General features: G+C 56.1%; 43 protein-coding genes and 1 pseudogene. 18 read left to right on the forward strand and 26 right to left on the reverse strand.

The window, feature by feature from the left end:
- The first annotated feature begins 137 nt into the window (after window positions 1–137).
- The gene (locus VPK24_RS18135; protein WP_393015501.1) at window positions 138–1076 is read left to right on the forward strand and encodes a serine/threonine protein kinase; all 939 of its coding nucleotides are present in this window, start codon (window positions 138–140) and stop codon (window positions 1074–1076) included.
- Between the two features lie 175 nt (window positions 1077–1251).
- Here the strand turns inward: VPK24_RS18135 and VPK24_RS18140 are convergent, their stop codons facing one another.
- From VPK24_RS18140 to VPK24_RS18165, 6 genes are all read right to left on the reverse strand, one after another.
- Window positions 1252–2238 (reverse strand): pentapeptide repeat-containing protein, encoded by a 987-nt coding sequence (locus VPK24_RS18140; RefSeq protein ID WP_393015503.1) that lies wholly within the window; start codon window positions 2236–2238, stop codon window positions 1252–1254.
- Window positions 2216–2908 carry a pentapeptide repeat-containing protein gene (locus VPK24_RS18145; RefSeq protein ID WP_393015504.1) on the reverse strand — a complete coding sequence of 231 codons (693 nt, stop codon included), beginning with the start codon at window positions 2906–2908 and terminating at the stop codon, window positions 2216–2218. Before VPK24_RS18145 ends, VPK24_RS18140 begins: the two co-directional genes overlap by 23 nt.
- 172 nt (window positions 2909–3080) lie before the next feature.
- Entirely contained in the window at window positions 3081–4385 is a 1305-nt protein-coding gene (locus VPK24_RS18150; RefSeq protein ID WP_393015506.1) for a dihydroorotase, read from the reverse strand.
- Window positions 4386–5744, reverse strand: coding sequence for a histidine phosphatase family protein (locus tag VPK24_RS18155; protein ID WP_393015508.1), 1359 nt, complete (start codon window positions 5742–5744; stop codon window positions 4386–4388).
- A gap of 346 nt (window positions 5745–6090) precedes the next feature.
- Complete coding sequence (locus tag VPK24_RS18160; RefSeq protein WP_393015560.1) at window positions 6091–6831, reverse strand: MORN repeat-containing protein; 741 nt, start codon at window positions 6829–6831, stop codon at window positions 6091–6093.
- A 332-nt stretch (window positions 6832–7163) separates the two neighbouring features.
- Complete coding sequence (locus VPK24_RS18165) at window positions 7164–7355, reverse strand: hypothetical protein (protein ID WP_393015510.1); 192 nt, start codon at window positions 7353–7355, stop codon at window positions 7164–7166.
- Window positions 7356–7885: 530 nt separating this feature from the next.
- Between VPK24_RS18165 and VPK24_RS18170 the strand changes: the two genes are divergently transcribed.
- From VPK24_RS18170 to VPK24_RS18180, 3 genes are all read left to right on the forward strand, one after another.
- On the forward strand, window positions 7886–9652 hold the full coding sequence (locus tag VPK24_RS18170; RefSeq protein ID WP_393015512.1) for a glycosyltransferase family 2 protein: 1767 nt from the start codon (window positions 7886–7888) through the stop codon (window positions 9650–9652).
- A gap of 264 nt (window positions 9653–9916) precedes the next feature.
- Window positions 9917–10261 (forward strand): YbaB/EbfC family nucleoid-associated protein, encoded by a 345-nt coding sequence (locus VPK24_RS18175; protein WP_099532961.1) that lies wholly within the window; start codon window positions 9917–9919, stop codon window positions 10259–10261.
- Between the two features lie 302 nt (window positions 10262–10563).
- On the forward strand, window positions 10564–11055 hold the full coding sequence (locus VPK24_RS18180; protein WP_190353845.1) for a low molecular weight protein-tyrosine-phosphatase: 492 nt from the start codon (window positions 10564–10566) through the stop codon (window positions 11053–11055).
- Window positions 11056–11332: 277 nt separating this feature from the next.
- Here VPK24_RS18180 and VPK24_RS18185 read toward each other — a convergent pair.
- The 3 genes and pseudogenes from VPK24_RS18185 to VPK24_RS18195 form a co-directional block, all read right to left on the reverse strand.
- Window positions 11333–11743 (reverse strand): annotated as a pseudogene (locus tag VPK24_RS18185) (YraN family protein); the annotation flags it as partial.
- A 47-nt stretch (window positions 11744–11790) separates the two neighbouring features.
- Window positions 11791–12546 (reverse strand): hypothetical protein, encoded by a 756-nt coding sequence (locus tag VPK24_RS18190; RefSeq protein WP_393015515.1) that lies wholly within the window; start codon window positions 12544–12546, stop codon window positions 11791–11793.
- Window positions 12547–12637: 91 nt separating this feature from the next.
- Window positions 12638–14608, reverse strand: coding sequence for a glycoside hydrolase family 10 protein (locus tag VPK24_RS18195; RefSeq protein ID WP_393015516.1), 1971 nt, complete (start codon window positions 14606–14608; stop codon window positions 12638–12640).
- A gap of 403 nt (window positions 14609–15011) precedes the next feature.
- Between VPK24_RS18195 and VPK24_RS18200 the strand changes: the two genes are divergently transcribed.
- A complete protein-coding gene (locus VPK24_RS18200; protein ID WP_099532966.1) occupies window positions 15012–15353 on the forward strand; it encodes a carbon dioxide-concentrating mechanism protein CcmK in 342 nt (113 codons plus the stop codon).
- 101 nt (window positions 15354–15454) lie between these two features.
- Here the strand turns inward: VPK24_RS18200 and VPK24_RS18205 are convergent, their stop codons facing one another.
- From VPK24_RS18205 to VPK24_RS18220, 4 genes are all read right to left on the reverse strand, one after another.
- Window positions 15455–19177: a hypothetical protein gene (locus tag VPK24_RS18205; protein ID WP_393015518.1), complete on the reverse strand. Its 3723-nt coding sequence runs from the start codon at window positions 19175–19177 to the stop codon at window positions 15455–15457.
- Window positions 19178–19354: 177 nt separating this feature from the next.
- A complete protein-coding gene (locus tag VPK24_RS18210; RefSeq protein ID WP_393015520.1) occupies window positions 19355–23773 on the reverse strand; it encodes a DUF4347 domain-containing protein in 4419 nt (1472 codons plus the stop codon).
- 1185 nt (window positions 23774–24958) lie between these two features.
- Entirely contained in the window at window positions 24959–25117 is a 159-nt protein-coding gene (locus VPK24_RS18215) for a hypothetical protein (RefSeq protein ID WP_393015522.1), read from the reverse strand.
- 258 nt (window positions 25118–25375) lie between these two features.
- The gene (locus VPK24_RS18220; RefSeq protein ID WP_393015523.1) at window positions 25376–26770 is read right to left on the reverse strand and encodes a DUF3370 domain-containing protein; all 1395 of its coding nucleotides are present in this window, start codon (window positions 26768–26770) and stop codon (window positions 25376–25378) included.
- Window positions 26771–27627: 857 nt separating this feature from the next.
- Between VPK24_RS18220 and VPK24_RS18225 the strand changes: the two genes are divergently transcribed.
- The 4 genes from VPK24_RS18225 to VPK24_RS18240 all read left to right on the forward strand — a co-directional run bounded on the left by VPK24_RS18225 (window position 27628) and on the right by VPK24_RS18240 (window position 31311).
- Window positions 27628–28371, forward strand: coding sequence for a DUF4114 domain-containing protein (locus VPK24_RS18225; RefSeq protein WP_393015525.1), 744 nt, complete (start codon window positions 27628–27630; stop codon window positions 28369–28371).
- 386 nt (window positions 28372–28757) lie between these two features.
- A complete protein-coding gene (locus VPK24_RS18230; protein ID WP_393015526.1) occupies window positions 28758–29732 on the forward strand; it encodes a GRP family sugar transporter in 975 nt (324 codons plus the stop codon).
- Window positions 29733–29890: 158 nt separating this feature from the next.
- Window positions 29891–30319 (forward strand): GFA family protein, encoded by a 429-nt coding sequence (locus VPK24_RS18235; protein ID WP_449283924.1) that lies wholly within the window; start codon window positions 29891–29893, stop codon window positions 30317–30319.
- A gap of 32 nt (window positions 30320–30351) precedes the next feature.
- Window positions 30352–31311 carry an RluA family pseudouridine synthase gene (locus tag VPK24_RS18240; protein ID WP_393015528.1) on the forward strand — a complete coding sequence of 320 codons (960 nt, stop codon included), beginning with the start codon at window positions 30352–30354 and terminating at the stop codon, window positions 31309–31311.
- Window positions 31312–31361: 50 nt separating this feature from the next.
- Here VPK24_RS18240 and VPK24_RS18245 read toward each other — a convergent pair whose 3' ends face one another.
- Both VPK24_RS18245 and VPK24_RS18250 read right to left on the reverse strand, forming a co-directional pair.
- Window positions 31362–32312, reverse strand: coding sequence for an SPFH domain-containing protein (locus VPK24_RS18245; protein ID WP_393015530.1), 951 nt, complete (start codon window positions 32310–32312; stop codon window positions 31362–31364).
- A gap of 274 nt (window positions 32313–32586) precedes the next feature.
- A complete protein-coding gene (locus VPK24_RS18250) occupies window positions 32587–33066 on the reverse strand; it encodes a hypothetical protein (protein WP_393015531.1) in 480 nt (159 codons plus the stop codon).
- Window positions 33067–33329: 263 nt separating this feature from the next.
- Between VPK24_RS18250 and VPK24_RS18255 the strand changes: the two genes are divergently transcribed.
- Window positions 33330–34502: a sensor histidine kinase gene (locus tag VPK24_RS18255; protein WP_393015533.1), complete on the forward strand. Its 1173-nt coding sequence runs from the start codon at window positions 33330–33332 to the stop codon at window positions 34500–34502.
- A 104-nt stretch (window positions 34503–34606) separates the two neighbouring features.
- On the opposite strand, the gene recR is transcribed toward VPK24_RS18255, so the two are convergent.
- Window positions 34607–35233, reverse strand: coding sequence for a recombination mediator RecR (recR, locus tag VPK24_RS18260; RefSeq protein WP_190353861.1), 627 nt, complete (start codon window positions 35231–35233; stop codon window positions 34607–34609).
- An 89-nt stretch (window positions 35234–35322) separates the two neighbouring features.
- Between recR and purN the strand changes: the two genes are divergently transcribed.
- A complete protein-coding gene (gene purN / locus VPK24_RS18265) occupies window positions 35323–36003 on the forward strand; it encodes a phosphoribosylglycinamide formyltransferase (RefSeq protein ID WP_393015535.1) in 681 nt (226 codons plus the stop codon).
- A 231-nt stretch (window positions 36004–36234) separates the two neighbouring features.
- Here purN and rpsJ read toward each other — a convergent pair whose 3' ends face one another.
- The 7 genes from rpsJ to VPK24_RS18300 form a co-directional block, all read right to left on the reverse strand.
- A complete protein-coding gene (gene rpsJ, locus VPK24_RS18270; protein WP_099532978.1) occupies window positions 36235–36552 on the reverse strand; it encodes a 30S ribosomal protein S10 in 318 nt (105 codons plus the stop codon).
- A 118-nt stretch (window positions 36553–36670) separates the two neighbouring features.
- Window positions 36671–37900 carry an elongation factor Tu gene (gene tuf / locus VPK24_RS18275; protein WP_099532979.1) on the reverse strand — a complete coding sequence of 410 codons (1230 nt, stop codon included), beginning with the start codon at window positions 37898–37900 and terminating at the stop codon, window positions 36671–36673.
- A gap of 25 nt (window positions 37901–37925) precedes the next feature.
- Complete coding sequence (gene fusA / locus VPK24_RS18280; RefSeq protein ID WP_393015537.1) at window positions 37926–40001, reverse strand: elongation factor G; 2076 nt, start codon at window positions 39999–40001, stop codon at window positions 37926–37928.
- Window positions 40002–40229: 228 nt separating this feature from the next.
- A complete protein-coding gene (gene rpsG, locus VPK24_RS18285; RefSeq protein WP_190353862.1) occupies window positions 40230–40700 on the reverse strand; it encodes a 30S ribosomal protein S7 in 471 nt (156 codons plus the stop codon).
- Window positions 40701–40979: 279 nt separating this feature from the next.
- On the reverse strand, window positions 40980–41360 hold the full coding sequence (rpsL, locus tag VPK24_RS18290; RefSeq protein WP_099532982.1) for a 30S ribosomal protein S12: 381 nt from the start codon (window positions 41358–41360) through the stop codon (window positions 40980–40982).
- A 232-nt stretch (window positions 41361–41592) separates the two neighbouring features.
- A complete protein-coding gene (locus VPK24_RS18295; protein ID WP_393015539.1) occupies window positions 41593–41934 on the reverse strand; it encodes a HesB/IscA family protein in 342 nt (113 codons plus the stop codon).
- A 183-nt stretch (window positions 41935–42117) separates the two neighbouring features.
- Complete coding sequence (locus tag VPK24_RS18300) at window positions 42118–42540, reverse strand: phosphomannose isomerase type II C-terminal cupin domain (protein ID WP_393015541.1); 423 nt, start codon at window positions 42538–42540, stop codon at window positions 42118–42120.
- Window positions 42541–43403: 863 nt separating this feature from the next.
- On the opposite strand from VPK24_RS18300, the gene atpD reads away from it, so the two are divergent.
- From atpD to VPK24_RS18315, 3 genes are all read left to right on the forward strand, one after another.
- On the forward strand, window positions 43404–44855 hold the full coding sequence (gene atpD, locus VPK24_RS18305; RefSeq protein WP_393015543.1) for a F0F1 ATP synthase subunit beta: 1452 nt from the start codon (window positions 43404–43406) through the stop codon (window positions 44853–44855).
- 108 nt (window positions 44856–44963) lie between these two features.
- Window positions 44964–45365: an ATP synthase F1 subunit epsilon gene (gene atpC / locus VPK24_RS18310; protein WP_393015544.1), complete on the forward strand. Its 402-nt coding sequence runs from the start codon at window positions 44964–44966 to the stop codon at window positions 45363–45365.
- Between the two features lie 344 nt (window positions 45366–45709).
- A complete protein-coding gene (locus VPK24_RS18315) occupies window positions 45710–46096 on the forward strand; it encodes a hypothetical protein (protein ID WP_099533033.1) in 387 nt (128 codons plus the stop codon).
- A 278-nt stretch (window positions 46097–46374) separates the two neighbouring features.
- Here the strand turns inward: VPK24_RS18315 and VPK24_RS18320 are convergent, their stop codons facing one another.
- Window positions 46375–46905 (reverse strand): peroxiredoxin, encoded by a 531-nt coding sequence (locus VPK24_RS18320; RefSeq protein WP_393015546.1) that lies wholly within the window; start codon window positions 46903–46905, stop codon window positions 46375–46377.
- 262 nt (window positions 46906–47167) lie between these two features.
- Here VPK24_RS18320 and VPK24_RS18325 point away from each other — a divergent pair, with 262 nt between their 5' ends.
- From VPK24_RS18325 to rpsR, 4 genes are all read left to right on the forward strand, one after another.
- Window positions 47168–47590: an ExbD/TolR family protein gene (locus tag VPK24_RS18325; RefSeq protein ID WP_393015548.1), complete on the forward strand. Its 423-nt coding sequence runs from the start codon at window positions 47168–47170 to the stop codon at window positions 47588–47590.
- 150 nt (window positions 47591–47740) lie between these two features.
- On the forward strand, window positions 47741–48286 hold the full coding sequence (locus VPK24_RS18330) for an RDD family protein (protein ID WP_393015550.1): 546 nt from the start codon (window positions 47741–47743) through the stop codon (window positions 48284–48286).
- 159 nt (window positions 48287–48445) lie between these two features.
- On the forward strand, window positions 48446–48640 hold the full coding sequence (rpmG, locus tag VPK24_RS18335) for a 50S ribosomal protein L33 (protein WP_393015551.1): 195 nt from the start codon (window positions 48446–48448) through the stop codon (window positions 48638–48640).
- A 186-nt stretch (window positions 48641–48826) separates the two neighbouring features.
- A complete protein-coding gene (gene rpsR, locus VPK24_RS18340) occupies window positions 48827–49042 on the forward strand; it encodes a 30S ribosomal protein S18 (protein ID WP_099532992.1) in 216 nt (71 codons plus the stop codon).
- A 378-nt stretch (window positions 49043–49420) separates the two neighbouring features.
- On the opposite strand, the gene VPK24_RS18345 is transcribed toward rpsR, so the two are convergent.
- Together VPK24_RS18345 and VPK24_RS18350 are read right to left on the reverse strand one after the other, a co-directional pair.
- Entirely contained in the window at window positions 49421–50566 is a 1146-nt protein-coding gene (locus VPK24_RS18345; RefSeq protein WP_393015553.1) for a sirohydrochlorin chelatase, read from the reverse strand.
- Window positions 50567–50999: 433 nt separating this feature from the next.
- On the reverse strand, window positions 51000–51614 hold the full coding sequence (locus VPK24_RS18350) for a DUF3226 domain-containing protein (RefSeq protein WP_393015555.1): 615 nt from the start codon (window positions 51612–51614) through the stop codon (window positions 51000–51002).
- Between the last annotated feature and the right edge of the window lie 142 nt (window positions 51615–51756).

Below are 51756 nucleotides of genomic sequence, written 5' to 3' on the forward strand. Positions count from 1 at the left end.
AGGTCTTGGAGCCTGCATAAAAATTTCCAAGCAAGGCGATGTTAATGCAGTTGATGTTGGGTTTAGGGCTTGAGTAATTGCGCCCTAGCTGCTTGCTCTGTGTTGCTGAATTCTTGAAACTCTGGTCGAGAATGCCCATGATCCTTCCCTCTCCGGTGTTGTCTCAGGATCGGAAAACGGCTTGGCCCCACGGAACCCTGATTCACGATCGCTACAGCATCCTGCGGGGGCTGAATGTCGCCGCCGCGCGATCGCCCCAAGTCGGTCAGGTGCAGGTGTTTGAGGTGGTGGACTTGGAAGACGACGATCGGCCCAAGGTTCTGAAACTGTTGATTCGTCAACCATCAACCCGGCTCGATCGGCTTTATCGCGAAGCGGAAGTGCTGATGCGTGGCCCCCAGCATCCCCAAATTCCCAAGGCGGCGGTGGATGGCTTCTTTTGCTGGCGACCGAGCGACAGCCGCTGGCCCTTTCAGGGGCTAGTGATGGAGGCGATCGCGGGGGAATCCCTAGAGGCTTATCTCGATCGACAGGGGGCGATCGACCCCATGGAAGCGATTCGCTGGTGGGTGCAACTCAGCAGCCTGCTTCACAACCTGCACCAAGCCGGCTGGATCCATGGGGACGTGAAGCCCGCCAATCTAATTCGGCGGCCCCAGGGAGATTTGGCCCTGGTGGATTTTGATGCGGCAATGCCGGTGGGCGAGCGGGCAGCGGCCTGTGGCTCCGCTGGCTACATTGCCCCAGAACAGCGGCAAGGGCAGCCCATTGGCCCCGCCAGCGATTGGTTTAGCCTGGGCCGCACGATCGTGCATTGGCTCACGGGGCAGCATCCCTTAGATTTGATTGCCCAAAGTGTTGACTCTGACTTTGACTGGCGCTGGGCTGTGCCGGGGTTGCCGGACTCAATCGCCGATGCGATCGACACCCTGATGGCTCCCAACCCGAGCGATCGCCGAATCATGCCAGCGGGAACCACCGCCACGTCCTTGCTTCCCTTGGCTCAGCGCCTGGCGCGGCCGCCCGTTGTCGCCACGCCCCCTAGGCAGTTCCCGGAATTCCCGAGGGCTGCCTAGGGAATCCCTGGGAATCCCAGCAACCTAGAAATTTCTAGGGGTTTCTAGGGATTTTCTAGTGTTCCTACACACCACAATCTCTCTGTTCAATTCGGCGGTGGACTGTGCTCCACAAGCCGGATTTTTTTGTGGCAAATCTTGGTGGCAAATCTTGGTTGCCAATCAACGCGGCAAATCAGCGCGGCACTAGGGGCGATCGCTCCGGTACGGAATGCCAAGGGCGCGGGACTCCATACAACGCCACCGTTCCTTGGCCGTTCCAGCGCTCCCCATTCGGCAGGGTAGCCCGCCGAAAATCCGCTTGCTCCAATTGAGCATCGTGCAAAACAGCCCGGGTGAGATTGCTGGCAAACAAAATGGCTTGGGTCAAATCTGCCCGACTCAAATCCGCGTCAATTAGCGCGGCCCGACTTAAATCAGTGCGGATCAGATTAGCTCGGCGGAGGTTAGCCCGACTCAGATCCACCTCGGACAAATCAAAATGGCTCAGATCGGCGGTGGCCAAGTTACTTTGGGGCGCAATTAGCCACAGACCAGCCCCGATCGGGTCAAAGTCCTGGGGCCAGCAGGTAGCCTCGTCCATCAATGCCCCTTGAAAACTAGCCCCTTGGAGTTGGGCGTGGCTCAGGTCGGTTCCGCGCAAATCTGCCCGATCGAGATAAGCCTCCTGCAACTGGGCCTGGGCTAAATTCCAACCCCGCAAGTCCGCTTGGCTGAGGTTGCTGGCCGCGGCTTTCAGGTGGGAACCCAGAACGATCGCCCCCTGCTGCAACCAGTCGATCGCCCCTTGGGTGCGGGCATCCACGCGGGACTGTCGCCAGTCCACCCCATCCACCCAAGTCCACCGCAAATCCGCCCCACAAAGATCCGCCCCGTTTAAGCTGGCTCCTCGCAGGTCGGCACCCCGTAAATCGGCTTCGCGCAAATCCGCCCGCCGCAGGTAAGTGCCCCGTAAATCAGCTTCGCGCAAATCCGCCCGCCGCAGGTTCACCCCCGACAGATAAGCCGAAGACCAATTGACCGCCCGAGCCACAACCTCGCGGAAGCGGGCCCCGGAAAAGTCCGCCCCGCTTAAGCGTAGTTCCGACAAATTGGCTCGATCAAAATTCCACTTGCCCTGGTGATATTGCTCAATCCACTCAGCCGCCTGACTCTGTTTCATGGAGATCACCGATCGCGCCGTGGGCTACCAACTGTTGATAGTCTTCGGCCGTTAGCCCTTCGTTATTACCCAAGACCGCACCCGTGACGATCGCCCGGTGAAAATTCACCCGACTCAAGTTGGCTCCGCTCAGGTTAGCCCCACTCAGGTTAGCCCCGCTCAGGTTGGCCAGGGCCAAGCTGGCCTTGTGCAAATCTGCTCTGGTTAAATTGACATCGCTCAAGAGGGCCCCGGACAAATCTGCCCCGGCCAAGCGTGCTTCCGTCAAATCTGCCCCGCTTAAGTCCGCATCACAAAGCTGGGAGCCGCGTAGATTCACCCGTTGCAGATTGGCCCCGCTCAGGTCACACCCCTCCAGTCGTACCCCCAGAAGTTGTCTGCCGGTTAAGTCTTGTTGGGGATTCAGTTGGGCCAGGGTCAGCAGATCAAGGAAGCTGGCTTGCGGATTGGCCCAAATGGCCGCGATCGCCCCGGCCCAGGGCCCGTCAATGGCCCCACCCGATCGCGCCAGGAGGCAATCCAACACTGCTCGCTGTTCCGGCGACAGGGGGTGACGCTCCGCCAGGTTCAACGCTTGGGTAATTTGTTCGATCACCGCATCCAAATCCACGCGCGATCGATCCGCACCCGCCTGTTCCGCAGGGGCCCCTGCATCCTGAAAAACCGTCACAATTCAATCTCCTTCAATTGCCGTTTGCACAACGGCTGCTGCACATGATCACTACCCAGTTTTTAGGGTAACCCGAAGGGAACCGGCGGCCGGCTGAATGCAAAGAGAGTTCAACATTCTCACGATCCGCATCGCGGCGGCATGAGGGTTAATCAGAAGGTTAAACAACCGTTCAGGTCGGTAACCAGGTTTGCACCACGCGCCCCGTAATTTTGTGGCCCAGCCATGGGGTGTTCTGGGCCAGGGACTGCAATTGGGCCGGCTCCACTGTCCAGGTGGCGGCGGGATCAAACCGAATCAGGGGCTGGGCCTGACCGGGGCCGATCGATTGGGGCGTTTGGCCCAACAACTCGGCGGGCCGCTGACTGAGCGATCGCCACAGTTCCAGCGCCGTCAATTCCCCGGTCATCACCAACCCTGACCAGAGCAAGGGCAAGGCCAACTCCAGCCCGATCGCCCCTTGGGGTGCTTCGGCAAAGGCGACGGTTTTTTCTTCGTAGGTGTAGGGAGCATGATCCACGGCGATCGCGTCGATCGCTCCGGTTTTGAGGGCGGCGATCAGGGCTTGGCGATCGGTGGGGTTGCCCAAGGGGGCAGGCAGATGCAGGCTGGGATCGTAGGGCAAAGGGGGGCGATCGCTACCCGGCAGAGGTCGCCGTCCGTCAATGTGGCTGGTGTCGCAGAGCAATTGCAACCATGACAGGCTGGCCGTGAGGGGCAACCCATCGGCCTTGCCTTGGGCCACGAGGGCGGCGGCTCGACCGGTGGCCAAACGCATCACATGCAGGCGGGCGGGGCGATCGCGCAGCAGCTCCAAAAGGGTGGCTAGGGCGCTGCTTTCGGCCGCCGCTGACACCCCCACCAGCCCCAACCGCAATGCCTCAATCCCTTCCAGCACAGGGCCGCGACTGGCCAAGGCCCTTTGACCCATCACCATCAACGGCAACCCCAAGGGCCCTGCATAATCCAGCAAGCGTTCCATCAAGACCCAATCCCGGATCGATCGCCCGTCGGTGAAGCCCACAATGCCAGCGGTGGCTAACTCTGCCAACTCGCTCATTTGCTCCCCTTGGGTCCCTTGGGTCAAGGCTCCCCAAAGATGCAGGCGGGGGTTTGGCTCCGGCAAGGCCGCCCAGCGATCGCGCAGGTTTTGCACCATGGCGGGCTGATCGATCGCCGGTTGCGTGTTGGGCAACAGGGCAAAGGTGGTGAATCCACCGGCCAGGGCGGCGGCGGCCAAGCTGGCGAGGGTTTCTCGGGACTCATAGCCCGGTTCGCCCGATCGGGAATAGCAATCCACCAGGCCCGGAGCCAAAATTTGCCCCGCCGCCTCAATCACTCGGGTTCCCTCCGGCAGAGCTTGGGGATCCGGGTCGATCGCCCGCACTTGCCCCTGATCCAACAGAACCGTGGCCCGGCGATCAACCTGGGCCACCGGGTCAATCAGGCGAATTTCCCGTAGCAGTTCGATCGCCATCTACAGCGCCCCAGCGGCCGTTTTGTCCAAAATGGTGCCGGATAGGTGATGGGTAATATTCATCGCCTGCAACACCGGCAAACTATCGGGCCCGTCGGGATAGCAAATTGCCGTTACCCCACCGTTCCCTTGCTTAAAGCGCCAAATGCTGTCGGGGCCAAGACCCGTGAGCTGGCAGAGCAGGGCTTTATTTACGGCATCATGGGCCACCACCAAACCGGTCAAGGGGCGATCGGCTAGCGTTGCCCCTTCACCCGCCTGAGCCAACACGGCCGCCCAGGCCTGCTCGGCGCGATCGAACACCTGTTGCAAATTCTCACCCTCCGGCATCTGCACCGTTTCCGGGTGCGTTTGCCACTGTTTCAGCAGGCCCGGATATTCCGCCTCAATTTCCGATTCGTACTTGCCTTCCCACAAACCGTGGCCAATCTCCTTGAGGGTATCGAGCAAGCCCAATTCCAGCCCCGAGTGATGCGCCAAAATTGCCTCCGCCGTGGCCTTGGGGCGAGCCATGGGGCTGCTGAAGGCAAAGTCGATCGCCACATCCTTCAGGAAATTGCCCACTTTGGCCGCTTGACCGTGACCCGTTTCATTCAAGGGCACATCAATTTGGCCCTGAAACCGCCCCTGACGGTTCCATTCCGTTTCCCCGTGGCGCACCAACAGCAACTGCGGCCCCCGATCGCCCCCACCGGGCTTGGGCACAGCGGAACCCCCCAAGGCTCCCAAATGCGCCGTTAGGTTCATCGATTCCAGTTGCACCGCATCCCCTAGGCTACCGGCAAAGTTCAGCACGCTGATTCCGCAGTTCGATTGCAGCAGGCAGTGATAGCGATCGGGGCCAATTCCCAACGCCGTGCTCAGCAAGCAACGGTTAATGCCGTTATGGCCCACCAAGGCTACCGTTTGTCCTTGATGGCGGCTCAAAATCTCTTCCCAAAAGGCCTTAGCCTGTTCCCGCAAGGACAGCACCGGGAAGTGCGTCCCACTGGCCAGCGCCATGCTGAATTCGTGGGGCCGGTGTTTCCATTGGTCATAGGCTTCAGGAAACTGAGCCTTCACGTCACTCACGGCCATCCCTTCCCAAAGGGGCAAATCCACCTCTCGCAACAGTTCGTTGGTGGTCAGGGGCGGCGCGGGTTGCAATTGCTGACAGATGGTTTCGGCCGTTTGGCGCGCACGCTGAAGGGGGCTGCAATAGAAGGCATCGATCGCCAAACCTTGCAGGGCGATCGCCACCTGGGTAGCCTGGTTACGCCCCAAGTCAGTCAGCACCGACTGATCGCAGCGCCCTTGAATGATCCGGCGGGTGTTGAAGTTACTTTGTCCGTGGCGGATGAGGATAACGCGCGTAGCCAAGGGGCTGTCTCCTAAAGTGGGGGTCAGGGGGGAGCGGGGCAACAGGACTATTGCCGGGCTGAGGGCTTGTCAGAGCGAAGGTGCGGCGGTTTGGCGATCGAACAGGGCCTTGCTTCGGGGATTGAAAGCGGGCCCATGGCAGACAACCGGCGCTCAGCCAGGATGCATTCTACCGCTCTGAGGCGAATCAACAGTTCTTCTGATCGGATCTTCTGATTGGAAATTCCCATGGAAAAACAACCGCCACCCAAGGAAGCGGTTGAAACCAAAGCACACCAGGGGCCGATCAGGCCAGAAATCGCTACACCACCAAAGCGCAATCAAGCGGCCACCTCCCACGGTGGGCCTATTGCGCTAGCACATCCGGCGCGGTAGTTTCCCCAAAGCCCGATCGCCGCTGGTGGGATGGGTTAGGGCTGGCGCTAGGCGTGGGTTGCTGGGTGGGTTGGGCCGCCGGTGGATTGGTAGCCTCAGAAGTGGGGGTCGATCGGCTCTGGGGGGTGGGGGTAGGGGTTTGGGCAGGTATGGTGCGCGGAGCGGGGGGCCCCGGCTCAGGCGATCGCGGCTCGGTCGCCTGGTTCAACGCCGTGCGCACGGCTTCGATCGGCTGGGATTCCTTGAGTCGGCCCCCTTCCCACAGCCCCGCCAACTGTTGCCCATTGGCATAGCTATAGATGCCGCGACCGTGAAAAGCATTGTTGCGAAATTCCCCTTCGTAGCGATCGCCATTGGCGGTGCGGTAATTGCCGCGGCCGTTGAACTGTCCCGCCATAAAGTCTCCTTCGTAGCGATCGCCCGCAGGCGACACATAAATCCCCCGCCCTTGCAGCTTACCGTTCACCACCTGTCCTTCATAAACCCCACCCGCCGCATAGGCATAGCGGCCGCGGCCCGTGCGCTGACCCGCCACAAAGTCTCCCTCGTAGCGATCGCCGTTGGCCGCCAAGCAGTTGCCTGGGCCCGTGAAGATGGCGGCCTTGGCTAATTCCTCGCAGGAAGCAGTGGCGGAATTGGTGGATAGGCGCACTTCTTCCGATCGCGCCGCTGGACTAATCCCGATCGTGCCAACGCAGGCACTCAGAACCATCGGAAACACAACGCCCCGACCCCATGGCCAAGGCAAGCGAGTTGAGTTGGATCGCATAAGGTCTGGATAAGTAGCTGTGGCAACCGTTCTGAGCAACCGCCCATCGGCGGCATGGCGAGCGGCATGGCTAAATCTTTTGTAACTGGCTGATCGCGATCATGACGAATTTTCTATTAAATCGTTATTTTAATCGGGCTTGTCTATTTTGTCTGCATTCAAGCAATCACTTGAATTGATTTGATTGTGAGAATTGATTTGTTTTAGAGCATTTTTACCCTAATTTTCACTCCGATTTTTGAACCATCCAAGCTTCAGCAACATCGTTGGGATCGTTACAAAAACCAGTAGGACATCTTGAGGCTGGACTCAAAATCATCTGCATCGGTTTTGTCTTGGCTCGGAGGCAATGGTTGGGAGGCAATGCTCGGAATCGCGATCGGATGTTGACCTTCTCGACCTCCAATTTCGGAAATGATGATGAAGTAATTACAAACTCCCAAAGTGGTTCGGTCTTCATCATTCAAGATTAAGTCAAGGCCAACAGCGGCTTAAAAAACGAGATCAACAGAAAATTCATCAAAAACCCCTTCAGGATGTATTCAGGACTCAAATCAAGGACTAGGGAGATCAGCTTAATAATTTGACCAATCGACTCAGTTTTGCTCATGGGGCTAAGGCATCATCGATCAAGTAGCTAATGGAATAGCTGGGAGAATAGGCGGGAATGATGATTAGGGGCAAGGTTGTGGCGATGCATGAGCGCAGATCCCAATTTGGGGGGAAACCGTTAGCTTAGGGGCGATGTTTGCGGATGGCTTCACTTCCGCGATCGCCCCTGGGATCTGAAATGCTGAAAATGCCGCCCAATTAGTCCCGAGCAGGGTACATCAGCATCGATCGAAGTAAGCAGTATGCTCGCTGGTTCATTGACCACCTCAGGGCCTGGCCCAGGCCGGGTCGGGTGATCATCCCCAGTCCGCAACACTTGAGGCGATTTCCTTGGGATCTGCGCCGTGGCTCATCCCTGTAGCCTGGGTCTGCCCACAGCCGTTTTATGCAATTCAGTATCGTCATCGCTACCTATAACCGCCGTCGGCTGCTCGATCGGGCGATCGCCTCTGCTTTGGGACAAAGCTATCCCTGTGAAGTCGTGGTGGTGGACGACTGTTCCCGGGACGATACCCCCGAATGGGTGGCTCAGTTGCAACTCAGCCTCCCGATCGAGCGACGCGCCCAACTGGTCTATTGGCGCAACAGCAGTAATCAGGGCCATTCAGCCAGTGTGAACCGAGGTGTGGAGCTGGCCAAGGGCGACTGGGTGAAGTTGCTTGATGATGATGATTATCTTGATCCCAATTGCATTGCTGAATTTGTGCGGGCAATTCGCATTCACGATCAGCGCTGTGGCAAAGGTTTACGTCCGCCCGCGGCCTTGTGCTCCTGCCAGGCTTTGCAGGTGGACTTACAGGGCAATGAAATGGGGCACACCCCTCGCACGGGGCCAGGTTTAGCCTATTTCATTCCCCAAGAGGATATTCACTACGGCATGTTGGTGGAGATGGTGCCGTTTGGTACGCCGGTGCAAGTGGCCTTTCGCCGATCGGCCTTTCTGCAAGCCCGGGGCTGGGACTCTCAGTTTGATACCAATTTTGATGATATTGATGCTTGGATTCGCATTGCTGAATATGGCGATGCCATTTTTTTAAATCAGTGCTTGGCCTATCGCACCGTCTGGGACGGAGCCTATAACCGGCAATTTTCGTTCGATCGCCGGTTTGACACCAATTGGTCCATTAAACAAAAAATTCACGGACTGGTAAACGAACGGTTTCAGCAGCAATTGCCCGAAAGCCAGGCGGTTCAGTCCTATCTGCGCCTGCATTGGGGATTGGTTGCCCTTAAGCATTACCAATGGTTCAAGGCCTTCTCGATCGCTGCTCCCAGTTTGCTATCGGCTCGGGGATGGGGCCTGATGTTGCACACTCGGCTGAATCGTATTTTCCACGCCCTCACCTGGACATATCGAGACACCCAACGCTATCTGAAACGCCGCCTTCAGGCCTGGATTCGGGCCCAATCGCCCCAATCGCTGCTGCGGGGTGGGTGGTTCAAACTGCGCTGGCAACAAATGCGTTTTCGGTTGCAGTTGGCGCGGCAACTGTGGCAGCAGGGGTTCCCCTTGGCGGCTTTGTTTGTGGTGAAAACGGTGGTGATGCGTTGGGCGATCGCCCTGTGGCTTGATCCTTTGGTGCGCTGGGCCCAACGATCGCCCCGACGACGGGCTTGGCTGCTGCGTCGTGCGGCCCGACTGTGGCGTTGGCTCGATCGGGACTTAAATTTTCTGAACCATTTAGACCATGCCCAGCGCCAAAGCAGTCCCCATCACTCCAGCACGCCCAGTCACCTCAATCGCCCTCGCCCCCTCAGCGATCGGATCAGGAATCGTATCGATCGCCTGAGTCGCCTGAATCGCCTGAATCGCTTAAGTCGCATGAGCTATTTGCCACCCAGCAATCCTGTGCTCGCTTTGCCCGCTGCTCCAGTCTCCAGCCCACCGCAACCACCCCCACCCAAACCACCCATGACCCCAAGGTTGCGCCAATGGATCGATCGACTGCGATTCGTGCAAGCTCGCCAATTGTGGCATCAGGGGCGTTGGCTGAAATCTTTGGCGCTGTCGATGCCGCTGCTGTTGTCCCCTGCCATTTGGGGGCTGATGTGGCAGCGGGGCGGGCGGGCAATGCGCCGGCCGAAGGTTCGGCGGTTTGTGCTGCTGGATTTGCCAACGGCCCCGGGCGATCGGCCTCATCCTCACCCCTAAATCAGGATGAGATCGGGGTGAAAGCAAGAGAAAACCAGAATGAAACCGGCAGAAAACCAGGACGCGATCGAGATGAATCGCCCCGAAATGGGAATGGATTCTTTGGCTACCAACCAATTAGGGACGCGGCTGTGTTGATCGCTGCCAGTGATAGCATGAGCAGGGGCCAGGGCCGGAGAACGATCGAGTGCGATCGCCCGTCCAACCCAATGTTTCTGAACCTATCGTGATTCTGACTGCGCGCAGACCGCGCGACCAACACCTATGTCGCAAAACAAAGGATTTGGCTTCGGCTTGGGCAAAATGAAGGAAATTGCTCAAGCGATCCAAAAAGCCCAGCAAGTGCAAGAAGATGCTAAAAAGCTGCAAGAAGAGCTGGAAAAAACCGAAATTGAAGGTCAAGCGGGCAACGGCTTGGTGAAGGTGGTGATGAGCGGCAACCAAGAACCCCTCCGCGTAGAAATTTCCGCAGAAGCCTTGGGCGAAGGGGCTGAAGTTTTGTCGGATCTGGTTTTTGCGGCCATGAAAAACGCCTACACCGCTTCCACAGAAACCATGCGGCAACGAATGGAAGCCCTGACCGCTAATCTTCAGCTACCGGGCATGTAGTCCCCGTGAATCGACAGATCGACCCTGAAGGTCTGTCGTCATTGCCTGGGAGCCAATGGGAGCCGTTGATTTCCCAGACTCCAACCGTCGTAACAAGGGGCTTAAGCCCCTTGCTCCCCACGATCTTGTCACGGTGGAGTCAGGGTTGCCGACAATTTGACGATCGGCCCTCAGCTCCTGATCCAGTTATTCCGGCATCTTGGCAGACCAAGAGCGTTGGCCCTCAGTCTGCGGTGAGTGAGACACATCGAATTCAGTTGCCTTCTTTGGCACCTTGCTAGACTCTGCGAAATCTGTGCCCTATGCCTGTCAAACTGCTTTTTGTCTGTTTGGGCAATATTTGCCGATCGCCCGCTGCCGAAAATTTGATGAATCATCTCATTGCACAGCGCGGCTTGCAGGGGCAAATTGAGTGTGATTCGGCGGGCACAGGAGCCTATCACGTGGGCGAGCCACCCGATCGGCGCATGAGCGCGGCGGCGGCGAATCACCCAGGCATCAAATTGCAAGGGCGGGCGCGACAATTTTCCTCCGTTGATTTTGCGGATTTTGACCTAATTTTGGCGATGGATCGGGATAACTATTGGGGCATTTTGGCGCGCGATCCCGATCGCAAATATCGCGACAAGGTGAAGATGATGTGCGATTTTTGTCGCCACCATGACCTCAAGGAAGTGCCTGATCCTTACTATGGCGGCCCCGAAGGATTTCAGCAGGTTATTGATCTGTTGCTTGATGCCTGTGAAGGACTGTTGGAAACCCTAATTCAGGAAGGCAAGGTTACACCTCCTTAGGATTAGGAAACTGCCGGGTTAACCACAGGATTAAACAACTGTTTACCAACTTCAGAATTAGATCATTCAGCATTCAACCATTTAGCATTTAGCCATCAAACTCGATCGCCCCAGGCCAATAGTCCCATAACACCAGGGCTTGGCCCTGAAACTGCGTGGGTTCTCCAAGGGTAATGAATTCGTTGGTTAATTCATGGAGTAATTCATGGGGTAATTCATGGGGTAATTTAAGGTTCAATTGAGGGTTCGATCGCTCCGTTAATCCTGTGATTGGCCGAATCACTGATCCTTCAACCCCAGCTACCGTTCCCCGAGGCGATCGCCCCACCAACGCCACATCAAACCGCCGAGCTAAATGGGCCCATTGGGGATGTTGAATTAAAAACAACTCCGCCGTTCGCAAGAGTTTAAGTTGCTTGGCGGGGGTGATGGCTAACGCGCCGTTGCGATCCCAATTTCCAGGACTGCGGGTTTTCACCTCCACAAAGGCCAATTCCTGACCCGATCGCGCCACCAAGTCCAACTCACCGGCCCGACAGCGCCATCGCCGCGCCTCGATCGTCCAGCCCTCTTGCATCAACCAAGTGGCCACCAATGCTTCACCCAATTCGCCTAACTGGGTCGCCGCTTGACGTTGATTAATTGAGCTTTGATTAACGGGGCGTTGTTGATTTTGGTGCTGATCCATAAAAATAGGCCCAAAAGCTATAGGCCCAAAAACTATAGGCCCAAAAATTAACGTGCTTCGCCCGTGTCCAAAATCACCCCTAGGGCGATCGCGATGCGGCGATCGAGATAGCGGTTGAGATCCGCACTCATATCCAAAACGTAGCGATCGAGCAAGGTGAATTTGCGGTTAAATTCTCCAATTTGCCGCTCTCGATTGGCTTCACAAATAATAAAGTTAGTGCGCAACAATCCAAACATTGGCCCCAGCAAGCGCCGAAGCAATGCAAGGGCAATTGAATCTTCATAGGCTATGCAAAGCAGTGAGCCATCGGGGCGATAGCAATGCCACCGTTTGCGAAATAGATCGTAGAGATAGTTCTTGCGAAATCGAGCTAAATCTCCTTTCAAATCGCGCACGGTGAAAGTGGCCGTGAACCATTCAAATTTTTTCTCTTGAATGATTTTAATCAGTGGTTCCTGTTTGCTGGCATCTCGATAGATGGTGACATGGCGCTTGGGTGAAATCAGCACAATCACCGCCAAAACTGCGATGCAAATAACGATCGTTCCCATCAAAAACACGGGCCATTGCAAGTCTTTTGGCACCACCGACAGCAAGAAAGCCAGCAGCACGATCATGACGATGGTGGTAACTAAACCGGCCAAAACCGCCAGCAAGCTACGCGCCCAATGGGTTGGCCGCTCAATGAACAGGATCGGGGCTCCGTGATCATCACAAACGTCATATTTTTCCGAGAGGGTCATCAACTTTTGTCGCAATAAAAATCGATCGCGGTTAAAGACTGAATCGACCTGAAACATGCTCAATTCTCCACAACATCACCCGATCGCCCCCGTGGCGGCGGCCCCGGTTAGCCCAGGTTTCTGGGCCAACGTTAACCGACAACCCGCCTCATCGCAGGGTCACCACCACCCCTTGGCTTTCACGGGCCGATCGATCCACGGCGCAGAGGGCATAGGTTCCGGCCCCCAAGGCGAGCGATCGCGCTCCAGCCGCCAACAGGCGATCGAGCGTCCAACTGTTGCCCTGTTGTCGGTAAAGGGCCCAACCACGCAACCCTTCGCCACCCCCAGTCCAAGCGAGTTCTCCACCATTGACCCTCACCCCCGTGGGCGGACTCGGCGGGTTGCCGGTGGCCCTCAAGACCGGCGGCAAGGCTGGTTGGGCATAGAGTTCCTGGCGCAGTTGGTCGGCAAATCCTTGGCGGTTTTCCGCGATCGGCTCAATGTTATAGAACGCATTTCCCAAGGCCCGCTGGGCTGCCAGCTCCCGCGTGAGGGTAATTTGCTGCTCAAATTCGGCCACTGACCAAGCACTGCTGCTGCCCAATTTGTCCAAGTTGTTACCGGGGTAAACATGGGCCCCGTTGGCAATTTGCACCCACCAGTTCAGCAGGGTGCGGTAACTTTGGGCCGTTTGATCAATCCGCCAATAGAGTTGAGGCGCAACGTAATCTAACCAGCCGGCCTTGAGCCACCATTTGGGATCGGCAAACAGGCGATCGTACTGATCCAGTCCCACAATGCCCGCCGGTTCTCCGGGGCGATAGATGCCAAAGGGGCTGATGCCGAATTTGACCCAAGGTTTGACCGATCGAATCTGTTCCGACAACCGCTTCACCAGCTTGTTTACGTTGTCGCGCCGCCAATCGGCCAAGGTTTTGCCACCCCCCCAAGACCAGTAGGTTTGGCGATCGGGAAATTCTTGCCCCTCCACGGGATAGGGATAGAAATAGTCATCCAGGTGAATGCCGTCGATGTCGTAGCGCCGCACCACATCCAACACCACGTCCACGGCTCGGTTTTGCACCTCGGGCAGGCCCGGATCCATCCAGCGCTGCGTGCCGTAGGTGTAAACGGCGTTGGGGTAAACGGCTTCCACGTGGTTCCCGGTGCCGATCGGGGCGTTGAGGGAGGTGCGGGCCCGGTAGGGATTGAACCAAGCGTGGAGTTCCAAGTTGCGTTGGCGGCATTGCTCGATCGCGAAGGCCAGCGGGTCATAGTAAGGATTGGGTGCGCGGCCTTGGGTTCCCGTTAACCAGCGGCTCCAAGGCTCAATGCTGGAGTCGTAAAGCGCGTCTCCTTCCGGGCGAATTTGCAGGAAGATGGCGTTTAAACGGGCCGCCGCCGCTCGATCGAGCAGAGTCACCAATTCCGCCTGCTGTTGGGCGCTGGACAGGCCCGCCTTGGACGGCCAATTCACATTCCACACGCTGGCAATCCAAGCGGCTCGCAATTCCCGTCGATGGGACAGATTCACCAACTGGGGCGGCGGCTCCCCGGGTTCCACCAAGTAGGGCGAGTTGATCGCAGGGAAATCCCGATCGGCTACCAGGGCTTGATAGAGCATGGTGGCCACTTCCGCCCGGCTGCTGGCTTGGCTGGGGCGCAGTTGCCGCAAGTTGGGAAAATTCGCCACCAAGCGACGGTGCAAGGCTCGCTGCACCGGTTGTCGGGCATAGGTTGCGATCGCTCCGGTATCATCAAAAAAACGGCTCAGATCCAAGGTTTCGCCGCCGGTTAAGCCCAACCCATTCACCAAGGCCACCAACACATCGGCCCGCACGATCGTGGCATCGGGGCGAAAGGAACCGTCCGGGTAGCCACTGAGCAAACCCCGTTCCCAAGCCTGTTGAATCGCAGCTCGGGCCCAATGGTTAGCGGCCACATCCCGAAAGCTGCGGGGCGATCGCATGGGGGGCCGATCAACCGATCGCACCAGCAAGGCCGCGAATTGGGCCCGAGTTAAGGGGCGATCCGGTTGGAAGGATCCATCGGGAAATCCACTAATCAACCCTCGATCGGACAGGGCCGCGATGAAGGCTTGGGCCCAGTGGTTGGTGATGTCTGCAAACGTCGCCATTGTCCTCAAATCCCTTGCTGCGCTGCGATCGCTTCTCGCACCCTAGCATGGCCTTGAACTTTCGCCCCATGGCCCGATCCCCTTTTGGGCCCCGGCCAAGGGAAGGCTGATTAGGATCAAAAATCACTGCGATTGCAAGATTCAATCGGGCGATCGCCCCCAGATTCCCAAAGAAGTCCAAACACTCAGCGCCGCGATCGCCAATCGCCCGTACAATGTTGCGTGGACGCTCAACCCCGCGTCACAACTCCGGGCGCTGTTTGTGTTCGGCAATTTGCGTTGGGCAATTGAATTTGCGCTGGGCAATTGGTTGTGACCGCTGCCGGTTGAAGCGGTTCCATAGCTTGCAACTCTTGCAACCCATTGTTTTCATTTAGCTAGGCTTTTCACAGGAGAGCGCCCCATGGCCCAAGCGGTAGGCTCGATCGAAACCAAAGGCTTCCCCGCCGTCTTGGCCGCAGCCGATGCAATGGTTAAGGCCGGGCGCGTCACCCTCGTTGGCTATATCCGCGTGGGCAGCGCTCGCTTCACCGTTAATGTGCGCGGCGAAGTGGCTGAAGTTAAACAATCCGTTGAAGCGGGCATCGCGGCGGCCGAAAACGTCTTCGGCGGCGTGGTGGAATCGTGGGTGATCATCCCGCGTCCCCACGAGAATGTGGTGGCGGTGCTGCCCATTGAATACAACGACAAGGTGGAACAGTATCGCGTGGCGGTGGAAGGCCCGCGCCTGCTCACCTCGCGCTAGGGCTGATTGCTAAAGGCCCCATTGGTCACTGGCCGCCCTTCCTCGGGCGGCTTTTGTTTAGGCATCGAGCCTTTGGATGGGCCTAGGTCTCAGTACCATTCCTAATCCCAACGATCGAGGTCGTCTGACCAACGCTGTAACAGGGCCATGGCTCGATCGCGCTGGGTTTCAAAGGTGGCCGCCAGCCAGATCATTCCCGTGCCCAACGCCAGCCCCACCAACCATTTCAGGAACGACCACCGGGCATTCAGCTCCACAAAATTGGCCAGGGTCGCGGCTCCCAGCAACAGGGATCCCATCAGCAGGTAGGCGCGCACTTGCCAAAAAATGCCGGCCCCGATCGCCCCGAGGGCCAACACCAAACTCACCCAATCGGTGCTGTGCTGTGCGAAGGCCGCCCAAGCGATGATTCCCGTGCCGGCCAATCGCAGGCCATGGCGCAGAGGTCGGCCTGTAGCCCCCTGCCAAGCGGGATCAATTTCCGCCGCCAAAATTAAGCTGCTGCCCAAGGGCCCCACATAGAGCAGGGCTTCCATGGAACCGGCCAGCCACAGACTCCGCCAAATTGACCAGGTGGCAAACAGCAGCCCCAGGTAATACAACCGGCGACGACGCAATAGGGCCGCCAACGCACCATAACTGGCGGCCACCACCATCAGCGCGGGCGGGGCGATCGACCCGGCCAGCAAGAGGCTCATGCTGGCGGGCAACCAAAGGGCAACCCGTTCCCAGGCGTTTTTTGGGGAGCGGGTTTGGCCCAAAACCGCCAGCCCGATCGCGCCGAAGGCCGCCAGGACAGGCCAATGGGGGTCAAAGGCGGCCCAGCCAGGCAACCAAGCGCGGCCCCAACTGATCCAGGCGATCGTTTGCAAAGCCGCCAGATCCACCCACAGGCCCGAGGTGCGCCACCCCTGAACCCAGGGATAGGCCACCAACAATCCCAAGGCTGCCCAGGCCAAGGGGCCGTGGGTGGGGCCCGCCGTCAGCCACAGCAAGCCCGAAAACCCAGTACCCACCAGCCAGTGGCCATGGGCTGCCCAGGCCAGCGTGCGGCCATTGAGGGCAAAGAGCGATCGCCCCCATCGATCGCGCCCGAGGTCATAAAACCAAGCCAGGAATCCTGCCACGACGGCAAACAACACCAGGGCATCCGTTGTGGTTCCGGCGGGCAACCAATGGCCCGTCCAAAAGAAGGCCAATTCACCCCAACCCCAGGAGGCGATCGCCAGGGAACTGTAACTCAGCCAGCGTTGATGGGGCGATCGGGCGGCCACCCGCAAACCAATGAGCGCCACCCCCACCATTAGCAAGCCCGTCCAACCATCCCAATAGTTCGATCGCCACAACAGGGTTAACAGGCCATAGCCCAAGGGCAACCACCGACGGCTGGGAAACTGTCGCCCCAACCGCTCTGTCGCAAACAGGCAGATAAACCCCAGCCCAAGCGTCACCACCGCATAGTGGCTGAGGGAGCCGTTCAGTTGGCGAAGGGTTTCCGCCGCCGCCAGTTCCAAGGCCGCGGCTCCCGCCCAGAGCAACCCCGGAATGGCGGCGGGCCGACCGGCCCGCCGACTGGTGAGCAACCGAAACCCGATCGCCCCCAACAGCAGCCCAATCACCCACCCTTCCCAAAGCGCCTGGGGCTGATCCCAGTCCAGGGCCAACACCAACAGCCGCAGGGCCGTGAAGGACAACAGCAACCAGCTCACCGCTGTGGCCCAGCGATCGAGAGCTTGGCCATAGAGACGCAGCAGCGGACTCGATCGCCCCACCCCCAACCACCACAGTCCCCAAGCCACAACCAAGAGACCACTCTGCAACGTCACCCAAGGGCCAAGGGCTAGCCCGCTCCAAGACCCCACGCCGGCCCCGGTCAAGGCGGATAAGGACAACCAACCAAAGGTCACGGCCATCAGGGCCACCCACCCTTGCCGAAACCCAGGCAGCAGGGAACTGGCCCCCAAGGCCAACCCGGCCACACCTAGGGACAGAGTGAGGGACTGGGGTGAGGAAATGGCCAGGGATTGGGCCAAGACCAATCCTCCGGCCCCTAGTCCCTTGGCAGCTTTGCGGAACCTTCCGGGCCCGATCGCCGCTAACCCCAACAGAGCCAACGGGATCACCAACCAACTGAGCAAGCCCGAGGTCGCCACCTGTGCGGGGACGGTTTCCCAAACCCCATGGGTCAGTTGCACCAGGCTCAAACCCGCCAGGCCGAGACCCAGCCACCAACTGGTTTTCACCCAAGGTTGCCAAGGGGAACGATCGCCCCCGATCGCCACCAAACTCCACAGAACCAGGGCGGCTCCAATGCCCACCTGCCCCCAACCGATCGGGGCGCTGGTGGTGGGCAAGGCAAACCGGGCCAGGGCATAAACAGCGGCCAGGGCGGCCGTGAGGGTGCAGTTGGCCAGGACTTGGGGCAGCAGGGATCCCAAGGGCGATCGACTGGCAACCAGGCCGAAGCTGGCGGTGGTGAGCAAGCTGAGGGGCAAAAGCCGCAGGTTATGGGGCCAGAGGGCGAGGGCATAGGCATTGAGCAACAACAGGATTCCCAGTGCCAGGCCCAAGCCAAATTTCGCTAAATCGGGGCGATCGCGCCGCTGCTGGGCGATCGCCAGGCCCCCCGGCACGATCGGGTAAGGCAACCACAGCAGACCCAAAATCTGTTCCGGTTGCCGCAGTTCCAGCAGGGATTGGGCCGCAACCCAGAGGCTCGATCGCCAATCATCGGGCAACAGGGCCGCGGTTCCTCGGCAAGCTCCCGCCATCACCAGGGTTAAGCCCAACAAATCCGCTCTCCGCCCCGATCGCTGCAACCGTTCCCACAACAGACCTCCCGCAATCAGGGCCAAGGTCAATTGCTGCCAAGGAGCCGTGGCATCCGTCTGCCCCAGCAACCAACCCAAGCCCACCAGCAACCAGCCAAACCCATTCAGCCCCACCTTGGCCCGGGTCGCCTCGCGAGCATCCAAAATCACCAGCAACCCAGACACCACCATCACCAACGCCACATCGGCCAAGCTGGCGATCTGGGTGGCCAGGGCCCGCAACAGCAAAATCAGCAGTGAACCGGCCATCAGGGCCCGATGATGGCGCGATCGCAGTTGCCACCGGCCGGGCCAGGCGGCCGCCAGGGCAATCAACCCCGCACAAATCGTCACCCCAGCCCAAGCTTGGCCCGATGACCAGTTCCAGTGCAATCCACAGGCCAACAGGATTAAGAGGGCAACCGATCGCCGACTCACCATCGTCCAGGCAATCATCAACCACAGTGCGCCCGCTCCAAACCAGCCCCACAGGGGCAACCCCAAACCATCGGCGGCCCAGGCATTGACCGGTAACAGCAGGGTCACCAGGGCGCGTAGGGTTTGACCCGTCAGGCGCAGTCGGGCCTGGCGATCGGTCCAGAGGGCAGCCCCCCAAAACAAGATCGTGTACAGCAGCAGGATGCCATATTGCCCCACGCCCCCCACTTGGCTCCAAAAGCTGGCCGCCAACCAGGCAGAGGACACCACCACCAAAAACGCCCCCAACAGTAGCAACCAAACCACGCTCAGCTCAGCCGTAATGGCCCGCAGCCGACCGGGGGACTGGGTGGCGGGTTGGGGGGTGGAACTAAGGGCGGGAGCCACGGGCGATCGCGCGGTGGCGGGCAATGGACAGGTGAGCCAGGTGCTGGCCACTTCGCGCACCCAATCTTCCGACACCAACCCCAAACGCAACCACACCTCCAACCCCTCCAAAAGTCGGGGGTCAGAGGTGCGGACAGCCAATTCAATGGTTAGCAGGTGGTCGCGGTGTTGCGGAGCGAGGTCAGCCATAAAGGGAGTCGGAGGGACACGATCGGCTTAGGAGGGGTCAACCGCCATGAGCCTAACCCGATCGCCCCGCCATCCCCCAACCACCCGGCCAGTTCCGCCGTTGTCGGTGGGTAGTTGTTGCTGCCAACGACTGCCCGCCGATCGCTTGCCCTAGACCGATTTGATCTAGACTTCGATCTAGACCGAGATGAAGTCCTGACTATTCACGAATTGCAAGGCGGGGATGCCCTGGAGACGGGCGATCGGGGTCTCGCCAGCTCGCACCAGGATCGAGTTGCCCTCTTCAACAAAAGACAAATCGGTAAATCGCAATCCACCAGCCAGAGCAATGCGGTCATTGTTAGCGAAGTAATCAGAAATGCTGTCCAGACCGCGATTGAGACCGATCACAAAGGTATCGATTCCCTCGCCACCAAAGAGCACGTCATCCCCTTGATCGCCGGAAAGCACGTCATTGCCCGCACTGCCCGTGAGGGTGTCATTCCCCTTGCCCCCAAAAAGGGTGTCGTCATCCTCGCAACCATCCAGTTGGTCATCGCCATCGTTGCCAAATAGCAAGTCATTCCCGGCGTTACCGGACAACACATCGTTATCGGAACCCGTGCTAACGGACTGGGGCCGATCGGGATTGTTGCCGTAGAGGGTATCGTTGCCTGCTTCACCACAGAGGGTGTCGTTGCCCCGATCGCCCATCAACAGATCCAATCCCGCACCACCCCAGAGGTAGTCATTCCCCTGACCACCCCTGGCCGTATCGTTGCCATCTTCGCCCGCCAGGCTGTCGTTGCCATCATTGCCCAACAGCAAGTCTTCATTGCCGCCGCCCAACAGCAGATCGTTGCCGGTGCGATCGGGATCCCGCGTGTTGTTGTTGCCACCAATCAGGGTGTCGTTGCCCAGGTCACCGGACAGCACATCATTGCCCTTATCGCCATAGAGCAAATCGTTGTCCTTACCGCCATACACCAAGTCATCCTCTTGACCGGCATAGATGGTGTCTTGGCCCTGACCACCGTTCAGGTTGTCTTGGCCACGACCGCCGTAGAGCAGGTCATCGTCCGTGCCGGCCCCGATCGGGACATTGCTGCCACCGCTGCCCAACAGGGTGTCGTTGCCCAGGTCACCGTAGAGCACGTCATTGCCCAAATCGCCCAGGATCAAATCATTGTCCCGGCCGCCAAAGGCCGTGTCCTTGCCGTCGCCCCCGGAAAGGGTGTCTTGACCTTCGTTGCCATAGAGCAGGTCATCGCCGCCCAAGCCAAACAACAGGTCTTGGCCGTTGGGATCGGCAATGAGGCGCACACCGGTTCCGCCGATCAGGGTGTCGTTGCCCAAGTCACCGATCAGAATGTCGTTACCCCGATCGCCGTGCAGCAAGTCGGCTTCCTTGCCGCCGCGAATGTAGTCATCCCCTTGGCCGCCAAACACCGTATCTTCACCTTCATTGGCGCTGATTACGTCGTTTTCGGTATTGCCAAAGATCAAGTCCCGATCGCTCGGATCCGGCCGGTTATCCGGGCGACCTTGGCCGCCGATGATGGTGTCGGCTCCTTGGTCACCGCGCAGGATGTCACTGCCCCGATCGCCCAGCAGAATATCGTTATCCTTGCCACCATTGATGATGTCTTGGCCATTGCCGCCAAAGATCACATCATCACCCTCATTGCCATTGAGCAGGTCGTTGCCCTCGCCCCCGCCGAGGCGATCGGCATCCACCCCGGAACCCACCGCAGCGAGATTGCCCAGGCCGCCAAAAATGGAATCGTTGCCCAGGTCGCCAATCAGTTCATCGGAACCGGGGCCGCCCCGCAGGCGATCGTTCCCCGCAAACCCCGCCACAAGATCGTTGGATGCTGTGCCCACCAAATCGTCACTACCCGGCGCGCCCAGCAGCCGATTACCGCCGCTTTCGGGCGGCGGCGGAATCACCAGCGCGGGTAGCTCAGGCACAATCAGAGGGTTGGGAATTTGCCAGGAAGCCGCCAACGGCGAGGCCACGCAACCGCAATTCGGGGCAACACCCGCCACGTCAGCAAAACTGGTGATGAAGAAGGGCAGATCCCCCAAAGCGGTGTTAACCGGAGTGGGCGGCGTGGGCGGCGTGCTGGCCACCGAAATTCCCGGCGGCGCAATGAAAGAAATCGTGCCACTGATCAGACTGCGATTGCCTTTTACATCAATCACATCAAAGGTCAGAAAATCCTTACCCGTGAAATCGGCCCGGGGGATAAAGAACAGATTGCCGAATTCTTCCGGAGTCAGGAGGCCCGTGCTGGTGAGTTTGCGTCCCCCATTGAACGGATCACCCACGTACAAGTCACCCAAGGCCGGTAAGCGGGTGATGTTGTAATTCTTGATGGAATCGCTGTTTGGGTCGATCGCAGTGGGTGGCAGTCCCCCCAACCGAAACTTGACAACGCCGTTTTCGGGAGGTTCGGTCAAATCCGTGGCCGAGCCGGGAACCACGTTGAAGATCCCATTCAAGGGAACCGGCGGTTCGGCAATAATTTCCGGGCGATCGAACAATACCGTTGCCGAATCCGGACTCAGGTTCCCCTTGTCATCCCTTGCGGAGTACTTGAAGAACCCTTTGCCATCGGGTGACTCAAACCGTAGGTTGCCGACATTGCCCGGCGGAATCGATTGCCCCGCCGACAGGGAAACCTTCGCCCCCGTCAGTGGATCGAGCAAAAACAGCGAACTCCCTGGGGGAATTTCCGTAATCACAAATTCCCGAATCGGATCACTATCAGGATCCGCCGCCGCCAAAGGAATGGAACCATTGGGGTTATAGGGCAACACCAAATTGAGCGGGGTCGGCGGCGTATTCACGCCACCCAGCACTCGAGTCGCATCGGTCGCCGTAATCACCTGGGGAGCGAGGGGCCCCAAATCCGGGTCAAAAAGCCCAGCCGGTAGGGAGACTCGGGCCGTGTTGGTGATCACCCCAGTGGCCGTATCCGAAAGGCGACCCGACACCTGGAAGGTTTTCGTTTCTCCAGCATTGAGCGCCAAGCCAATCCCGGGAGGAGCCAGCACATTGGGATTCCAAACGGGACTGAGCAATTCTGCCGGGGGCGCATCGGACAGGTTCAGCAAGAACGGGGCCGTAATGTCGCAGCCACCGGTGTTGGAGATCGTAATGCTGTAGGTAATGGTGCTGCCGGGAAGTACTGCTTCTAGCCCATCGGTTTTGGTGAGATTAATGTTGGGCTTGATCGGCTGACTGGGCAACGTTGCCAGGTCTCCCACGCTGATCGGCTGGTCAGCGGTGAGGGCCACACCATTAATCACGGTTCCCGCTGGAACTCGCGTGCGGGCTACCAGGGACACAGCTCCTGAATTTTGGTCAACCCGATATAGCCCTGCACCACCCGGATTTTGTCCCGTCGTGGTGGCATAAAGGTTGCCATCGTAACCCAGGGCCAACCCGGCGAAGGGAACGCTGTTTTTGGTTAAGAGTTGCGCCGAAACCGGGATAGGAGTGCCATCAAAAGGTTTAGCTAACTCAGTTGCCGGGATTCTATAAAGGCGACCGGTCGTAGCCCCGTTGGCGGGACTCCGCAAAACCATGAGCAGTGATCCATCGGTGGGATCCACCGCAAAATCACCGCTAGTAAAACCAGTCACGTTATCGTCGGGCGGCAAATCAGCAGGGTCACTGGAACCGGTGATACTCGTGATTTGCAGTCTTTTGGAGAGAACTTGGCTGGAGGCAGCTGTGGAAGCGGCGACGTTGATAAAGTCGATCGTCCGACCACTGCCCGCAATTAGGTTCCCCGCCGTATCAAAGGCTAAGCGCCCAGAGTTGAGGGTATTGGGAACGGGGGTGCCACCACCGCCCGCTAAATCGGTGACCTGAATTGTGCCGCCCCCGTTGGGTAAGCCATAAATTCGGTTGGAGTTAGGCTCACGGGCGATCGCGTCACTAGCCAGGAAATTAGCCTGCTGTAGCTTCACTTCCCCGGTAGCCAAATCAACCGTTACCAGGTCGTTTTGTCCGCCACTGCCGTCGAAGTTGGCGATCCCAAGGAATTGGTTGGGAACACAGGGAGCCAACAGGCCTGGATATTGGGCGATCGCCCGCTGTGTGAAGGGCACTTGGGATTGCAGGGGCCCGGTCGATCGATCCAAGCGCCAAGAGCCACCCCGATCGGCTGATCCCACCGGACTGGTGGCCGCGCCCACGGTCGCTTGGGTCAGGTGAGCCAGGGTTTCAATCAGTTGCTGCCCCAGGATGCCGGCCCCCGTGCGGCAGCCATAGAGCAAAATTTCAGCTCGATCACTCAGCAACAGGGCCCAGCGACGCAGCCAGTCCTGCACATCCCGAGACAGATTGGCCACGGACAGCCCCCGATCGCCCAACTGCAACCAGCCCGGTTGACCGTGAGCAATCACATGGAGTTGTTGAACCGGTTTTTCAGCCAAGGCTTGGGTCATTTGGGCCCAAGCTGCCGCCGTTGGCTCCAACTTCAGCACCCTTGTGCCGGGCTGCACTCCCTGAATCAATTGGTCGATCGCTTCTACCCTTGCATCAATCACAACCAAGGTGGATTCAAGGTTGTTGGGCTGGCGTGACTGAGAAGACGTAGACAAAACAATCGATCGATCGGTGGACTGCAATGAGCAATCAAAATGTTGATCTTGCGAATCACAATTTTGATCATTGCTTTGGCGTTGCATCGATGATGAACCCTCAGCAAAAATACTCAGAGTAGTCAACCCAGACGATTGTGTTGATTGATGCGTGCTCATGAAGCTCTCACAGAAAGGTAGAAAACAATGTGTCTTGCATCCCTTTAACGGGGAAATAGATAGATGCCCCGGATGATTGATAAATTTGAGAGAACCTGATCGCTCTCGTCTAAATTTAATGATGGACTAGTTGTGCCGAGAGAGGGGTCATGGGCAGTTTCAAAGCATGATGTTAGTCACGCATTACACCGTGAAAATCAAGCAAGGAAAGGTAATCCAGACTGTGGCAGAACAAGTATTCGGAAATTCACAATCTTGATTGAAAATTCACAATCTTGATTGAAAAATTCTCGAAAAATTTAAATTTCTAGAGCGAAATTGATCGATGCATTTTGAGTTTTCATCATGACTCGATACCAACCAATTCATTCACTCCTCATCTTTACGTCTTCCGCTTGAGATTTCTCTCTGGGCTATGAAAAGCCATGACGATATCACAATAGCTTGAACGTACCCTGACCAACGACCTGGGTTTCACCAGATCGCTGAACTGAGTAAACTGTCCCAGTTGCGGACTTGTAAAGGACTCTTGGGACAGTCCGTGAAATTGATGAGACGGTTAGACACCCAAGGGGACAACTTCAAGGCGAATCCTGGGCGATCGGGTATCAAAGACTACCGCCAGTTTCACTAGTTTTTCATCTTTGTTGTGTAATCTGCGATCGCTCAAACCTTGGGTAGGGTAATTATCCCTGAGCAGCTTCTTGAGTCCTATCTATCTGAAGGAAACATATTTTTCTGTTTGCATGTGTTTGGATTTGTCTGCACCCTGATCTTAAAATATAGCGATAAATTTCTTAAGAAAACTTAGTTCAAAGGAAGATTTTAGATTTTTCATTGAAATAAAATCTGCATACAATTATTTTTCAGTCTTCAATTAAAAAACAAAGAATCATAGTTCAATAATTCAAGATCAAAAATTCAATTATTTGATTTCTGATTTTTGATGATTTTTGACGATTAAATCATCTTGAAATCATGGAAACATCATAGCCAATATTTTTTATCACTACTTACGCTATTCAATTAAAATTTAATCATCACAATCTGTAATTCATAATTTACAGTATCTAGCATTTGAGATCCAATTATCACTGAATAATGAGCATTGAAAAAACAAGCAAATTGGCAAAGAACGATTTGATCAGCAATCTGATTTGATCCTTCAATTTCCGTGGCTTGCATGGCTCAAAATCGAGGGATACAGAAAACCTTTTAATTGACTCAGGTTACTCAGTTTGATCGAGTCAAGAAAATTGCAGCCTTGAGCGCGGAAAGTTAGATTTTTGGGGTAGATGGGACTCCGGAAATGATATCAGGCTGAGTCATCCCGCCTGGGGTTTGGTTGATTGCATCCTAAACAGCAAAAATGAAAAACCAGTGAAGCCACAGAAATTATGGCTCCCACAGAGACCCTGGATCATCCCTGGCTCAGACTATGGATTATGGATTTATGAGAGTTTGCAAGGTCAGAACCTGCGGCGGGGTGGCATCGGGGGGATAGATCAGGCTGACTTGCACAAGCCGATCGCCCTGAGGCGGCAACTGCACCATCGCGAGGGGCTGGCCTGGTTCTCCTCGGCGCTGCACCAAATGTACATATCGCGTTTGTGGCAATCCCCGATCGTCGGGATATCGAATGCGGACGGTTCCCCGAAAGAAGACCGAGTTGGGCAACGGATCGAAAAACTGCAACCCCGGCGCGGGCGCATCAAATTTCACTGGCGTTTCTAGGGCAATGGCCACCGTCTGCGGTTGGGCTGTGGGGTTATGCAGGGGCAAGGTGAGGTCATATTCAATCCCGTAGTTGCCGTGGGCGGCCCAGGCCGTATCCGGGTAGCGAGCCACGATCGGGGCAGTTTGCACCTGCTCAGTTCCCAACCGACCGGCAACCAGGGTGCTCACACCATAGGAAAAGGCTGCACCGGGGGCAGGAATGCTGAGGCGTGGATTGTTGGGCCCATCGGTAACGATCGCGCGCCAACGGGACCCGATCGCCACGCCGGCCACCCGGCCATAGCGCAGGGGGCCCGGTGCGCCGGGAGGCGTGGGAACCGGCTCGCGCGGCCCTGACAGTGTTCCGGTGGTGAGCGTGGATCGCCAGTCCGCTTCCGTGGGGGGCTGTTCTTCACCGTCGGGGGTTGCCTGGGCAAAACGGGCGAGGGTGGCGGCATAAACCGGGCGATCGCTGTCCAGACGTAGCAGGGTGGAGCGACCGTTCAGGGGTGGATTGAGCGATCGAACCGGAATGGGCAAACTAGTTAGCACAATTGTCTCGCCCGGGGGAATGGTGACCCGATCGGGCAAATCCGCTTGACGACGGCCGCGCAACACCCAATCCACCGCTCGACTACCGGGGCCCGAGTAAACCTGGCCGATCGGGTTATCCACCATCGGCGGCAGGGCAATAAACGGCGCATCGGGCTGGCTGAGATAACTGGCCCCCTGAAGAACTCGCACCGTTGCCGATCGATTGGGATCCGCATTGCCCAACACAATTCCTACATAGAGCGATCGCAGGTCGATCGCCCCATCCGGGCCCGTTGCCTCCGCCTTAGCAATGTGGTGGGCAAAAATGTCAAACCGCCCTTGAAACACCTGATTAAGGTGTGCCTCTGGACTGCGCATCCCAGCAGGGGGAAAGGTCGAGAGCAAAATTCCCGCTTGCTGGACAATTTCCGGGCTGTTGCTATTCAGCACAGGCACCGCATCCAAACGCCCCGGGAGCGATCGCACCTCCTGGGGCCGCAGATTCGGCCTCGGACTCGGTGCGGGCGTTCCGGGTGGCAAGCCCTGCGCTCCCACAATTCCCGCCAGTAGCCAGCTTGCCCACACCATCCTTACAAACCCTCTCGAAACCACAAAGCATCGCGGTTTTCATTATCTCAAACCAATGGCCCCTCCTGGGTTGCCAGCCGCTGGGGTTAATCAACAGTTCCTCAACCCATCGCCCTAATCGAATCGGACAACTCGCAACCCTCGATCGCCCCAGCTGCGCAACCCCCCAGCGCAAAAAACCAACATAGCCCAGCATCAACCGGCACTAAACAGCCAAATTAGCCGAAAAACGGGCTGAAACGTTTCATTTAGGATTACTAACCGCTTCGCGCCCCTTGAAAGCCGAAATAGTTCAATAGCCCCTTGGCCACAAAAACCACGACAACTCATCAGCATCAACAGGACAACAGCATCAGAAATCGCAATCGAAAATCTTGAGTCATTTTGGGGGCAATTTTGGGAGCAATCTTTGCAGAATCACCTGAACAGAGTTATCAATTTTCTGCCTAAAGACTTCGTGATTTCTGACAAAAACATCTCGTGATGACGGTCACCACAATTTAAACTTTTTCAAAATCTTATCCACCAAAATCCTTGTCCGTCAAAGCTTTTGGGCTTTTAATATTTGATCTTTACTTAATCTTTAAACTTTAAATAAGCTTCATAAAACTAGCTTGCAATTAAAGATTCCACCAAGAGCCAAAAAAACGCTAGACAGGCCTTCGTAAACGCAGTACAAGTAAATCAAGAACCCAAAAGAGCGCGTGCTTTTCCAGGCAAAACAAGCGGACTAAATCATTCATCGGTTTGGTAAGTGGGCGCGATCGACATCAAGGGTGCTGTCAGGAAAAGCGATTCCAGCAAAACTACCACTGCTCACCAAGAACATTCGGATTAGGACTAGGAGGATTTAAATCGTGAAAGGTTTTATTTGGAAAGGCTTTGTCCTCGCAGCGGCTACCCTCGTCGGCACCATGTCTGCCTCCGCTGCTCGCGCATTGCAACTAACTCCCGAACAGTTGGCCCAGTTTGATACTTATGTCCAACAGGAGCGCAAAGCATTTACGGCGCTGGAACTTTCGAAAATTAACCCCAACAGCCTGAAATGGTCGGGTGCGGCTGATTCGCTGGAAGTCTACTTCATCAACGAAGGTGCAGGCTATCGCAACCAGTTGCTCTTTTCCGCCAACAATGGCTCTTTGGACACGGTCTTTAATGACGTTTCTTCCAAGGAATCGATTTTGGCTGAGGCTGATGGCCCCCTGAAGCGGGGTCAAGGCGTGAGCCTCGGATCCTTTAGCAAAGGCACGGTTATCGACTTTTTCCTGAACTCTGATGGTTACAGCCGTGGCGAAAACTACGCTGGCATGACTTCGGATCAGGTTTATGGCACCGGGACTTGGAACTTCTTGGGCGCTGATGCCAACCGCAATGGCGACAAGCTGCAACACATGGTTGCCTATGATCTGGGCGATGGCTGGACTTTGATGGGCTTTGAAGACATCGTGACCGGCGGTGACTTGGACTATAACGACACGGTGTTTGTGGTTCGCGGTGTTGCTGGCTCGAAGGTAGCAACGCCTGAGCCTTCGGTGATGCTGTCGTTGGCTGCTGCTGCGGCTCTGGGTTTGGTGTCCCGCCGTCGTCAGCAAGATAGCTAGATCGCTCAAGTGACACTGCCATGGGTTGCCACTCACCCGTAGGCAGATGGTTGAAGTAGATGGTGGCTAGCGATTGCTAGTCGTTAGCAATCGCTAACCATCAGACTGGCGGGTGACGTTTTTAATTGGGCTGAAGTCCCATCCGCCAGTTCGATCGGGCAACGGATATGGATTTGGTTCGGTAGATTATGGGTGAGTTGGGCAAAATCAACTCGCCCACCTTTTTTTGGCTACTTTTCGGCCAATTTTTGGCTACTTGTTGGCGACCTGGCGGGCAAAGGCTGTTTTTTGGAAAAACTGCGCTTGGCCTGTGCCTAGCCTGTGCCATCATCTCCGGGTTAGGAATGCTGACCGGGAGAGTTTGGCTTTTGGACGTTACAGGATGGATGGCGGCAACGCTCGCCGCTAGTTCGATCGCCCCGGTGGAGGTGGCGCACCATGGCGTGGGCTGGTTAGGGGCGACGGTGGCGGCGCTGTTTTGGGGGTCGTATCTAGTGCCCGTGAAGCGGCTACCAACGGTGGATCCCTTGGCGGCGCAACTGAGCATGGCGATCGGGATTGTGCTGTTAGCTATTCCGTTGGCGATCGCCTCTGGAGCTTGGATTCCCAATGGTTGGGGCCTGCTGGCGGGGGTGATTTGGGCCTTGGGCAATTACGGCTCCATTTTTGTGGTGCGGGCCTTGGGATTGGCGCGGGGGTTGGCCCTGTGGGCCACGATCGGGATTGGGGTTTCGTTTCTTTGGGGGGCGTTGTTTTTTCGGGAGCCGGTGCTGTTATCGGTGGCCGTTGGGGGAGTGGCGCTGCTGGTGGCGGGAATTGCCCTGATGAACTGGCCCGATCGCCCGGCCGGAACGCAACCCCCGGGCCCTCGATCGACCAATCCACCGGTTAATCGATCGAGCCAACAGCCCAGCCGCCGACCCAAAATCCAGAATCAGGGCTGGTGGCTTTGTGGCGTGGTGGGGTTGCTGTTTGGGTCGCAATCAGTCCCCTTTGCCTTTGCGACCCAAAGCCCGATCGCCTTTGTGCCGTCTATGTCCCTTGGGATTTTGGGAACAGCGAGTCTGTTGGCTGGGCAACGGGGCGGTCGGGTGTTGCGGCAGTTGCCCCGATCGAGCCTGTTGGCGTTGGTTTGCTCGGGAATGCTTTGGAATGTGGCGAATGTGGGCAGCTTCTTCGCGGTCGATCGCCTTGGAATGGCGGTGGGAATGCCCCTAACTCAGTTCGCGATCGTGGTGAATGCGGCTTGGGGTCTGTGGTTGTTTCGAGAGGTGACCGGTCGCCAGCGAATTTTGCGAGTGGCGATCGGGACGTTCTGCGCCTTTAGTGGAATTATTTTGATTGGAGGATCGCGCCTTTGAGGGTTGTTTAACGTTCACTGGTTGAATTTTTCAGGCGCTTGATCTTCGATCTTTGATATCTCGTCTGTATACAGCCTGTATCTAAAGCGATCAGCCTGTCACATCGCAGATGCCATGGAGGCTAAAAATGTTCTGAGGCATAAAAAGGAGAGATTTTTATGAATGTTCCATTTTCGGGTGGATGTGTATGCGGTGCCATACGCTACGAGTGCTCTAGTCAACCAATGGCGATGCTCAATTGCCATTGCCGCGATTGTCAGCAATCTAGCGGAGCACCATTCGCATCTGGCGTGGTTGTCTCTACAAAGTCCATTAGGGTTGCGGGTTCTCCAAGCACGTACTCCGTTCGCGCCTCTAGTGGTGCTCAAACAACTCGAAGCTTTTGTCCAACTTGCGGTAGTCCTTTATTCGCAACCGGCGAAGCAAGGCCCGATTTCACATCCATACGCTTCACGACGCTTGACGATCAAAGTAACTTTTATCCAGCGTTGGACATCTGGACATCGAGCGCAGCTTCGTGGGTTTGCCTGAATGAGGAGTTGCCACATTTTCCGCAGTCGCCACCCCAAAGTAACGACCGGCCTTGAATATCCGAGAATATCCGAGTTTGTATATCTGAATGGCGGGAGAAACCGGCAAGCTCAATCAGGGTTGGGTCTATCAAGATCGGGTCGATCGCGCAGCGGCGGGCCTCACCCTTTTGGCCTACTACAGCCAACACTATCGGCACTCCACGGAACAGACTTGGCGCGATCGAATTTTGGCGGGTCAAATTTTGGTTGAAGATGGCCCGGCCAGTCCTCAGCAAATTCTGCGATCGGGACAACGGTTAACCTACCATCGCCCCCCTTGGGTGGAACCAACCGTGCCCCTGGATTTTGCAGTGCTCTATGAAGATGCAGATCTGTTGGTGGTGGCGAAACCCGCTGGCTTGCCCGTGATGCCAGCGGGGGGTTTTTTGGAACATACCCTGTTGCGGCAATTACAAAAACGCTATCCACAATCCAGCCCCGTGCCCATTCACCGGCTGGGGCGCGGCACTTCCGGTTTGGTGTTGCTGGCCCGATCGCCCCAGGCCCGATCGCACCTGACCCAACAAATGCGCGATCGACAAATGCATAAGGTCTATTGGGCTTTGGCAGTGGGCAACGCTCCCATGGATCGGTTTCGGATTGAGCAGCCGATCGGCAAAATTCCCCACCCCCAATTGGGGCATCTTTACGGGGTCACCCCGAATGGAGCCTTTGCCCGCAGCGATTGCCAAGTATTGCGGCGGGATCGTGACCAAATGTTGGTCGAGGTCACCATTCTCACGGGCCGTCCTCACCAAATTCGGATTCATTTAGCCGCCGCCGGATTTCCCCTCGTGGGCGACCCACTCTATGGAGCCGGTGGGCAACCGCAACTGACCCCGATCGCGCCGGAGGCCACAAGGGATCCCGAGGCGATCGCCCTGCCCGGCGACTGTGGCTATTGGCTCCATGCCCAAACCCTCGCCTTCCGCCATCCCCAAACCCAAGCCCCGATCGAGGTTTGCTGTCCTGCGCCGTCGCCATTTGGCCAACCCGCCCATAGTTAGCGCCAGATCTTGAGCACCAGATCTTGAGCGCCAGATCTTGAACACCAAATCTAGGGAGCCTTGGAACCCGCCGCCGAACCGCCGATTTGAACATTGGGCGTTTGGATGGTTGGGGCTTGCTGGCCGTTCCACTTTTCAATGCGAGTTCGTTCCACCCGCAACCGCTCCAACTCCAATAATTGCGGGGTGATGGAACCCGCCCGCAGGCGATTGGACTCCGCCTCCGCCCGGGCCTGTTCGATCGTCACCAACGCCTCTCCCTTAGCCCTCGCCACATTAGAAGCCGCCTCTGCTTCCACTTTGCGGCGATTGGCCTCAGCCGTTTGGGCCGCCTGTTGGGCCGCAAACTGTTCGTTAATGCTTTTTTGAATGTCTGGGGGCAGCCGCAACGGCCCCAAAAGAGATACATCTTGAACGGTGATGAACTGAAAGCGTCGTTGCACACAGGCCCGCACCGCTGCCACCAATCGCTGTTGGCTGGTGGGCACTTGTACGGGAGTCAGGGCTAAGGTTTCTGCCGCTTCCGAAAAACAATTTCTCAACCCATTTCTCAGCTCATTCGCCCGAAATTGATCGGGGGTTTTGCGATAGGTTTCATAGAACTCATGCAGTCTGGTTTTGGTGGTGTTGGGAATTGCTTCTGTAGAGAAACCAAACGATAGACCCACATCAGCCGAAACGGGACTACCGGCTACAGAAAACACGATCGACTCATCAACGGGGGAGCCTTCCGTTGTTTCTTTGGTGAAAGGATAGGTGTTGACAAAGGTTGGAAAAATAACAATTTCTTCTGTGTAGCCATTAAACCAAACACGTCCCGTCACCAATTCAGCTTTATCAATTCCCTTGCTACCACCGTAGAGTTGAATTTTGAGACCGGCATATCCTGGCTCAACGGTGGTAATGCTGGTTCCAGGAATGATGCCACAGGCGTTAAGGGCTGAGGCAAGTAGAGCAAGAAGCGAAGTTTGGATGATTACTCGTTTTGGAAATTTTTTCATGGTTGACGCTCTCACTCTCCATTAAAAATCAGTTAAAAGGATGACTGAAAAGTGTCTTGAAGCACTTGCCAGCCCGTAGGGTGGGCAGTGCCCACCGAACCGTTGCTTCATGGCATTTGCGATATGGCGTGTCAATTATTTTAGGTAAAGGATTTATTAATCAAGAATTAATCATGAATTCAGTAGGTAATCAATCAAGCTGTTGGTAAAAATCAATCAAAAATTAATTTCAAACAAAGCTTGCATTAAGCCATCTTTTTAGGGCGATCAGTGATTAGGGCGATCGGTGAGTAGGTTTAACGGCTTGGGACTGATCGGCAGCATTGGAAATCAACCGTTGATGATCAGTTTCCCCATCAGGAAAAGGCTGCAACAAATCCAAGGGCGATCGGTTCAGGGCACGATAGGTTTCATCCTGATTGAGCAATTGCAATGTTTCGATCGCCTCCTCCACCGCTCGTGAAGAAATCGCCAGTAATTGCACCGTTCGCAGCCGCCGATAGACCGGATCGTATTGTGCCAAAAGGGTTCGGGCCCGTCGAGCATCCAGCCACCGCCACAGACCATAACCCAGCGATCCAACCCAAGCGATCGGCACACCCAACACAATCGCAAACCCCAGGAGAGGCCAATGGGAATTGAGAAAGAACGGTGCGATCGCAAAGAGTAACAAGCCCAGCAAGATTTCTGCCAGGGCAGTGAGTAACCAACGTTGCCAAGTTTGAAGCGGCCAGCGCCGCCCGCGTCGTTTCATGGTCACCTTGCCCATCGCCTGTGCAATGGCATGTTAAATCGCCGATTTTGATGTGGTGAAAAGTTGGGTGATTGCTCGATCGTAGCCAGCGATGCCCACGATTGCCCAGCGTTTGATCGATCGAGCTATTGATCGACCTCTCGATCAGCCTTGAATTTGCGCCACCGGGGCCACGAAGCCGATCGACCTTGGCACAATGAAATGAGCTGCCCCGGTTCCTGGGCCGGTAGCCACATCAATCCACCCTCACCCCCCGATCGCCCTTGAACTCCCTGCTCACCGACCTGACCAAACTTCGCCCCCACTTGCGATCGCGCCTGTTGCTATCCCACCTGCTGGTGGTTTTCCTCAGCATCGGTAGCTTTGCTTTGGTGGGTTGGTTCTCGTCCCCCAAAACCTTTGTTTGGAAGCTGGATGAGCTGGAGGTGCGGGGGTTTCGGTTGCGCTATGCCCGCACGCAACTGGTGAACAGTTTTGGGTTTGTGTTGCAGCAAAGTACCCTTTGGTCAGCGCTGGTTGGGGCCACGGCGGCAGGAGCCTTTAGCTATTGGGCGGCTTTGCGGATTGCGCGGCCCCTGAAGCACATGGAAGAGGTAACTTTGCGGTTTGCCTCGGGGGAACTGGATGCCCGCATCCAAGCCAGTGATATTCCAGAACTAAATCAGTTGGGCAGTAGTTTCAACCGTTTGGCCACGAGCTTAGAGGGAACAGAGCAGCGCCGCCGGGATTTGATCAGCGACCTAACCCATGAACTACGCACACCGCTGACGGTGGTGAGGGGCTATCTCGAAGAACTGAGTGAAGGGCGCATTGATCCCACGCCGGATTTGTTCGATCGCCTGATTCGCGAAACCAAGCGGCTGGAGCGACTGGTGAGCGACACTCAGGAACTATCGCGGGCAGAAACAGGCTATTTGCCAATTCATGTGCAGTCGATCGATCTGCGGCCCCTTTTGGAATCGATCATCAACCGCATTGCCGATCAGGTGTTTGATGACGAACCGAAGTTAATTTTGGATTGTCCGGCTGTGCTGCCGCTCGTGGCTGCCGACCCCGATCGGGTGGAACAGGTGTTGCTGAATCTGATGGGCAATGCCTTACGCCACACCACCTGTGGCTCGATTCGCCTTTGGGCCAGCCCCAAGGATGAACGCGCCCTTTGGGTAGGGGTCACGGATACGGGGGAAGGCATTTCTGAGCAGGACTTGCCCCATGTGTTTGAGCGATTTTGGCGGGCCGATCGCAGTCGTTGCCGCCATGAGGGTCGCCAATCCGCTGGCGTGGGAATTGGTCTATCCATTTCTCGGCGGTTGGTGGAGCTTCAGGGGGGCGAAATGGAGGTGACCAGCGAGCTAGGCAAGGGCAGCACGTTTCAATTCAGCCTCCCGATCGCGATCGGGAGCGAGAAACTTCAGAAAAGCATCGAAACAAATTAGCAGTAGAAACATCCAGAAAACTTGAACCTCCCTCCCCAGCCCGAACGATCGCCCAGGTAATCGCCCATAATCGCCCAAATAATCGCCCCAGTAATGATCAGAAACTATTCCACCTCGCGCCGCCCTTCCAAAGCCTTGGCCAAGGTCACCTCATCGGCATATTCCAACTCACCCCCCACGGGCAACCCAAACGCAATTCTGGTCACCTTGGTAAAGGGCTTGAGCAGTTGGGATAGATAAAGGGTGGTAGTTTCCCCTTCAATGCTGGGCCCGATCGCCAAAATTACCTCATGGGTCTTTTCGCGATGCACCCGCTGCACCAGAGGCTGAATCGTCAGGCTTTCAGGGCCAATGCCATCCATGGGGGAAATGACCCCGCCTAAAACGTGGTAGCGCCCACGGTATTCACGAGTGCGCTCGATCGCAATCAGATCCCGCGAGTCCGCCACCACACAGATCGTCTGTTGATCGCGGTTCGGGTTGCTGCAAACCTCGCAAACCGGCTCCGCCGAGAGGTGATAGCAAACCTGACAATGGCCCACCTGTTGCTTGGCATCCAGCAGCGCTTGGGCAAGGGTTTGAATTTCCGCCTCCGGGCGATTCAACAGATACAGCGCCAACCGCTGGGCAGATTTGGGGCCAATGCCCGGTAGCCGTTGCAATTGCTCAATTAATCGAGCCAAAGGACGAGTATAAACAGCACACCTCCTGCGCTGCGCCGCGTAAAGCACCAGTTTGTTTCGCAGTCGCGTATTCTAGCACTTCCCTTTCGGGCAAGCGGAGCCTACAATCGTGCTGATTTTTCGCAATGGCTGGAACTATGACCGAGGCTCCGATCGATCGCGCTCCCGAGCCTAACTTGGTCTCCCCTCAACTGTCCGGTGACCTATTAGCGCTCTATCAAAACCTGCCCCCGATCGCCCTGGGCGTATTGGCCTCAGGAAGTGGCAGCAATTTTGAAACCATCATGGAGGCGATCGCCGATGGCCGCTTACGGGCAGAGGTGAAAGTGCTCGTTTACAACAATCCCGGAGCCAAAGTCGCCGCCCGGGCAGCCCGCTGGGGCGTGACCGCCGTTCTCCTCGACCATCGCCAATACCCCGATCGCAACCAGTTTGACGCAGCCGTTGTCCAAGCACTCCAGGCCGCTGGAGTGGAATGGGTTGCCATGGCCGGTTGGATGCGGCGGGCCACCGAAACTCTCGTCAACGCCTTTCCCCAACGGGCCATCAATATTCACCCCAGCCTGTTGCCCAGCTTTCCCGGCATTCGAGCCGTTGAACAAGCCCTCGCCGCCCAAGTCAGAATCACCGGCTGCACGGTGCATTTCGTGGAGTTAGAAGTGGACAGCGGCCCCATCCTGATGCAGGCTGCTGTTCCCGTTTACCCCACCGACAGCGCCGAAACGCTCCACGCCAGAATCCAAACCCAAGAGCATTTGATTTTTCCCCAGGCGATCGCCCTGGCCGTCGCTCAAGCTAATCAAGCCACTCAGCCCTAGTCGCTTCAAGATCAATCCAGAATCAATACAAAACGCCCAAGAGTTACATGAACTCTCGGGCGCTGAAGCATTAGCTTGAGTAACAAACTCAATCCCCCACTGGGCAATTCAACCAACGCAGCTTTTAATTACTGGCAACACTGGCAACTTTTTTAATTGCTAGCAGTTGCTGTTAATTGCTGATTGAAATTGCTAGGGATAATTGGCGATCAATCGCCCTACTGAAAATCTCTAGAGCTTCACTTCAATATCCACACCAGCCGGCAAATCAAGCTTCATCAAAGCATCGATCGTTTTCGACGAAGGTTGATAAATATCAACCACGCGGCGGTGAGTGCGCGTTTCAAAATGCTCACGCGAATCCTTGTCCACGTGGGGAGAACGCAACACGCAATAGATCTTGCGCTTCGTCGGCAGCGGAATCGGGCCCACCGCCGTTGCGCTCGTGCGGTTCGCCGTATCCACAATCTTTTCGCAGGAAGCATCCAACAGCTTCCGATCGAAAGCTTGCAAGCGGATCCGGATTTTCTGTTGCTGAATCGTCGCCATACTCAAGGACTCAGGGGGTGTAAAGACTCAATTTTCAAGGTTCAGGGTTTGACTGGAGACAGCTATAGGAACGCTGAATTCAGCGTTCCTACAGTGTCTAGCTCAGATGAACCAACAACTATTTAACGATCTTGGCAACCACGCCAGCACCAATCGTCCGGCCGCCTTCGCGAATAGCGAAGCGCATCCCCTGTTCGATTGCTACCGGGCAGATCAGCTCAACCGTCATCTTGATCCGGTCACCGGGCATCACCATTTCCACGGTCGAGCCGTCGTCAGCGGTGTAGGCCGTGATTTGACCGGTCACATCCGTAGTCCGCACATAGAACTGAGGACGATAGCCAGCGAAGAACGGGGTGTGGCGGCCGCCTTCTTCCTTGGTCAACACGTACACTTCAGCCTCGAATTGCGTATGGGGGCTGATCGACTTCGGCTTCGCCAGCACCATGCCGCGCTCGATATCTTCCTTTTGGATACCGCGCAACAGCAAACCAGCGTTGTCCCCAGCCATCCCTTGATCCAGGGACTTCTTGAACATTTCCACGCCGGTCACGGTGGTGCTGCGGGTGTCCTTCAGACCCACGATTTCCACCGTGTCGCCCACCTTGACGATACCGCGCTCGATCCGACCGGTGGCAACCGTACCACGACCCGTAATCGAGAACACGTCTTCCACCGCCATCAGGAAGTCACGATCCACATCGCGCTCAGGAGTGGGCACGTAGGCATCCACTTCATCCATCAGCTTCAGGATCTTGTCAACCCACTCGTTTTCGCCGCGAGCGATCTTGGGGTTAGCGGTCAGGGCTTCCACAGCCTTCACAGCCGAACCGATCACGATCGGGATATCGTCGCCGGGGAAGTCATAGCTGCTCAGCAGTTCACGGACTTCCAGCTCAACCAGCTCCAGCAGTTCAGCATCATCCACCAAGTCTTCCTTATTCAGGAAAACCACCAGGTTGGGCACGCCCACCTGACGAGCCAGCAGGATGTGCTCACGGGTTTGGGGCATGGGGCCGTCAGCCGCCGACACCACCAGGATGCCGCCGTCCATTTGAGCAGCACCGGTGATCATGTTCTTCACGTAGTCCGCGTGACCAGGGCAGTCCACGTGGGCGTAGTGACGATCTTCGGTCTCGTATTCCACGTGAGCCGTGTTGATCGTGATCCCACGGGCTTTTTCTTCCGGTGCGGAGTCGATGTCGGCGTAGTTACGAGCCTTGGCCTTCCCTTGAGCCGCCAGCGACATGGTGATTGCAGCAGTCAGGGTCGTTTTGCCGTGGTCAACGTGACCGATCGTCCCGATGTTGACGTGAGGTTTAGTCCGTTCAAACTTTTCGCGTGCCATGAGTCTTGTGCGTTCCTTTTCCTTGCTATGCGTTCCCCTTACTCTTCGCGATGATCGCCTCAGCGACGTTGCGAGGAACTTCGCTGTATTGGCTGAACTCCATCGAGAAGATACCGCGGCCTTGCGTCATCGAGCGAATGTCGGTGGCATAACCAAACATTTCTGCCAGAGGTACTTTAGCAGCAACCTTGGCCGTTCCGCTCTCGGAACCCATCCCTTCGATTTGACCGCGACGGGAGTTGAGGTTCCCCATCACGTCACCGAGAAACTCTTCAGGAGCTTCAACCTCGACCTTCATCAAAGGTTCGAGGAGGACGGGTGCTGCTTTCATGACCGCCTCACGGACAGCCATGGAGCCAGCAATTTTGAATGCCATTTCCGACGAGTCCACATCGTGGTAAGACCCATCGACCATGGTGACTTTCACGTCGATCAGTGGGTAGCCTGCTAGGATACCGGATTCGCAAGCTTCGCGCATCCCCTGTTCCGCAGGGCCGATATATTCCTTCGGCACCACACCACCGACGATCTTCGAGACGAACTCAAAGCCCGTCCCCGGTTCGCCCGGCTCAATTTCAACCACCACGTGGCCGTATTGACCCTTACCACCGCTCTGGCGCACAAATTTGCCTTCGGCTTTAGCAGCCTTGCCGATGGTTTCGCGATACGCCACCTGGGGCGCACCCACGTTGGCTTCCACGCGGAATTCCCGCATCATCCGATCCACTAGGATTTCGAGGTGCAGCTCACCCATCCCAGCAATCACGGTTTGGTTAGTTTCCGGGTCAATGCTGACGCGGAAGGTCGGATCTTCCTCCGAGAGGGATTGCAGGGCTTTGGACAGTTTTTCCATGTCCTGCTTGGTCTTCGGTTCAACAGCCACCGAGATCACCGGCTCAGGAATGAACAGGGATTCCAGAATGACCGGATCGCTTTCGCTGCAAATCGTGTCGCCGGTAATGGTGTCCTTCAGACCCAGGGCTGCGCCAAGGTCGCCAGCACGCATTTCGTCTACTTCGATTCGTTCGTCAGCTTTGAGCACGATCAAGCGCGAAATCCGCTCTTTCTTGCCCTTGGTGGCGTTGTAGACGTAGCTACCCTTGGTGATCACGCCGGAGTAGACGCGGATGAAGGTCAGGCGACCGTAGGGGTCAGCCATGATCTTGAAGGCCAGGGCCGCCGGGGGTGCGTTGTCGTCGGCCGGACGGGTCACTTCCGAACCGTCGGGCAACAAACCCTTAATCGGGGGCACGTCAATCGGGGCAGGCAGATAGTCCACCACGGCATCAAGCAGCAGTTGAACCCCTTTGTTCTTGAAGGCAGAGCCGCAAAGCATGGGGACGATCGTGCCGTCGATTGTGCCCTTGCGCAGCGCACCCTTGATTTCCTCTTGGGTCAGCTCTTCGCCTTCAAGATACTTTTCGGTCAAGGCATCGTCGGTTTCTGCAACCGCTTCCACCAACTTCAGGCGATATTCATCAGCCAGGTCAACCAGATCTTCAGGAATATCGGTTTCTTGGATGTCGGTGCCCAGATCGTTGGTGTAGAGGTAGGCGCGCATTTTCACCAGGTCAACAATGCCGCGCAACTCGGATTCAGCCCCAATCGGGATTTGAATCGGCACCGCGTTGGCCTTCAAGCGATCGCGCACCTGACCATAGACCTTGTAGAAGTTCGCACCCGTCCGGTCCATCTTGTTCACGAACACGATCCGGGGCACTTTGTAACGGTCTGCTTGCCGCCACACCGTTTCCGACTGGGGCTGCACGCCACCCACCGAACAGAACACCGCGATCACACCATCGAGCACCCGCATGGAGCGCTCCACCTCGATCGTGAAGTCCACGTGACCAGGCGTATCAATGATGTTGATCTTGTGATCTTTCCAGCTCGTGCTGATGGCCGCAGCGGTGATCGTGATCCCACGCTCACGCTCTTGCTCCATCCAGTCCGTAACGGCAGTTCCCTCGTGAACTTCACCGATCTTGTGAACCACGCCCGAGTAGTACAGAATCCGCTCGGTCGTCGTTGTTTTGCCCGCATCAATGTGGGCGGCAATTCCAATATTTCGCACTCGTTCGAGCGGAATCGATCTGGCCACTTTAACCTCCTGGGACTCCTATCGCAGATACCATGTTACATCCTTGTTAAGTAATCGAAACAAAGACAGAACGCCGGGGGAACAGATTGGGCTGACCGCTGTTTAGACCGCGATCGAACCCCACTGCCACCAAAGCGCTTGTCTCAGTTTCCAACTTATGAGGACTGAAGCACTAAGTCATTTGTCACCTGATGAATCGTTGTGACAAACGCTCGAAACTCTCGAAACCTAGTAGCGATAGTGAGCAAAGGCCTTGTTCGCTTCCGCCATCCGGTGCGTTTCTTCGCGCTTCCGGATTGCGCTACCCGTTTCGTTGGCTGCATCCATCACTTCGTTCGCAAAGCGGCTCACCATGCTGCGACCGCCGCGTTGGCGAGCAAATTGGATCAACCAGCGCAGGGCCAGGGCAATGCCCCGATCGCTCCGCACTTCCATGGGCACTTGGTAAGTAGCACCACCCACCCGGCGGGCTTTTACCTCCACCAGGGGCGTTGCGTTCTTCACGGCCCGCTCGAAAATATCCAGCGGTTCCGAGCCAGTGCGCTCTTGAATGAGCTTAAAGGCATCGTAAACAATCCGGGAAGCAACCGACTTCTTACCAGATTTCATGATCCGGCGAACGGTCATGCTGACCAGGCGGCTGTTGTAAACAGGGTCAGGGGGAACAGGGCGTTTGTTGACAGTTGTGCGACGAGACATATAACAGTAGCCGTTAGGTCACAATCAGAGCGTGAACAAGCAAACTAAAACTTTGGTGTCGCAAAGTCCATGAATATCTGCCACCCAGTCAGCACTCAGTCAGGGGGCTGCATGGGTGCTTGCTGGGAGCCTGAAATGGCTAACCGCGATTTTCTAATTCCTTTGCGTACCAAGCACCCGAGCAGTCACCGGCAACTTCGTCATAGGCAATTCCGATTGTTAAATTGGCCATGCCGAAGTTGCGGTTAACAGTGACGGCGCGGGACTACGGAACCACCATTATTTTTGGGGCTTCGGGCGCTTCGCGCCGTACTTGGATCGCCCTTGCTTACGATCTTTAACGCCGGCAGTGTCAAGGGTTCCGCGAATGATGTGGTAGCGCACGCCGGGCAGGTCTTTTACCCGACCACCGCGAATCATGACCACTGAGTGTTCTTGCAGATTGTGCCCAATGCCCGGAATGTAGGCTGTCACTTCAAAGCCGGAGGTTAGGCGAACACGTGCCACCTTACGCAGGGCAGAGTTGGGCTTTTTGGGTGTGGTGGTGTACACGCGCGTGCAAACGCCGCGGCGCTGAGGACAGCTTTTGAGCGCTGGCGATTTGGTTTTGCTCTTAGCTTTGGCGCGCTCAGATCGGATGAGTTGCTGAATCGTGGGCATGGGCTTACTGCACCGGCAGATTCTAGATATTCGATGGGGTCATAAAATGTCACGGTCTATAACTATACGGATGTGCTGTTACCTTTGTCAATGAAGCGTGGCTAGGTTGACAGCTTTCTGGGCATGGCTTTGCTGGTTTGGCTTTTCTTTAGGGTTCGCTGTCCCTTGGCCGGTAAGGTGGCCATGGTTTCGAGACGATCGCCCTCAACCCTCAACCAAACGCATCGATCGGCTACGATTCGTCATGGTCAAAGGAGTGGCCACAACTGCAATTGTTGCGAGCATTGGGATTTTGAAACCGGAAATTACCACCCACCAGATCTTCGGAGTAGTCGATCGTTAAGCCCCGTAGGTAGGGTAAATCACGATCGCGTATGATCGCCCGCCAACCATCTCCTTCAAGGGACTGTTCATCAGGGGCGATCGCCTGGCCCGGTGGGTGGAACTGCAAAGCATAGGTCAGGGAGCGACATCCTCCCGATCGCACCTCCAGCCGAAACCAGCCTTGCTCCAGTCCCCATTGTCGAGCAAGACGTTGAACTTCAGCTTGGGCCGCAGCAGACAGAACCAACATGGATAGTCAACAGAATTTTTTAGAAATGTTTTAAAAGACGCGATCTGAAAATGTGACTTGGCTCGCCCAGCGCCTTAGCAAACCCTGCAGCCGTGACCACAGCGACAGGATTCACAGCCTCAGGCAGCCACAAGCGAACGGATTCAATGCAAACTCAGGGCAAGCCAAGTCAAGACAAACGCCCTACTTAGCAGCAGGAGTACGAGCGTAGTCATCTTGAAAGCGAACGATATCGTCTTCGCCCAAATATTCCCCATTTTGCACTTCAATCAGCACCAAGGGAATAGTGCCAGGATTCTCCAGCCGGTGGGTGGTGCATTGGGGAACGTAGGTGGACTGATTGGGCGTGAGCATGATTTCGTTATCGCCGCAGACCACACGCGCCGTGCCTGAAACAACAATCCAATGCTCACTGCGGTGGTGATGCATCTGTAGGCTAAGGCGATGGCCAGGGCTAACCTCAATGCGCTTGATTTTGTAGCCGCGCCCCTCTTCTAACACCGTAAAAGATCCCCAGGGCCGTGCTTCGGTTTGGTTCGTGCTGAGGCCATTTTTCGGAGCAACGCCGTTCTCGGTCTCGGGGGTTTGAGTTTTTGTTGCAGCCACCGTACTGTCCTCGTTGAATGTGGGTGTTTGGTTATGGGTAATTTCTAGCCGACTGTTCTTTCGCGTTTGCAAATCTTTAGCTCGTGGGCCGTTTGGGGGGGTAGTCCTTACGAGTAAAGTACCCAAGCTCAAATGGTGTTGATCTGGATAAGGCTGATTCAGTTTTGATCGCCTTTGATCGCCAAGTACTGACCGTTTGGCTGACTCTGAAGCCAGTAAGCCAATCGCTGATCCCTGAGCTGATCGCCAGGTTAATGACCCGTTGATTACCCGTTGGATTTTTCAGGCATTTTCCAGGGATCTGCCAGGCGATCGCCTCATATCCCATCTTTCGGTTGATTTTGGTTGATTTCGGTTGATGCAGTTCAGCTTCCTTTGCTGCTGAACCCCCTGACCATCCCTCTGTTTCGAGTATAGGCGAGGAATTTTGAGGCGAAAACAGTTCCCCCACTCAGCACTACCCCCCTCCCAACCCATCAGCACCCGCGCGATCGCCCCAGATTGGCATCGCCCTGTTGAGTCACCCTGTTGCGCCCCCCAGTGGCAGCCAATTCGTAAAACGAGAGCGTCCCGATCGCCCGATTGTTTACCGGTTCCTCGATCCTCAACCTCGGGATTCGATCGCCCCCCAGGGATTCACAGTGACCTGTGGCGCATCGGTGATAATCTGATACTTGGCAAAAATACCGATGAAGGCGCGCTGGCGTACCTTCAGTGCGGTTCGCCCCGTTAACACCGAGTTTGAAAAACCGCTCGCACCCCAATCAGCGATCGCCCGGTGTCTTCCACCACGACAGTGCGATCACTGGATTTGCGAGCAAGCCAACCCAGATCATTGAAGCGATAAACTCACAGGCTCGAGCATGGTCACCACCACTGAAAAAACCAACGTCGGCTACATCACGCAAGTCATCGGCCCCGTGATCGACGTGAAGTTCCCCGGCGGTAAATTGCCCCGCATTTACAACGCCCTCAAAGTCCAGGGAACGAACCGCGCCGGTCAAGAAGTTTCTGTGACCTGCGAAGTGCAACAGTTGCTCGGCGACCAACAAGTCCGTGCTGTGGCAATGAGCAGCACCGATGGTCTCGTGCGCGGCATGGAAGTCCAAGACACCGGTGCACCGATCAGCGTTCCCGTGGGTAAAGCCACGCTCGGCCGCATTTTCAACGTTTTGGGCGAACCCGTTGATAACCAAGGGCCCGTCGAAGCCACTGAATTTTCTCCCATCCACCGGGCAGCCCCCAAGCTGACCGAACTGGAAACCAAGCCCTCCGTGTTCGAAACCGGGATCAAGGTCGTTGACCTACTGACCCCCTACCGTCGCGGCGGCAAAATCGGTCTGTTCGGCGGCGCTGGCGTGGGCAAGACCGTGATCATGATGGAATTGATCAACAACATTGCCACCCAGCACGGTGGGGTATCGGTGTTTGCCGGTGTGGGCGAACGAACCCGCGAAGGGAACGACCTCTACAACGAAATGAAGGAGTCGGGCGTAATCAACGAGGGCAACCTGAAGGAGTCCAAGATTGCGCTGGTTTACGGCCAAATGAACGAACCGCCGGGAGCACGGATGCGTGTTGGCCTGTCGGGTCTGACCATGGCTGAATACTTCCGCGACACCAACAAGCAAGACGTACTGTTGTTTGTGGACAACATCTTCCGCTTTGTGCAAGCCGGTTCGGAAGTATCGGCGCTGCTAGGTCGGATGCCCTCCGCCGTGGGTTACCAGCCCACCCTGGGTACGGATGTGGGTGACCTGCAAGAGCGGATTACCTCGACCACCGAAGGTTCGATCACCTCGATTCAAGCCGTCTACGTGCCCGCAGATGACTTGACCGACCCCGCTCCGGCAACCACCTTTGCTCACTTGGACGGTACCACCGTGTTGTCCCGGGGCTTGGCCGCTAAGGGGATTTACCCGGCTGTGGATCCGTTGGGTTCGACCTCGACGATGCTGCAACCGGCGATCGTGGGGCGCGATCACTACGACACGGCTCGGGCGGTGCAAGCCACCCTGCAACGCTACAAGGAACTGCAAGACATCATCGCCATTTTGGGTCTGGATGAATTGTCTGAAGAAGACCGCTTGACGGTGGCCCGCGCCCGGAAGCTGGAGCGTTTCCTATCGCAGCCGTTCTTTGTGGCGGAAGTGTTTACCGGCTCGCCTGGTAAGTACGTGACCCTGGAAGACACGATCAAGGGCTTCAAGCTGATCCTGTCGGGTGAGCTGGACAAGTATCCTGAGCAAGCCTTCTATATGGTTGGCGACATCGATGAAGCGATCGCCAAGGGCGAAAAGCTGCTGAATAGCTAGTTTTTTAAATCGCGCTGCGGAATGCGGGGGCTGGGTTAACCGGTCTCCGCTGTCGCTGGTGTTGTTTGTTCACGGTGTTGCAATTCCGCTCGATCGAGCCAAGAGGTTATGAGCTTAACAGTTCGTGTTATTTCCCCAGACAAGACCGTTTGGGATAACCAGGCAGAGGAAGTGATCCTGCCGAGTACCACAGGACAGTTAGGCATCCTACCCGGCCACGCGCCGCTGCTGACGGCGTTGGGCACGGGAGTGATGCGTGTTCGGGTCAGTAAGGATTGGTTGCCGATCGCCCTGATGGGTGGCTTTGCCGAAGTCGAAGATAACGAAGTGACGGTGCTGGTGAATGGAGCCGAACGGGGTGACTCGATCGACCGTTCCGCCGCCCAAGCAGACTATACCGACGCAGAAGCTCGGGTAGCTGCCGCTAACAGTCCTCAAGAGAAAATTAAGGCAACCCAAGCCCTCAAACGCGCCCGCGCTCGAGTGCAGGCGGCTGGTGGCACGGTTTAGACCGCCAACCAATTTTCATATTTTCTCGATCTCAATATCTATTTGTTGATGATCTTGATCATTCAGATCAACGATTGGATTGACTCATCCAAGGCGGGGTAGGGCTAAACCTATCCCGCTTTTCTTTATCCTGTTCCGATCTCGCTTCTATCCATCTCGCTTTTAATGGGAAGAGGCAACTTTGCTCACCGGTCGCGGGGATCCATCGGTCTTCGCGTCAGGGTTTTGGTAATCTCCTCCGAACGATCAAAATGATGCAAATTTCAGGTTTATTGCGGGCGATCGGGCAGCAACTGAGCAAACGGCTGGGACAATGCGGGGCGATCGGCCTGTTGGGCTTGCTGATGTGGCTGATGGTTCCCACTGGTGCGGCCCAAGCCCTCACCAATATCAAGCTGTCAGATTTGAACTATCGGGAATGTCCGGCTGAAGTGGCCGCTGGGGCCGTCACCTCTGGTGGCGCAACGCTGCCGGCCAAATGCTTCATCGTCTATGGCAAGGCAAACAACACCACGGGAAAAACGGTGTTTGATGCGGATATCTTTGGGCGAATCTATGACGCGACGGATAATTCGATTATGGAAAATCGCACTCGTTTGGGCGCGATCGAGCAAATTCCGCCCGGCGTGAGCGAATTTGAGTTTCGGATTTCTGTGCCCGTCAGCCAACCGGAACCGCTCCAGCTCAAGCAATTTAAGGCAGCAGGGTTCACCGCCCGCGTGCGTCGTTAGTGGGTCGCTAAGATGGCTACCCACCCTTGGGATAAATCTTGGACTTAACCCGAAGATGCCTATCTAATGGCCACAATCATCCCGAGCTAACAGCAAAACCAGCAGCAAGAACGACAGCAAAAAGAGGGGCCCGTCTTTTAACTTGCCCCTCCTCGATGACATGGGTTAATTGAGCTAACTAGCTCGATCAATCAAACCAATCAAGCTAATCCAATCAGTCGAATCGATCAAACCGATCTAATCAGTTGAATTGATCAGTCGAGTCGATCGAGCAGTGTTTATGACTGCACCGACTTCAAGTAAGCCAGCATCGTATCAGCATCAGAAACTTCAAAAGGATCGCTGGGAGCATTGTCTCCATAGCCAGGTTCAATGAACATCTTTTCGATCGCGCCGTCATTGACCACCATGGAATAGCGCCAAGAACGCATCCCAAACCCCAGATTGGACTTGTCTACCAACATGCCCATCTTGCGAGTAAATTCCCCATTACCATCGGGGAGTAGGAAAACATTCTGAGCGTTTTGTTGTTTGCCCCACTGAAACATCACAAAAGCATCATTCACCGACAAGCAGATCACCGCATCTACACCCAGGCTCTTAATTTCTTCATAGAGTTCTTCGTAGCGCGGCAGGTGGCTGGTGGAGCAGGTGGGCGTGAAAGCGCCCGGCAGTGAAAACAACACAACACGCTTGCCACCGAAGATATCTTGGGTGCTGAGATCTTGCCAACGGAAGGGGTTAGGGCCCGGCACGGACTCATCGCGGACGCGGGTTTTGAACACAACATCGGGGACACGATCAAGCATGGTGGTGACTTCCTTATGCGTAAGACGGAATTTCGCCTGAACTCGTAATGATTATGACTTAGAAGAAATAATTTGACAAGGGACAGTTTCGGGTCAATGACCAATGTGCCCACAGCCAATGCAAGGGGAGGTTAGTCGCTAAAATCAACGCAGCACCCTGAAATTATTGCTGATCTAATCGTTACAAGCATGGGCATTGCGAGCATGGGTGAAAAAATAGGGGCTAAATTTCGTTGCAGTCGTTGAAATTGGGGCACAGGTGATGAATTTTCTGGACTCGGATGATGATCCGCCCCTCCAAATTAACGTCACGCCCATGGTGGATGTGATTTTTGCGATTTTGGCGTTTTTTGTGGTGGCTACGGCTTTTTTGACCCGATCGCGCGGTTTGCCGGTGAACTTGCCCAGCGCCGCCACAGGCCAAGCCCAAACCCAGTCAATGCCGGTGGTGACGGTGGATGCGGCTGGAAATTTGGCAGTTGATCGACAGCCGATCCCGATCGAGCAATTACCTACTCTGGTGCAGGCAAAGTTGGGGCCTCGCACCCCAGAGCAGCCCATGCGCACCGTAGCCATTGAGGCCGATCGAGCCGTGAGCCACGGGCGAGTGGTGGAAGTGATGGATCGGTTGCGCCAAATCCCCAACCTGCAACTGGCGATCGCGACGCGATCGAGCAACCCCTAACCCCAAGATTTTGAGCCATAACAATCCCAGCTATGGCATTCCGAGCCATGGCATTATTTGGGGAGAATCGCGGCAAACTACTGTGCTGATTCTGATGCGTTGATTCTGATTCGATCTCCCCCTCCTCCTCATCGTTTAGGCTCACCTGCCATGCGCGATCGCCTTGAACCTGCTCCTTACCTTCCCCGTGTGCCCCTGTGGCGGCGTGGTGTGGCCACGGCGATCGATGCGGTCATTGCGGGATTGTTCAGCGGCCTGTTGGGGGCCGGGTTTGAACTGCCGGTTTTTGTGCTCCTGTGGCTCCTGGTGCGAGTGGTGATGGTGGCCAATAATCGCGGCCAAAGCATTGGGCGATTGGCCATGGATATCAAACTGGTGAATCCCCGCACCCGCCGCCTGCCAACGATGGTGGAGCTGACCCAACGGGAGGGCATCGTGGGCATTGAAGCTTGGTTGGCCTTGCAGGGATTGTTCCTGTTGTCGCAGGTGAACCCGGTGGCACTGCTTTGTTTGGCTCCGGCAATTGTCGATGGCATTGTGACGGCTACGGATGAAAGCCGCCAACAACAGTCCTTTCACGATCGCCTGATTGGGTCAATTGTGGTGCAAACTTCTCGGGGGTTTTCCCTAGATTTGAAGGTGCAACGGTGGTATCGTCTCCTGCGCGATCGAACTGAGCGTTTTATGCGAAGATAGAGTGCTGCAAAACTGCCCGAATCCGTTTGCGGACAAAATCAGCAGTTCTGCTCGATCGGCGATCGCCCCCCGCCTGTTTTGCCCAGTGCCAATGCGGCGGCGCACGATCGTCCAATCGCAAACCCTTTGCACCGATCGAACCATTAGGAGTTTCCCACCGTGGCTAAAGGTAAAGACGTACGGCTCGTGATCACCCTGGAGTGCACCGAGTGCCGCACCAACACTGACAAGCGCTCGCCCGGCGTGTCGCGCTACACCACCCAAAAGAACCGCCGCAACACCACCGCGCGCTTGGAACTGAAAAAGTTCTGCCCCCACTGCAACAGGCACACGGCACACCGCGAAATTAAGTAATTTTTCGCCCTTAACCCAATTTCGACCCGGAGCGTTCACTCGCTCCGGCCGTTAATTGCGCAGTTGTGTTAGTTGCACAGTTGTGTTGACTGCGCAGTTGCGTTATGCGAACTCAGTGCGATCGGCTGTCTCCAAGCCGAGTTGCCCGCTCTTCCTAAATCACCCCTGAATCATTAACGAATCACCATGGCTTACTATCGTCGTCGCGTTTCTCCCCTCAAACCCGAAGAGCCGATCGACTACAAAGACGTTGATCTGCTGCGTCGCTTCATCACCGAGCGCGGCAAAATCCTGCCCCGTCGTGTAACCGGTCTGACGGCCAAACAACAACGCGATTTGGCCGTGGCCATCAAGCGCGCCCGCATCTTGGCCCTGCTGCCGTTCATCAACAAAGAAGCCTAGACCGCCGTTGGGCATTGAGGATCAGGTGTCTAGGGTTTACCGTCAAAAAATTGTCCAAAACCCTGATTCCACCGTTACTAACTCGTGAGAGACAAGGGGCTTAGGGCCTGTCGTCGTCTAGCCCGAAGCCCTAGATCTACCATTAGCGAATCAGCTCTGCCATTAGCGGATCAGCAAGGGGCTTAAGCCCCTGGTTACGATGACTGGGGCACGGAAGATCAACCATTTCAGCCTCACCTCGAAAAATGACGACACCCCCTAAGCCCCTGGTTGTGACCACTGGGGTGTAGGCAATTAACTTTGCTTAAACATGTTTAAAAGGGGCGATCGACTAGTTCGATCGCCCCTTTGCTGTATCCAAAATCCGTGAACCCAGCCCTAGGGAACCCGCCAAGCCTTTTCGTGATAGTCATTCTGGGTGGCGTAGGGATCGGGCGCATCATGACTGTGACCGTGCCCATGATCGTGACCGTGCCCATGACTATGATCATGGCCGTGGCTATGCCCATGGCTGTGGCTGTGATCATGATTGTGGTCGTGGGCGTGACCATGATGCCCGTGATCATGGCCATGGGCTTGGCCGTGATCGTGGTGATGATGCCCACTGGCCAACGCATCCGGGGCGATCGCCTCGCCATCGTCCTGACCCAATCCCAACAGATTGCGGCTGACGGCCCGGCGGAACTTGCATAGCTCGCAGTTCATGGCCACCTGCCCGGCGATCGCCTCCTGTTCCCGCTCCTTCACCAGCTCAAACAAAACGGGATCTAAGCCAATTTCCGGCAAGGATTGGATTTGCACATCAGGGCGATCAATCCGCGCTTGGTCGGAGTAGCCGTGAATCCGCTTCATCAGCGCGCCTGTGAACAAGAAGTGCGGCAACACCACCACCCGTTTGGGGTTCCAAGTCCAAGCCCGTTCCCAGCCCGCATCCAAACGCGGATGGGTGATGCCACTAAAACATAGCTCCAAACCCTTGAAGCCGCTGCCTTCCCAAAGCACCCGCGCCAGCTTATAAGCATCGCCATTGGCATCGGGATCCGAAGCGCCGCGCCCCACAAACAGCAACACCGACTCATCGCGGGGGATCTCACTTTGCCGATCGAGTTCATCCAAGCGCGATCGCCACAATTCCACCAAGCGATCGGCCACACCAAAATGGCGACCATAGTGAAACTTCAGCCCCGGATGGCGCGCCCGGGCGCGATCAAGTTCATTGGTCACATCAAACTTGTTGTGCCGCGCCGCAAACAGCAACACCGGCAGGGCGGTCATTTCCTGATAGCCCATGGCCACCATTCGATCGACCCCCTCTTGGATTGACGGTTCCGTTAACTCCAAAAAACAGGGCACAACCGGCCGAGAGGTGTCATAGGCCGCAAAGGCTTCCACAAACTCCATGAAGGTGCGGCGGCCATCTTCATCGCGCGTGCCGTGACCAATGAGCAGCAGCGGAAACTTATCAGGGGTGGACGGGGCGATCGTTTCAGCGGACTCAGCGGACTTAACAGACACATTCAGCATGGATTTCAGTTCGCGCCCCGGTGCATCGCCGAGGGTCTAAGGGAATGGGTGATTTGAACTGACGGGGCGATCAGTTTCCGCGTTTTCAATTGCTCACAGCCTACCCAATGCCACTCGCACAGGACAGGGAAGCAACGCGATCGCCCCAGCAGATTGGAGGCATTCCGACTCATGGTTTGCTCAGGGCTGGCTAAGCATGTTTGTTGGCACAGCCCCACCAATCACGGCTGCGGCACAGTCGCGGAATTTCACCGCCATTTCCCACCAAGCTGCCGAAATACCTTAGCACCTTGCCCGGTCTGGTACATTGCCCCTACTGGGGATCGGAGCTTGCTGGGCCAGCCGGGTCAGTATTTGGAACGATGGCAATCACGGGCGATCGACCTCAAACCCTTCTGCTTTCAGCATAGCTAAGGCGTTCACTCGCGAAAATTCAATCCTCAATCCCCAGCAACTCTTTGAGGAATTGCACAAGCTTCACCATATCTGGCACTTGCTCTAGTGTTTCCTGGGATATCCAGTTATCACGAGCAAAGCTAACAGTATTCGTAAATCCAGGTTGTAACACGCTAACAACTGCCGCAATAGTCGCTTTTTCCCGACTGGCAGGCTTCCGAAGATGAGTATATTGATTGACATAGTTTCTGGCTTTGATCATGTAATCTGGATACATTAAATCCCCACACTGAAGAATTATTTGTTCCAAATTTCCTTGTCGCTGATTGTCAGGAATAATATAGATTCCTAATTTCTTATTCTTGCCCATAACACATCCAGGCTTACAATCATTAGATTCAAGATCAACTTCAGGGAAGTATTCTTTTGCAATCTTTTCTAGCCACCCAATCTTTGTTTTAAGAGTTAAATCTATTGCGTCTTGATCTGCATCAACAAACAGACAAAAGGCTTTTAGAAAATCGAGGTGATTTTGGTTTTCTTTCAAATTACTTAGCGCTGCATCCACATCTTCCAGAAAGTCAGGTAACTGACCCCCATTTCCTATAAATATCCCGACAGATAAATTGTTACAGTATAAAATTCTTGGCATGTCAACTCTTGCATATAAGAGCTAATTTATAAAGAGAAGCTAAAGCCGACTTGGCAGCTCTAAATCCGGTTTTAGGCTAGACCTACCCGAAGCATCACCCAGCTCATGAGTCGTCTCCCGGTCATTGCCAATCCTACCCGCA

Origin of the sequence: Limnothrix redekei LRLZ20PSL1 (genome assembly GCF_043235035.1) — a bacterium.
Lineage (GTDB): Bacteria > Cyanobacteriota > Cyanobacteriia > CACIAM-69d > CACIAM-69d > CACIAM-69d.

What these genes read in the sequence shown, in the direction of transcription:
- VPK24_RS18135 (WP_393015501.1), top strand. Translation starts at nt 138, where the DNA reads ATGATCCTTCCCTCTCCGGTGTTGTCTCAGGATCGGAAAACGGCTTGG.
- VPK24_RS18140 (WP_393015503.1), bottom strand. Translation starts at nt 2,238, where the DNA reads ATGAAACAGAGTCAGGCGGCTGAGTGGATTGAGCAATATCACCAGGGC.
- VPK24_RS18150 (WP_393015506.1), bottom strand. Translation starts at nt 4,385, where the DNA reads ATGGCGATCGAACTGCTACGGGAAATTCGCCTGATTGACCCGGTGGCC.
- VPK24_RS18160 (WP_393015560.1), bottom strand. Translation starts at nt 6,831, where the DNA reads ATGGTTCTGAGTGCCTGCGTTGGCACGATCGGGATTAGTCCAGCGGCG.
- VPK24_RS18170 (WP_393015512.1), top strand. Translation starts at nt 7,886, where the DNA reads ATGCAATTCAGTATCGTCATCGCTACCTATAACCGCCGTCGGCTGCTC.
- VPK24_RS18175 (WP_099532961.1), top strand. Translation starts at nt 9,917, where the DNA reads ATGTCGCAAAACAAAGGATTTGGCTTCGGCTTGGGCAAAATGAAGGAA.
- VPK24_RS18180 (WP_190353845.1), top strand. Translation starts at nt 10,564, where the DNA reads ATGCCTGTCAAACTGCTTTTTGTCTGTTTGGGCAATATTTGCCGATCG.
- VPK24_RS18190 (WP_393015515.1), bottom strand. Translation starts at nt 12,546, where the DNA reads ATGTTTCAGGTCGATTCAGTCTTTAACCGCGATCGATTTTTATTGCGA.
- VPK24_RS18195 (WP_393015516.1), bottom strand. Translation starts at nt 14,608, where the DNA reads ATGGCGACGTTTGCAGACATCACCAACCACTGGGCCCAAGCCTTCATC.
- VPK24_RS18200 (WP_099532966.1), top strand. Translation starts at nt 15,012, where the DNA reads ATGGCCCAAGCGGTAGGCTCGATCGAAACCAAAGGCTTCCCCGCCGTC.
- VPK24_RS18205 (WP_393015518.1), bottom strand. Translation starts at nt 19,177, where the DNA reads ATGGCTGACCTCGCTCCGCAACACCGCGACCACCTGCTAACCATTGAA.
- VPK24_RS18215 (WP_393015522.1), bottom strand. Translation starts at nt 25,117, where the DNA reads ATGCAAGCCACGGAAATTGAAGGATCAAATCAGATTGCTGATCAAATC.
- VPK24_RS18220 (WP_393015523.1), bottom strand. Translation starts at nt 26,770, where the DNA reads ATGGTGTGGGCAAGCTGGCTACTGGCGGGAATTGTGGGAGCGCAGGGC.
- VPK24_RS18230 (WP_393015526.1), top strand. Translation starts at nt 28,758, where the DNA reads ATGGCGGCAACGCTCGCCGCTAGTTCGATCGCCCCGGTGGAGGTGGCG.
- VPK24_RS18235 (WP_449283924.1), top strand. Translation starts at nt 29,891, where the DNA reads ATGAATGTTCCATTTTCGGGTGGATGTGTATGCGGTGCCATACGCTAC.
- VPK24_RS18240 (WP_393015528.1), top strand. Translation starts at nt 30,352, where the DNA reads ATGGCGGGAGAAACCGGCAAGCTCAATCAGGGTTGGGTCTATCAAGAT.
- VPK24_RS18245 (WP_393015530.1), bottom strand. Translation starts at nt 32,312, where the DNA reads ATGAAAAAATTTCCAAAACGAGTAATCATCCAAACTTCGCTTCTTGCT.
- VPK24_RS18250 (WP_393015531.1), bottom strand. Translation starts at nt 33,066, where the DNA reads ATGAAACGACGCGGGCGGCGCTGGCCGCTTCAAACTTGGCAACGTTGG.
- purN (WP_393015535.1), top strand. Translation starts at nt 35,323, where the DNA reads ATGACCGAGGCTCCGATCGATCGCGCTCCCGAGCCTAACTTGGTCTCC.
- rpsJ (WP_099532978.1), bottom strand. Translation starts at nt 36,552, where the DNA reads ATGGCGACGATTCAGCAACAGAAAATCCGGATCCGCTTGCAAGCTTTC.
- tuf (WP_099532979.1), bottom strand. Translation starts at nt 37,900, where the DNA reads ATGGCACGCGAAAAGTTTGAACGGACTAAACCTCACGTCAACATCGGG.
- rpsG (WP_190353862.1), bottom strand. Translation starts at nt 40,700, where the DNA reads ATGTCTCGTCGCACAACTGTCAACAAACGCCCTGTTCCCCCTGACCCT.
- rpsL (WP_099532982.1), bottom strand. Translation starts at nt 41,360, where the DNA reads ATGCCCACGATTCAGCAACTCATCCGATCTGAGCGCGCCAAAGCTAAG.
- VPK24_RS18295 (WP_393015539.1), bottom strand. Translation starts at nt 41,934, where the DNA reads ATGTTGGTTCTGTCTGCTGCGGCCCAAGCTGAAGTTCAACGTCTTGCT.
- atpD (WP_393015543.1), top strand. Translation starts at nt 43,404, where the DNA reads ATGGTCACCACCACTGAAAAAACCAACGTCGGCTACATCACGCAAGTC.
- atpC (WP_393015544.1), top strand. Translation starts at nt 44,964, where the DNA reads ATGAGCTTAACAGTTCGTGTTATTTCCCCAGACAAGACCGTTTGGGAT.
- VPK24_RS18315 (WP_099533033.1), top strand. Translation starts at nt 45,710, where the DNA reads ATGTGGCTGATGGTTCCCACTGGTGCGGCCCAAGCCCTCACCAATATC.
- VPK24_RS18320 (WP_393015546.1), bottom strand. Translation starts at nt 46,905, where the DNA reads ATGCTTGATCGTGTCCCCGATGTTGTGTTCAAAACCCGCGTCCGCGAT.
- VPK24_RS18325 (WP_393015548.1), top strand. Translation starts at nt 47,168, where the DNA reads ATGAATTTTCTGGACTCGGATGATGATCCGCCCCTCCAAATTAACGTC.
- VPK24_RS18330 (WP_393015550.1), top strand. Translation starts at nt 47,741, where the DNA reads ATGCGCGATCGCCTTGAACCTGCTCCTTACCTTCCCCGTGTGCCCCTG.
- rpsR (WP_099532992.1), top strand. Translation starts at nt 48,827, where the DNA reads ATGGCTTACTATCGTCGTCGCGTTTCTCCCCTCAAACCCGAAGAGCCG.
- VPK24_RS18345 (WP_393015553.1), bottom strand. Translation starts at nt 50,566, where the DNA reads ATGCTGAATGTGTCTGTTAAGTCCGCTGAGTCCGCTGAAACGATCGCC.
- VPK24_RS18350 (WP_393015555.1), bottom strand. Translation starts at nt 51,614, where the DNA reads ATGCCAAGAATTTTATACTGTAACAATTTATCTGTCGGGATATTTATA.